The organism is Treponema phagedenis, assembly GCF_008153345.1.
GTDB lineage: Bacteria > Spirochaetota > Spirochaetia > Treponematales > Treponemataceae > Treponema > Treponema phagedenis.
In genome coordinates, this window is record NZ_CP042818.1 from 807,398 (window position 1) to 864,885 (window position 57,488).

60 protein-coding genes (1 of these 60 cut by a window edge) are annotated in these 57,488 nt (G+C 39.8%); 32 read left to right on the forward strand and 28 right to left on the reverse strand.

Annotated elements, in window-relative coordinates:
- On the forward strand, positions 1–1,287 hold the 3' portion of the coding sequence (gene groL / locus FUT79_RS03495; RefSeq protein ID WP_002701249.1) for a chaperonin GroEL. 348 nt of this gene lie to the left of the window's left edge; the window shows 1,287 of its 1,635 coding nt (coding positions 349–1,635); its start codon lies off the left edge, out of view; it ends in the stop codon at positions 1,285–1,287.
- Positions 1,288–1,818: 531 nt separating this feature from the next.
- On the opposite strand, the gene FUT79_RS03500 is transcribed toward groL, so the two are convergent.
- The 8 genes from FUT79_RS03500 to FUT79_RS03540 form a co-directional block, all read right to left on the reverse strand.
- Positions 1,819–3,612: a RelA/SpoT family protein gene (locus FUT79_RS03500; protein ID WP_044634323.1), complete on the reverse strand. Its 1,794-nt coding sequence runs from the start codon at positions 3,610–3,612 to the stop codon at positions 1,819–1,821.
- Positions 3,609–4,511, reverse strand: a complete 903-nt coding sequence (gene prmC, locus FUT79_RS03505) for a peptide chain release factor N(5)-glutamine methyltransferase (RefSeq protein ID WP_024752227.1) — start codon at positions 4,509–4,511, stop codon at positions 3,609–3,611. Before prmC ends, FUT79_RS03500 begins: the two co-directional genes overlap by 4 nt.
- A gap of 357 nt (positions 4,512–4,868) precedes the next feature.
- A complete protein-coding gene (locus FUT79_RS03510; protein WP_148889261.1) occupies positions 4,869–6,800 on the reverse strand; it encodes an AMP-dependent synthetase/ligase in 1,932 nt (643 codons plus the stop codon).
- 639 nt (positions 6,801–7,439) lie between these two features.
- Positions 7,440–8,114 (reverse strand): metal-dependent transcriptional regulator, encoded by a 675-nt coding sequence (locus tag FUT79_RS15685; RefSeq protein WP_024752229.1) that lies wholly within the window; start codon positions 8,112–8,114, stop codon positions 7,440–7,442.
- 11 nt (positions 8,115–8,125) lie between these two features.
- Positions 8,126–9,226: a metal ABC transporter permease gene (locus FUT79_RS03525; RefSeq protein WP_024752230.1), complete on the reverse strand. Its 1,101-nt coding sequence runs from the start codon at positions 9,224–9,226 to the stop codon at positions 8,126–8,128.
- Positions 9,226–10,167, reverse strand: a complete 942-nt coding sequence (gene troC, locus FUT79_RS03530; RefSeq protein ID WP_024752231.1) for a transition metal ABC transporter permease subunit TroC — start codon at positions 10,165–10,167, stop codon at positions 9,226–9,228. The genes FUT79_RS03525 and troC overlap by 1 nt, the downstream gene beginning before the upstream one ends.
- Positions 10,168–10,170: 3 nt before the next feature.
- A complete protein-coding gene (gene troB, locus FUT79_RS03535) occupies positions 10,171–10,950 on the reverse strand; it encodes a transition metal ABC transporter ATP-binding protein TroB (RefSeq protein WP_044634326.1) in 780 nt (259 codons plus the stop codon).
- A gap of 257 nt (positions 10,951–11,207) precedes the next feature.
- Entirely contained in the window at positions 11,208–12,137 is a 930-nt protein-coding gene (locus FUT79_RS03540; RefSeq protein WP_002701019.1) for a metal ABC transporter solute-binding protein, Zn/Mn family, read from the reverse strand.
- A gap of 1,118 nt (positions 12,138–13,255) precedes the next feature.
- Between FUT79_RS03540 and FUT79_RS03550 the strand changes: the two genes are divergently transcribed.
- The 4 genes from FUT79_RS03550 (at position 13,256) to FUT79_RS03565 (ending at position 18,886) form a co-directional block, all read left to right on the forward strand.
- On the forward strand, positions 13,256–14,458 hold the full coding sequence (locus FUT79_RS03550) for a substrate-binding domain-containing protein (RefSeq protein ID WP_024752234.1): 1,203 nt from the start codon (positions 13,256–13,258) through the stop codon (positions 14,456–14,458).
- Between the two features lie 264 nt (positions 14,459–14,722).
- Positions 14,723–16,216: a sugar ABC transporter ATP-binding protein gene (locus FUT79_RS03555; protein WP_002696345.1), complete on the forward strand. Its 1,494-nt coding sequence runs from the start codon at positions 14,723–14,725 to the stop codon at positions 16,214–16,216.
- Positions 16,217–16,231: 15 nt separating this feature from the next.
- Complete coding sequence (locus FUT79_RS03560) at positions 16,232–17,977, forward strand: ABC transporter permease subunit (RefSeq protein ID WP_002696347.1); 1,746 nt, start codon at positions 16,232–16,234, stop codon at positions 17,975–17,977.
- 141 nt (positions 17,978–18,118) lie between these two features.
- Positions 18,119–18,886, forward strand: coding sequence for an endonuclease/exonuclease/phosphatase family protein (locus FUT79_RS03565; protein ID WP_044634329.1), 768 nt, complete (start codon positions 18,119–18,121; stop codon positions 18,884–18,886).
- Positions 18,887–19,172: 286 nt separating this feature from the next.
- Here the strand turns inward: FUT79_RS03565 and FUT79_RS03570 are convergent, their stop codons facing one another.
- Complete coding sequence (locus FUT79_RS03570; protein ID WP_044634746.1) at positions 19,173–19,991, reverse strand: DNA adenine methylase; 819 nt, start codon at positions 19,989–19,991, stop codon at positions 19,173–19,175.
- Between the two features lie 108 nt (positions 19,992–20,099).
- On the opposite strand from FUT79_RS03570, the gene FUT79_RS03575 reads away from it, so the two are divergent.
- Positions 20,100–20,654, forward strand: a complete 555-nt coding sequence (locus tag FUT79_RS03575) for a hypothetical protein (protein WP_024751798.1) — start codon at positions 20,100–20,102, stop codon at positions 20,652–20,654.
- Positions 20,655–20,657: 3 nt separating this feature from the next.
- On the opposite strand, the gene FUT79_RS03580 is transcribed toward FUT79_RS03575, so the two are convergent.
- From FUT79_RS03580 to FUT79_RS03640, 14 genes are all read right to left on the reverse strand, one after another.
- Positions 20,658–21,959: a synaptonemal complex protein 1 gene (locus tag FUT79_RS03580; RefSeq protein ID WP_148878549.1), complete on the reverse strand. Its 1,302-nt coding sequence runs from the start codon at positions 21,957–21,959 to the stop codon at positions 20,658–20,660.
- Between the two features lie 28 nt (positions 21,960–21,987).
- A complete protein-coding gene (locus FUT79_RS03585) occupies positions 21,988–24,357 on the reverse strand; it encodes a hypothetical protein (RefSeq protein ID WP_244951116.1) in 2,370 nt (789 codons plus the stop codon).
- A gap of 24 nt (positions 24,358–24,381) precedes the next feature.
- On the reverse strand, positions 24,382–24,960 hold the full coding sequence (locus FUT79_RS03590; RefSeq protein WP_148889264.1) for a hypothetical protein: 579 nt from the start codon (positions 24,958–24,960) through the stop codon (positions 24,382–24,384).
- A 28-nt stretch (positions 24,961–24,988) separates the two neighbouring features.
- Positions 24,989–25,426, reverse strand: a complete 438-nt coding sequence (locus FUT79_RS03595) for a hypothetical protein (RefSeq protein WP_148889217.1) — start codon at positions 25,424–25,426, stop codon at positions 24,989–24,991.
- A gap of 25 nt (positions 25,427–25,451) precedes the next feature.
- Positions 25,452–29,210 (reverse strand): phage tail tape measure protein, encoded by a 3,759-nt coding sequence (locus tag FUT79_RS03600; RefSeq protein ID WP_148889266.1) that lies wholly within the window; start codon positions 29,208–29,210, stop codon positions 25,452–25,454.
- A gap of 40 nt (positions 29,211–29,250) precedes the next feature.
- Positions 29,251–29,424 carry a hypothetical protein gene (locus FUT79_RS15000; RefSeq protein ID WP_187426435.1) on the reverse strand — a complete coding sequence of 58 codons (174 nt, stop codon included), beginning with the start codon at positions 29,422–29,424 and terminating at the stop codon, positions 29,251–29,253.
- 17 nt (positions 29,425–29,441) lie between these two features.
- Complete coding sequence (locus FUT79_RS03605; RefSeq protein WP_024751792.1) at positions 29,442–29,828, reverse strand: hypothetical protein; 387 nt, start codon at positions 29,826–29,828, stop codon at positions 29,442–29,444.
- Between the two features lie 81 nt (positions 29,829–29,909).
- Positions 29,910–30,761 carry a hypothetical protein gene (locus tag FUT79_RS03610; RefSeq protein ID WP_148889268.1) on the reverse strand — a complete coding sequence of 284 codons (852 nt, stop codon included), beginning with the start codon at positions 30,759–30,761 and terminating at the stop codon, positions 29,910–29,912.
- A 26-nt stretch (positions 30,762–30,787) separates the two neighbouring features.
- Positions 30,788–31,237, reverse strand: coding sequence for a hypothetical protein (locus FUT79_RS03615; RefSeq protein ID WP_024751790.1), 450 nt, complete (start codon positions 31,235–31,237; stop codon positions 30,788–30,790).
- The gene (locus FUT79_RS03620) at positions 31,227–31,841 is read right to left on the reverse strand and encodes a phage virion morphogenesis family protein (protein ID WP_148878633.1); all 615 of its coding nucleotides are present in this window, start codon (positions 31,839–31,841) and stop codon (positions 31,227–31,229) included. The genes FUT79_RS03615 and FUT79_RS03620 overlap by 11 nt, the downstream gene beginning before the upstream one ends.
- Positions 31,838–32,296, reverse strand: coding sequence for a hypothetical protein (locus FUT79_RS03625; RefSeq protein WP_024752645.1), 459 nt, complete (start codon positions 32,294–32,296; stop codon positions 31,838–31,840). Before FUT79_RS03625 ends, FUT79_RS03620 begins: the two co-directional genes overlap by 4 nt.
- A 61-nt stretch (positions 32,297–32,357) precedes the next feature.
- Entirely contained in the window at positions 32,358–33,353 is a 996-nt protein-coding gene (locus tag FUT79_RS03630) for a major capsid protein (RefSeq protein WP_039943274.1), read from the reverse strand.
- A gap of 49 nt (positions 33,354–33,402) precedes the next feature.
- Complete coding sequence (locus FUT79_RS03635) at positions 33,403–33,750, reverse strand: hypothetical protein (protein ID WP_002695879.1); 348 nt, start codon at positions 33,748–33,750, stop codon at positions 33,403–33,405.
- Between the two features lie 26 nt (positions 33,751–33,776).
- Positions 33,777–34,778, reverse strand: coding sequence for an SH3 domain-containing protein (locus FUT79_RS03640; RefSeq protein WP_187426846.1), 1,002 nt, complete (start codon positions 34,776–34,778; stop codon positions 33,777–33,779).
- A gap of 111 nt (positions 34,779–34,889) precedes the next feature.
- Here FUT79_RS03640 and FUT79_RS03645 point away from each other — a divergent pair, with 111 nt between their 5' ends.
- The gene (locus FUT79_RS03645; RefSeq protein WP_244951147.1) at positions 34,890–35,216 is read left to right on the forward strand and encodes an STAS-like domain-containing protein; all 327 of its coding nucleotides are present in this window, start codon (positions 34,890–34,892) and stop codon (positions 35,214–35,216) included.
- A gap of 52 nt (positions 35,217–35,268) precedes the next feature.
- On the opposite strand, the gene FUT79_RS03650 is transcribed toward FUT79_RS03645, so the two are convergent.
- The 3 genes from FUT79_RS03650 to FUT79_RS03660 form a co-directional block, all read right to left on the reverse strand.
- Complete coding sequence (locus tag FUT79_RS03650) at positions 35,269–35,829, reverse strand: ImmA/IrrE family metallo-endopeptidase (protein WP_024751784.1); 561 nt, start codon at positions 35,827–35,829, stop codon at positions 35,269–35,271.
- Positions 35,816–36,106: a hypothetical protein gene (locus tag FUT79_RS03655; RefSeq protein WP_002695871.1), complete on the reverse strand. Its 291-nt coding sequence runs from the start codon at positions 36,104–36,106 to the stop codon at positions 35,816–35,818. Before FUT79_RS03655 ends, FUT79_RS03650 begins: the two co-directional genes overlap by 14 nt.
- 181 nt (positions 36,107–36,287) lie before the next feature.
- Positions 36,288–37,157, reverse strand: coding sequence for a S24 family peptidase (locus FUT79_RS03660; RefSeq protein WP_244951109.1), 870 nt, complete (start codon positions 37,155–37,157; stop codon positions 36,288–36,290).
- Positions 37,158–37,651: 494 nt separating this feature from the next.
- Here FUT79_RS03660 and FUT79_RS03665 point away from each other — a divergent pair, with 494 nt between their 5' ends.
- Both FUT79_RS03665 and FUT79_RS03670 read left to right on the forward strand, forming a co-directional pair.
- Positions 37,652–38,092: a hypothetical protein gene (locus FUT79_RS03665; RefSeq protein WP_148878668.1), complete on the forward strand. Its 441-nt coding sequence runs from the start codon at positions 37,652–37,654 to the stop codon at positions 38,090–38,092.
- A 5-nt stretch (positions 38,093–38,097) separates the two neighbouring features.
- Positions 38,098–38,544 (forward strand): hypothetical protein, encoded by a 447-nt coding sequence (locus tag FUT79_RS03670; RefSeq protein WP_148889175.1) that lies wholly within the window; start codon positions 38,098–38,100, stop codon positions 38,542–38,544.
- Positions 38,545–38,652: 108 nt separating this feature from the next.
- Here the strand turns inward: FUT79_RS03670 and FUT79_RS03675 are convergent, their stop codons facing one another.
- Entirely contained in the window at positions 38,653–39,240 is a 588-nt protein-coding gene (locus FUT79_RS03675) for a hypothetical protein (RefSeq protein ID WP_148889173.1), read from the reverse strand.
- Positions 39,241–39,435: 195 nt separating this feature from the next.
- Between FUT79_RS03675 and FUT79_RS03680 the strand changes: the two genes are divergently transcribed.
- The 21 genes from FUT79_RS03680 (at position 39,436) to FUT79_RS03780 (ending at position 55,294) form a co-directional block, all read left to right on the forward strand.
- Entirely contained in the window at positions 39,436–39,777 is a 342-nt protein-coding gene (locus FUT79_RS03680; protein ID WP_148878638.1) for a helix-turn-helix domain-containing protein, read from the forward strand.
- Entirely contained in the window at positions 39,774–41,654 is a 1,881-nt protein-coding gene (locus FUT79_RS03685; RefSeq protein WP_148889270.1) for a Mu transposase C-terminal domain-containing protein, read from the forward strand. Before FUT79_RS03680 ends, FUT79_RS03685 begins: the two co-directional genes overlap by 4 nt.
- Positions 41,655–41,659: 5 nt before the next feature.
- The gene (locus FUT79_RS03690) at positions 41,660–42,601 is read left to right on the forward strand and encodes an AAA family ATPase (protein ID WP_244951130.1); all 942 of its coding nucleotides are present in this window, start codon (positions 41,660–41,662) and stop codon (positions 42,599–42,601) included.
- Positions 42,602–42,603: 2 nt separating this feature from the next.
- Positions 42,604–43,305 carry a hypothetical protein gene (locus tag FUT79_RS03695; RefSeq protein ID WP_148889272.1) on the forward strand — a complete coding sequence of 234 codons (702 nt, stop codon included), beginning with the start codon at positions 42,604–42,606 and terminating at the stop codon, positions 43,303–43,305.
- A 4-nt stretch (positions 43,306–43,309) separates the two neighbouring features.
- Positions 43,310–43,504 (forward strand): hypothetical protein, encoded by a 195-nt coding sequence (locus tag FUT79_RS03700; RefSeq protein ID WP_002696308.1) that lies wholly within the window; start codon positions 43,310–43,312, stop codon positions 43,502–43,504.
- 41 nt (positions 43,505–43,545) lie between these two features.
- On the forward strand, positions 43,546–44,058 hold the full coding sequence (locus tag FUT79_RS03705) for a host-nuclease inhibitor Gam family protein (protein WP_024751779.1): 513 nt from the start codon (positions 43,546–43,548) through the stop codon (positions 44,056–44,058).
- A gap of 82 nt (positions 44,059–44,140) precedes the next feature.
- Positions 44,141–44,584: a regulatory protein GemA gene (locus tag FUT79_RS03710; RefSeq protein ID WP_231577609.1), complete on the forward strand. Its 444-nt coding sequence runs from the start codon at positions 44,141–44,143 to the stop codon at positions 44,582–44,584.
- Between the two features lie 18 nt (positions 44,585–44,602).
- A complete protein-coding gene (locus tag FUT79_RS15475) occupies positions 44,603–45,007 on the forward strand; it encodes a MerR family transcriptional regulator (RefSeq protein WP_002696311.1) in 405 nt (134 codons plus the stop codon).
- 96 nt (positions 45,008–45,103) lie between these two features.
- On the forward strand, positions 45,104–45,658 hold the full coding sequence (locus FUT79_RS03720; protein WP_024751777.1) for a peptidoglycan recognition protein family protein: 555 nt from the start codon (positions 45,104–45,106) through the stop codon (positions 45,656–45,658).
- A 23-nt stretch (positions 45,659–45,681) separates the two neighbouring features.
- Positions 45,682–46,017, forward strand: coding sequence for a hypothetical protein (locus FUT79_RS03725; protein ID WP_024751776.1), 336 nt, complete (start codon positions 45,682–45,684; stop codon positions 46,015–46,017).
- Complete coding sequence (locus FUT79_RS03730; RefSeq protein ID WP_148889275.1) at positions 46,001–46,363, forward strand: hypothetical protein; 363 nt, start codon at positions 46,001–46,003, stop codon at positions 46,361–46,363. Before FUT79_RS03725 ends, FUT79_RS03730 begins: the two co-directional genes overlap by 17 nt.
- Positions 46,344–46,622 (forward strand): hypothetical protein, encoded by a 279-nt coding sequence (locus FUT79_RS03735; RefSeq protein ID WP_238569973.1) that lies wholly within the window; start codon positions 46,344–46,346, stop codon positions 46,620–46,622. The genes FUT79_RS03730 and FUT79_RS03735 overlap by 20 nt, the downstream gene beginning before the upstream one ends.
- Positions 46,623–46,626: 4 nt before the next feature.
- Positions 46,627–47,025: a hypothetical protein gene (locus FUT79_RS03740; protein WP_148878661.1), complete on the forward strand. Its 399-nt coding sequence runs from the start codon at positions 46,627–46,629 to the stop codon at positions 47,023–47,025.
- Positions 47,026–47,051: 26 nt separating this feature from the next.
- Positions 47,052–47,342 carry a hypothetical protein gene (locus FUT79_RS03745; protein ID WP_024751680.1) on the forward strand — a complete coding sequence of 97 codons (291 nt, stop codon included), beginning with the start codon at positions 47,052–47,054 and terminating at the stop codon, positions 47,340–47,342.
- Between the two features lie 15 nt (positions 47,343–47,357).
- A complete protein-coding gene (locus tag FUT79_RS03750; protein ID WP_002696333.1) occupies positions 47,358–47,894 on the forward strand; it encodes a phage protein Gp27 family protein in 537 nt (178 codons plus the stop codon).
- On the forward strand, positions 47,891–49,417 hold the full coding sequence (locus FUT79_RS03755) for a hypothetical protein (protein WP_044634728.1): 1,527 nt from the start codon (positions 47,891–47,893) through the stop codon (positions 49,415–49,417). Before FUT79_RS03750 ends, FUT79_RS03755 begins: the two co-directional genes overlap by 4 nt.
- Positions 49,414–50,664, forward strand: a complete 1,251-nt coding sequence (locus tag FUT79_RS03760; RefSeq protein ID WP_044634727.1) for a phage portal protein family protein — start codon at positions 49,414–49,416, stop codon at positions 50,662–50,664. Before FUT79_RS03755 ends, FUT79_RS03760 begins: the two co-directional genes overlap by 4 nt.
- Positions 50,665–51,050: 386 nt before the next feature.
- Complete coding sequence (locus tag FUT79_RS15005; RefSeq protein WP_244951101.1) at positions 51,051–52,103, forward strand: phage head morphogenesis protein; 1,053 nt, start codon at positions 51,051–51,053, stop codon at positions 52,101–52,103.
- Positions 52,087–52,272 carry a hypothetical protein gene (locus FUT79_RS03770; protein WP_024751770.1) on the forward strand — a complete coding sequence of 62 codons (186 nt, stop codon included), beginning with the start codon at positions 52,087–52,089 and terminating at the stop codon, positions 52,270–52,272. The genes FUT79_RS15005 and FUT79_RS03770 overlap by 17 nt, the downstream gene beginning before the upstream one ends.
- A 158-nt stretch (positions 52,273–52,430) precedes the next feature.
- Complete coding sequence (locus tag FUT79_RS03775; protein WP_148889277.1) at positions 52,431–53,117, forward strand: DNA-methyltransferase; 687 nt, start codon at positions 52,431–52,433, stop codon at positions 53,115–53,117.
- Between the two features lie 692 nt (positions 53,118–53,809).
- Positions 53,810–55,294: a hypothetical protein gene (locus tag FUT79_RS03780; protein WP_024752237.1), complete on the forward strand. Its 1,485-nt coding sequence runs from the start codon at positions 53,810–53,812 to the stop codon at positions 55,292–55,294.
- Between the two features lie 427 nt (positions 55,295–55,721).
- Here FUT79_RS03780 and metK read toward each other — a convergent pair whose 3' ends face one another.
- Positions 55,722–56,891 (reverse strand): methionine adenosyltransferase, encoded by a 1,170-nt coding sequence (gene metK, locus FUT79_RS03785; protein ID WP_024752238.1) that lies wholly within the window; start codon positions 56,889–56,891, stop codon positions 55,722–55,724.
- Positions 56,892–56,988: 97 nt separating this feature from the next.
- Here metK and FUT79_RS03790 point away from each other — a divergent pair, with 97 nt between their 5' ends.
- Both FUT79_RS03790 and FUT79_RS15010 read left to right on the forward strand, forming a co-directional pair.
- Positions 56,989–57,294 (forward strand): isoamylase early set domain-containing protein, encoded by a 306-nt coding sequence (locus FUT79_RS03790; RefSeq protein WP_024752239.1) that lies wholly within the window; start codon positions 56,989–56,991, stop codon positions 57,292–57,294.
- A 10-nt stretch (positions 57,295–57,304) separates the two neighbouring features.
- Positions 57,305–57,469, forward strand: a complete 165-nt coding sequence (locus FUT79_RS15010) for a hypothetical protein (protein WP_156009253.1) — start codon at positions 57,305–57,307, stop codon at positions 57,467–57,469.
- The last annotated feature ends 19 nt before the right edge of the window (positions 57,470–57,488 follow it).

A 57,488-nucleotide genomic window follows, 5' to 3' on the forward strand; every position in this document is an offset into this window, starting at 1 on the left:
CGAGGAATGGATAAGGCGGTTGCAATCGCTGTTGAAGATATCCGCAAAAACTCAAAGGAAATTAAAGGTTCCGATGAGGTTGCGCATGTTGCCTCCGTTTCCGCAAACAATGATGAAGAAATCGGAAAGATTCTTGCCGATGCCATTGCAAAAGTCGGAAAAGACGGTGTTATCGATGTTGATGAGGCGCAAACAATGGAAACTGTTACCGAATTTGTTGAAGGTATGCAGTTTGACCGCGGGTATATTTCCTCATATTTTGTAACTGACCGCGACAGAATGGAAACAGTATACGAAAATCCCTATATTTTAATCCATGATAAGTCAATTTCCACAATGAAAGACCTTTTGCCGCTTTTGGAAAAAATTGCACAGTCCGGAAGGCCCTTGCTTATCATTGCGGAAGATGTTGAAGGTGAAGCTTTGGCAACCTTGGTTGTAAACAGCTTGCGCGGCACCTTAAAAACCTGTGCGGTAAAGGCTCCCGGCTTTGGCGATCGCCGCAAGGAAATGCTTGAAGATATTGCTATTCTTACCGGCGGGCAAGTTGTTGCCGAAGAGCTCGGCATTAAGCTTGAAAACGCAGATATTTCGATGCTCGGTCAGGCAAAGCACATTAAGGTTGACAAAGACAACACAACGATTATCGACGGCGCAGGCAAACGCGGCGATATTGACGATAGAATTGCGCAAATTAAAAAGCAAATTGAAGCCTCTTCTTCAGAGTATGATACCGAGAAGTTAAAAGAGCGATTGGCAAAACTTTCGGGCGGAGTTGCGGTTATTAAAATCGGTGCCGTTACCGAAGTTGAAATGAAAGAGAAAAAACACAGAGTGGAAGATGCCTTAAATGCAACTCGTGCCGCTATTGAAGAAGGTATCGTTGCAGGCGGCGGTTTAGCTTTGATCCAAGCAGCCGCAGCACTTGAAAAGGCCGATACCTCAAAGCTCACCGAAGATGAGCGCGTCGGCTTTAAGATTGTAAAGCGCGCACTTGAAGAGCCTATCCGCCAAATTGCAATCAATGCGGGCTTGGACGGAGCGGTTGTTGCCGAAAAAGCAAAAGAGAAAAAGGGAATCGGTTTTGATGCTGCAAAAATGGAATGGGTTGACATGGTTAAGGTCGGAATTATCGACCCGGCAAAGGTTACCCGATCGGCATTGCAGAACGCTTCATCTATTGCAAGCTTAATGCTTACAACAGAATGTGCGGTTGCTTCAATTCCCGAAAAGAACCCTCCCGCTATGCCTTCTCCTGATATGGGTGGTATGGGCGGAATGTACTAATACCGATCGCATAGTTTTATGCTAAAAAAAAGCGGTTTCGATTATAACGAAACCGCTTTTTGCATTTACGGCACTGCATTAAATAAAAACTAATACGGCACTGCGTAAAATAAAAGCTAAAATATAGCGGCCGCCTCACATCGAAAAAACTTGGAAATGGAAATAACTATTATAACGTTTTTTTAATAAGTCGATTAATTTTTTTTAATACATCTTATCAAAAACGTAAAAAGTTTTATAAAAAAGAGCTCGACACGGCGCAACGGTGAGCAATTTACCATAGTAATGCTTAAATCCGCAGCCCCTTATTGTTGATACTCCAATTTTTATAACAGGAAGTTAATTACAAAACGCTATACTATTATTTGTAAACCACTCCGTGCTCATGTAAAAAAGATAATCGTATTATAAGAACTCGTTTTATATGAAAATTCCAACCATGTTGTAATGTTTTAATGCCTTATTATACAAAAGCGATTTACGGAAAAACACGCGTGCCTCAAAGGACGCGTATGATATTTTTAGTTTGATTTATTGTTTTTTTTGCGTGCCGCTTTTTTTCTGTTTGGGCGTTTTCGGTTTTTCCCATTCAACTTCAATTTTTCGATCGGCAATATCCGGAATTTTTGCAAGGTTAGGGCAGTTTTCACGGTGGATAATAACGCCGCGTCCACGCGATACATAGCCGCAAACAGCATCGGGCGGTTTCGGGCTACAGCATTGTGCGAATTTTACCATAAAGTTAGAAGAATCTCCCACACGTATCTTGAGAATAGCGGGATCAAAATCCTGTGTTTTTTTTGACTCTTCCGCTACAGTGCGGGCAGGACGATGAAGGTTTTTTTCTTCTTTTTCGGGCGGCGGTGCAAGCTCTTCATGAGCCTGCAACCATGCACGTATTTTTTGGCGTGCTCGCGAAGTTTTTGCATTCGCATACTGGTTTCTGGTAGGATGCGCATGCGGATGTGTGATTACTTCAATTACCTGTGTGTTTTTTAAAGGGCGAGAAAGCGGGATAATTGAGCCGTCAGCCTTTGCGGAAACAATTTTTTCTCCAACCGCAGAATGAATTGCATAGGCAAAGTCAATCGCCGTTGCGCCTGCGGGTAATTCAATGATATCGGCGCGGGGAGTGAACACATAAATAGTATCTCCAAGCAAATCGTTTTTCAGCTCGGTCAAAAATTCATCATTGTTAAACTCTTTTTTTGAAAGCTCTTTTAATTGACGAACAAAAGAAAGCTCGGCAGCTCCGGTTTGTTTATGCGTATTATGCTCTTTATAAATCCAATGGCTTGCAATTCCTCGCTCCGCAACTTCGTGCATATCGTATGTTCTGATTTGAATTTCTAAAGTTTGCCCTTCATCACAGATAACCGTTGTATGCAAGCTTTGGTATCCGTTTGCCTTCGGCATCGCAATATAATCCTTAAATCTTCCTTCAAGCGGTTTCCAAATGGTATGCACCAAACCAAGCACCGTGTAGCACTCATTTATGGTAGAGCAAAGGATTCTCATTGCAAGCAAATCAAAAAGCTCATCGGCTGCCTTGTTTCGTTTTTTCATTTTTCGGTATATTGACCAAAAATGTTTTGCCCTTGTTTGTACCTTTACCTCAAGTCCGGCACGCGAAATGACTTTGTAAACCTCTTTTTCTGCATTGGCAAGGAAAGATTCCCGTTCTTTTTTCTTTGCGGAAACCATTTTTTTTATTTGATCAAAAGCTTCGCGATTTAGATATTTAAGGCTTAAATCTTCAAGCTCATTTTGAATTGTTGAAATACCGAGTCGCTGCGCAAGGGGTGCCCATATTTCGCTTATTTCAGCGGCAATCGGCCGTTGCCTTTCTTCGGGATATTCAGAAAGATAGCGTATTTTATCAAGCCGCTCCGCAAGTTGAATAATCATAACCCGTATATCATCAACCATCGAAAAGAGCATTTTACATATGGTATCCGCGCGTTGTCCGGTTTTATTATAGAGTTTTACATCGGAAAACTTAACCGTCGCTTCCAAAAGCGCATTTACCTTTTCTCCGAAAAATTCGATAACTTCTTCTTTTGTAAACTGCAGCTTTGCAGGCTCTCCGTATAGCAATGCGCAAATAATGGTGTCGTTATCAAGCCCCAACGAGGCTAAAATGCGCGCCATTCTAATCGGATGTTCTACAGCTGAATTGCCTGCTTCAGGGATTTCATTTTCCCTGCGTTCAAGCATGAACATCCATGCTTTTATAAGGTTGTCTTTATCATTGTGAGAATTATATTGCGGAAAATCTTTGAAAAACTGCTCAATACTTGTAAGATTTTCTATTTTTTCTATCATACTTTAATGCCTGTTACCAATCTATCTTGTAAATTAAAATCTTTATGTATTGTTACCGAAGAAAAGCCTGCTTTTATTAAAATGTCGGCTGCCTGATTTGCATGATATTCGCCTACTTCACTTAAAAGCATGCCGTTTCTTTTTAAAACTACATAACTATTATTTGCCAAAGCTTGAATAAAATCAAGCCCTTCAGCTCCTCCGTCAAGCGCAATAAAAGGCTCTTTTCTACCGTCTTGCAATAAAAGTCGAGCCATTTCCGTCGGTACATAAGGAGGATTTGAAAAAATAATATCGTAGGCGGTCCCCAAACGCGAAAACGACTCTTGCAAATTAAAGCGAAAAAAACTAAGCAAATCGCGCATTTTCGGCGACAAGAGATTTTCAGCATTTTTTTTTGCAACCGCTAATGCTTCATTGGAAATATCAAAGGCGGAGGTTGTTATATTAGTGATACCGATTTTTTCCAACTCTTTCAATACACTGATAACCACACAACCTGAACCCGTACATGGTTCAAGAAGAGAAAGAGGGGAGGAGTTTGAGCGCTCCCGTATCGCTTCCAAGGTTTGTTCAACCAAAAGCTCGGTATCCGGTTTTGGAATAAGCACCGCCGGCGTTACATAAAATGAGCTTTGAAAAAAATCCTTCTTGCCGGTAAGATAGGCAACGGGAGTCCCCGAGCATCTTTTTTCGATAAGATTCTTAAAAGAGGATTGAATAGCGGAAACATCCGCATCGGGATGAGCTAAAAGCCATGAGCGCTCCTTTCCTAAAAGAGAAGATAATAGCACATCGCTGTCTAAAGAGGCAGAAAAATTTTCTTGCGCAGTTAAAATTTGAGAAGTTTGTAATATGTTTTTTCCGTAGGATCGTGCATCGAAAACAGTAAACATCATATACACCTTTTTTTTATTATAGAGAACTTTTAAACATTTGAATACATAACATAAAAGGGAGAAAACTTCCACATTTTATAAAACCTATGCCGGCGTGCCCCTTTACTGATCACCCATGTTTTCGCGTTTTAAAAACCGCAATACCGCATACACCATTTGCAGAATCTCTGTTTGAACATAATGATTTTAGTATTTGCAAGGCAAATTTTTTATCGCTGGTTTTTAATAACCGGTATTTTATTTTCAGAAGTTTTATATGCATCAGTATTTAAGAAACCCGCCTGAAAACTTTGACATTTTTAATTGTGCCAAGTCAGGCGGGTTAAAACCTATGCGAAAAGCATTTTTTATCCGAGTTTAGACAAATAATTCGTCAATTTCTTTTTCATATAATTGATTGATTTTATGACGCATAACTTCCTGTTTTGCGGAAAGCTCAACTCCCGGCTCAAAAGGTTTAGAAAGCAAAGCAAAGCGAGTTATTTTTTCAAAAAGTTTAAAGCCGTTTTCCGCGGATATGAGGTCTGCAATTTCATTTTCAAAAAGTTTTTTTACCTGCGGCAATTCTATCAATTTTTCCATCGATTCTTCCGCTATGTGTTGGGACTTTGCCCAAGCTTGAAGCTCAGCTTCATCGGGCAAAATAAGGGCGCCAAGATACCGCTGATCTTGCCCGACAACTACTGCTAAACTGATATACTGAGACTCTTGCAAACGCATTTCTATCGGAACAGGCTCAATATTTTCTCCGCCGCGCAATACAATCGTATCTTTTAGTCTGCCGCGCAATACAATTTCCCCGCCAAGGCAAATATAACCGATATCGCCCGTATTAAACCAACCGTCTTTATCAATAACCGACTCGGTAAGTTCAGGACGCTTAAAGTATCCTTTCATCACATTATCGCCGCGTACATACACTACGCCCTGCTCCCCCATCGGAAGAGTCTTTCCGGTGTCATCGACAACTTTTACCTGATTATAATTACAAGGGGTGCCGATTGTCCCGAAAATCGGGTGAGCAATTGAGCGAACGGCAACAACCGGAGCTGTTTCGGTTAAACCGTATCCCTCTACAACCGTTACTCCTGCGGTCCAGAAAAATTCATCAATATTGCCAGGTAATGCTCCGCCGCCGGAAACACCCGCTCGAAAGTTTTTGCCAAGCTTCAAACGTATTTTGCTAAATACGAGCGCATCTCCCAAAAGGTGAATAGGCGTTAATAAAAGCCACGGAATAAACGCAAGAAAAGGCGCAACAGTTTTTTCCGCTTGTGAAGTATAGGCAACGTTTTTAAACAAGCGCCGATGATAATGGAATCGTAAATTTCCCGCTTTTAAAAAGAATTTAAATAAAGCGTATGATATACCGCCTTTTTTTCGCAGCTGCTTAAACACTCCGTCATGTACCGCCTCCCAAATACGCGGTACGGAAGGAAGAAGATGCGGATTGATTTTTGCAAAATCGGCAAGAAGTATTGATCCGATTGGCTTGGAATATGCGATTCCCGCTGCGGCATGAATAATTACATATTCGCATAAACGCTCAAACACATGCCATACCGGCAAAACCGAAAGCGCCCGCTCTCCCGGATACAGAATAATCCTTTTTGAAAGCTCCGGAAGCTGACTGAGAAAATTCTTGTGGGTAAGCATAACCCCTTTCGGAGTACCTGTTGTGCCGGAAGTAAAAATAATTGTTGCAATATCATCCGGCTTTGTTTCGGCAATTTGTTTTTCAACATAATCGGGATTTTGAACCCTAAACTCTTTGCCTTTAAGAATAATCTCATCGTATGTAAAAATTTCCATCGATCGGGTTTTTGCTTCTTCTGATTGCGCCCATTCAGTTTTAAGACTTTCCAAGTCAACAGAACTATCTAAAATAATGATCGTTTGTATTTTTGGCAGTTCTTTTATATTCTTAAAAATTTTTTTTGTCTGAATATCATCTTCTACTACAACAAAAGAAGATTCCACAATTCCGAGGATTTGTATAATATCAGAATCGGTAACGTCGCTTCCGCGCGGAATATCCGCAGCGCCAAGAGCCATTATTCCCATGCTCGCATGCATCCATTCTTTACGATTATCCGATATTAACCCTATAAAATCTCCGCGTTTGCATCCGATAACTCGCAGTCCACAAGCAAAATTAGAAACGCAGTCAAACATTTCCTTGTAAGAAATAGGCTGAAATTCTCCGTTCTGATCTTTGCTGTACTGCGCAATAGTATCCGGATATTCGGAAACTATACATTGCAATAATTGAGGTAAACTAGCATTCATAGCGAAACCCTAACACAAGAGAAAAAAATTGGCAAGAGGTAAAGAGAATGGAAAAAAAAATTGATTTTGAATTTTTCACTCAATGAATTGCATTTTCTGCCTTGCCGACAGGATAAAATCTTTTATAAAAAAGAGTTTGACTCAACGGTTTGGTTTTGCCGTCCGTGGCAAAACCAAACCACGAGTTTTAAAGCTTTACAAATTACTTTGCTTTAAAACATCGTTTCTGCTTGGAACCACCGCCGTCCGTGGCGGTTCTGAGTTTTGCGTCCGTGGCAAAAACTAAACCGTCTGTTTGGAACCACGGGCGTCCACGCCCTGATTTTTAGTATTCTTGATTAAATCAGTGCTGCGAGTTTAAAAACTCCTATTTATGTCGGTGTGGTAGTTTTTAAACATCGTTTTACATTGTTCTGAGTTTGACAACGGTGAGTAGTTTACCATAGGAATGTTTAAATCTGCATCCCGTCTGCCATTATGTAGGCAGAGTGCCTACACATATGGGTGTGAGGTGTTCACACATTATAAGGAGGTAGGTTTCAAACTTGTTTTGTATGAAATTGGCGTCTTGCCGTAATTTCCGGTGTTTTTGTTTAAATTACGGCTTTTGCTGTCGGCGGCGGTTTTTACTGAATTTCTTTACTGTTTTTCCGGAACTGATACAATAATTTTATCTAACATGCAGAGGGCGCATTCAGTTGTTTTTTTATTGATGATGAGTTCTGCCAAACCGATTGACTCGTTTTTGCCTTTTATCTGAAGCATGCTTCCCTGCTCCAGATTTATTTTTCTGAAGTAGGCGGTTAGCTCGGGCGATTTTTCAAGTGAGAGTACTTGCAGCGGAATGCCTTCCGGAGCGGATGCAAGGCGAATGCCTGAAAGCTGGTAGGTTTTTTGGTTTTTTTGCGGAATCGGCGCACCGTGCGGGTCTACGGCAGGAAAACCAAGATAAGAATCGATTCGGTCGATAAGGGTGTCCGAGACCGCGTGCTCAAGCCTTTCCGCCTCGGCGTGAACTTCTTCATCGTTCATGTGTAATACCGCGGTGAGGAAGGTTTCCAAAAGGCGGTGGCGGCGCAGGATGGCTACGCCGAACTCTTCGCCTTTTTTGGTAAGCGAGCAACCGTAATGGCTTTTGTACTCTAAGTAACCTTCTTTTTCCAAACGCTTTATCATCGCCGTTGCGGTTCCCGGCGTTACTCCCATCAGACGGGAAAGCTCTCCCGTGGTGATAAGTTTTTTTTCGGGGAGAGCTAAGGCTTTTACAATTGTTTTTAAGTAGTTTTCCGTTGTTATTTCAGAAAGAATGGACATGGCGCCTCCGCTTATATTTCGGTTATTGCCTTGCGCGCAAGAGCATCTCCTTTTTCCGAAAGAATAAGCAGCCCGTCTTTGTTTTGCACAAGACCGCGTTTTTGTGCCGTCGCGACAATTAAACGGGCTTTTCGGTTTGTCCAGTTAAGCCGGTCAACCAAATGCTGTTCAGTACATTCGTTCCGCTCTTCTGCGGTGCCTTGGTGTGTAAAAAGATGCACCGATAACATACTTAACCAAAAATCCATTCGCAGCTTTTGTACGGAAAGCCGTCTGCGGATAAATCCGTGTTTTGGCGAAAACAAATAGACAATGCAGAAAATAACGCCGGTCATGGCAGCCATAGCACCGGCGATACTGCCGTCGATTTTCACCGCAACAAAAAAACCGCTTATTGCGGAAAGAGAGGCAAGCAAGCCTGCAAGTATAAGCATTGTAAGTAAATCATCGGTTAAAAGCAAGGCTGCGGCGGAAGGGGTAATCATTAAAGCGATAACCAATACGGCTCCAACCGAATCAAAGGAGCCCACACAGGTTATGCTCACCGCAAGCATGAGCCCGTAGTTGATAAGCGTCGGCGAAAAGCCCAAGCTCTTTGAAAGTCCTGGGTCGAAGGTGCTTATTTTTAACTCTTTAAAAAAGAGTGTTAAAAATACAAGATTTAAAAGTAAAACGGCGCCCATCGAAACCATGCTCCGCGGAACGCTCACGCCGAAAAACATAATTCGATCAAGGGGTGCTAAGCCTATTTCGCCGAGCAAAACCGCATCGATGTCGAGGTGTACGTTTCCCGCATAGAGGGATACCAGAATAACGCCGGCGCTGAACATTGCCGGAAATACCAAGCCGATGGCGGCATCGCTTTTTACCAGCCGTGTTTTTTGTAAAAGCTCGGTAAATAAAACCGATGCCATCCCTGCAAACACCGCACCGATAACGGGCACCGATGAAGAAAGACTCTTGCTTAAAAAATATCCGAGTACAATCCCCAGCAGAATGGAATGACTGATTGCATCACTCATTAAAGACATTCTGCGCAGTACTAAAAACACGCCGCAAAGCGAGCATGAAAGCGAAACAATAATTGCAATAAGGATAGTTTCTAATTCCATCATTTTCCTCTCAGTGCCGCAGCGGAAGAGGCGGCTTCTTCGGTTTTCCGCTTTTTAGTTTTGCTGCGTATAGCATATTGTCGTATAATCCGCTCTAAAACGCCTCGACGGGGGCTGCATATCAGCGAAATAACGGCAATTCCGGTAAGAATGAGCACGATAACCGGCCCGGTGGAAAGCTTCGGTACTCGGGTAGAAATTATTGAGCCTGAAACGCCTGAAAAAGCGCCAAATAAGGCGGAAAGGATGCAAAGCGTACTTAAGCGATCCGTCCATTGGCGTGCCGCAGCGGCAGGTGCGATGAGCAATGCGCTCATTAAAATAACGCCGACGGACTGTACGCCGATTACAATAGCAAGCACAATGAGGGCGGTTAAAACCAGCTCGATAAGCTTCGGGGAAAACCCTTGTACGGCGGAAAAGTCCGGGTCAAAGGTAGTTATTTTTAATTCTTTCCAAAAGAGAAAGATAAAACACGTAATGAATAATTCTACCACAAAAATGGTAATGACATCGGCGCTCATAATTGTTGCGGCTTGGCCGAAAATAAATTTATCCAAGCCCGCCTTCGCCGCATTGGGGGATTTTTGCACATGGGTTAAAAGCAAAAAGCCAAAGCCTAAGAACACCCCGAGCACAATTCCCTGTGCGCCGTCGGTGTCAATTTTGGTAGTTCTGATAACCAGTAAAATAATTAATGTGCCGATAAGGCCGCTGATAGTTGCTCCCACCAACAATACGGGCGTGTTTTTTGTGCCGGTAAGCATAAATGCAATAATAATGCCGGGTAATGCCGCATGAGAAACGGCATCGCCTAACAAGCTTTGTCTGCGCAAGAGCGCAAAACTGCCGACCAGCCCCGAGCCTAAGCCCAACAAGAGCGTGCCGAGCAGCACATTGCGTAAAGTATAATCGGAGAAAAAATCCCATAATCCGGTCATTGCTTAATCCTTTATAATAGCTTTTTGCGGAAGCCCGGCGGAAGCTATTCTGCCGCCGTATGTTTTCCGCAAATTCTCTTCGGTGAAAATGGTTTCTACCGGGCCTTCGGCGACAACGCGCACGTTTAAAAGAAGCACTCGGTCAAAGTATTCGGGTACGGTTTGTAAATCGTGATGCACTACCAAAAGGGTTTTCCCGCGCTCTTTTAACTCTTTTAAAAGCTTGACAATCGCCTGTTCGGTTGCGGCATCAACGCCCTGAAAAGGTTCATCCATAAAGTATAAATCCGCATCTTGCACCAGCGCACGCGCTAAAAACACGCGCTGCTGCTGTCCGCCGGAAAGCTCACTGATTTGCCGATGCGAAAATTCAGCCATTCCCACTTTTTCCAAAGCAGAAGCTGCCTTTTCCTTTTCTTTTTTCCCCGGCCTTCTAATCCATCCGAGGCTCCCGTAAGAGCCCATCAAAACCACATCAAAAACGGTTGTGGGAAAATCCCAGTCAACAGCGGTGCGCTGCGGCACATAGGCAACGCGCCTGCGCTGTTCGGCAAAGCTTTTTCCGAAAATTTTCACTTCGCCGGAGGCAAGCGGCAATATGCCCATAACTGCCTTCAAAAAAGTGGACTTTCCCGCGCCGTTCGGTCCGACAATCGTTGCCATTGTGCCCTCGGGGATAGCCACATCGATATCCCAAAGCACCGGTTTTTCCCGATAGGCAAGTGTAAGGTCTTCAACCGAAACGGCAATATTCGGCTGCTCATGCGAAGCAGTTGTTTTCATCATTAGTATTCCTTTAATTCTAAATCTTATGGGCACCTCTAAAACACAGTGTTTAGAGGTGCCCATAGTATAAACCTTTTTTTACTAGTATAGCGTTTTGCAATTAAGTTGCTAATGTGCTAATCGTGGCAGTAATAACAACGGCGTGCGTATTTAAGCATTCCTATGGTAAGTTGCTCACCGTTGCCAAAACTCAGAACGGGCACGGACGCCCGTGGTTCCACGCAGAAACGATGTTTTAAAGCAAAACCGTTATACTAGTTTTTACTCAATGCGGATACAATTACATCGATATTATGAGTCAGCATACCGATATAGGTTCCTTCAAAGGTACCGGCATCGCCCATCGCATCGGAAAAAAGCTCACCGCCTATGGCAACATCATAGCCGCGCGATTTTACCGCAGCTTGCAAAGCCTCTACACTCTTATGCGGGACAGAGCTTTCAATAAAGATGGCGGGGATTTTACGTGTGGCAATAAAATCAGCCAAATCCTGCATATCCCTTGTACTTGCTTCGGTTACGGTGCTGACGCCCTGCAAACCGCGCACTTCAAAACCATAGGCTTTGCTGAAATAAGAAAAAGCATCGTGGGCGGTAACCAATACGCGCTTGCTTTCGGGCAGCGTAGCCGCTTGCTTGCGCACATAGGCATCCAAATCTTTTAGTTTGTTTGTATACACGGTGTAATTTTCCGTGAACATATCTTTTTTTTCAGGGATAAGTTTACACAAGCTTTCGTACACGCTTTGCACCGAATGTAGCCATAATTGCACATCAAACCACACGTGCGGATCAAACTCAGAGTCTTCAAAGTCAAGCCGATCTTTTACCGGCACACTTTCGGAGGCTGCCACAACAAACCGAGTTTCTGAAAGCTTTCCAAGCACATCGCTCATTTTTGCCTCAAGGTGCAAACCGCTGTATAAAATAAGGTCAGCCTTATTCAGTTTATTCACATCGCCCGCCGTAGCTTTATACAGGTGCGGGTCAACTCCGGCGCCCATTAAATTTTCAAGCTGTACAGAATCACCGGCAATGTTTTCAACCGCATCGGCGATCATGCCGATTGTGGTAACTACCAGCGGTTTTTCGCCGGCACTTTCAGCCTTTTTATTACAGCCAACCAAAAGCAGCACGCAGGCTGCAAAAATGCCGAAACCGGCATACCGTATTTTTTTAGTCATAAAATAATACCTCTTTCTTTTTTTTGATATATCAAAATTTTGTTTACTATATATAAAAATAAATGCTTTGTCAATAGAAAATAAGAATGACTTCAGGCACAAGGGGCGGGCTCCTTCCGCTTGTGTAACGTTTGTAATTAGCTTGATGGGAGAGAGTGTATCAACACGGCTTCTGTATTCCTATGGTAAACTTACCCACCGTTGGCGAAGTTAAAGTAAATTTTCAAAACTTCACTCTGTGGTAAGTTTGCTCACCGTTGTCAACATCAGAACAAATTCAAACGATGTTTAAAAGCATCAACAGTAAATTATAAAATTGAAGCTTTTAAACTCGCAGCACTGATTTAATCAAGAATACTAAAAATCAGGGCGTGGTGGTGGTTCCAAACAGAAGCGACGTTTTAAAGCAGGATTATTTGCAAAGCTTTAAAACTCGCAGGTTTCATTTTGCCACGGATGGCAAAATCAGAACAATGTAAAACGATGTTTAAAAACTACCGCACCGACATAAATAGGAGTTTTTAAACTCGCAGCACTGATTTAATCAAGAATACTAAAAATCAGGGCGTGGCGGTGGTTCCACGCAGAAACGATGTTTTAAAGCAAGACTGTTTGCAAAGCTTTAAAACTCGCAGGTTTGATTTTGACAAGGACGTCAAAAACTCAGAACGGGCACGGACGCCCGTGCTTCCATGCAGAAGCGACGTTTTAAAGCAAAACTATTTGCAAAGCTTTAAAACTCGCAAGGTTTGGTTTTGACACGGACGTCAAAAACTCAGAACCGCCACGGGCGGCGGTGGTTCCAAACAGAAACGATGTTTTAAAGCAAGGCAGTTTACAAAGCTTTAAAACTCGTAGGTTTCATTTTGCCACGGATGGCAAAATGAAACCGTTGTGTCGAACTCTTTTTTATAAAATTTTTTACGCTTTGAGGTTAAATGAATGAAAAAATTAAGTGAAGATGTCAATCCAAAAACGCCTAAAAGAACAGTGTTCAGGATATGGGTTTAGTAAAGAAAAACGCAAATTATTTATGGTTTTCCTTTTGACAATTTCTTGTTTTATACTGTATACTGTAAGCTAGGTTTTAACTGGAAATTTCCAGTAGGAGGTTTTTAATGAAAAAAAATGGTTTTCTCATTTTAGCAGGCGTTTTAACAATCACTGCATTGTTTATAACGAGCTGCGGAGAAAAAGGAACGGCCGTTCTGAACAAGGATAAGCCTGTGGTTTTTTTTAACCGCCAGCCTTCAGATCCGACAACGGGACAGATTGACATGTCAACAATGAATTTCAACGACAAAACATACTATGTCGGGTTTGATGCGTCCGGCGGCGGAGCTGTTCAAGGCGCTATGATTCTTGATTATTTTGCAAAAGCGGATGTATCATTGGATCGTAACGGCGACGGAATTATCGGGTATGTTCTTTGCATCGGAGACGTCGGGCACAATGATTCCAAGGCAAGAACAGAAGGCATCCGTAAAGCTTTGGGTACATGGGCAGGATCAACCGATCCCGGTAAAGTCCAGGAAGGTTCTATTGTAGTTGGCGGAAAAACTTTTAAAGTTGTAGAGCTTGAAGGTAAGGCAATGACCGGAACTGACGGTTCAACATGGAATGCAAATGCCGCAACCGAAGCGATGGGCGGATGGGCAACAAAATTCGGCACAAAAATCGACATGGTTGTTTCCAACAATGATGGTATGGCAATGGGTTGTCTGCAAGCATCAAATTATCCTGCAGGAGTACCGATTTTCGGATATGATGCAAATGCGGATGCGATCGAAGCTGTTTCAAAAGGAAGTCTTACCGGAACTGTTTCTCAGAACGTTGATGCACAAGCAACTGCTACGTTGCAGGTTTTAAGGAATTTGCTTGACGGACTGCAAGGGGAAGATGTGTATACCAAAGGTATTACGGCTGCCGATGCATACGGAAACCAAATCACCGCTCCTGTTCAATACTGGGCAGATGTAAAAGCAATTATGGCTGCAAACTCAGCTGTTACAAAAGACAACTGGGAAAACTATAAGGGCGGCACTCGTGATGCCGGCATAAAACAAACTAATGCAGCGAAGAAAAAGGTTCTTTTAACAATTTATAACTCAGGAGATAACTTCCTTTCTTCTTCTTATTTACCGGCTCTTAAACACTATGCGCCGCTTTTAAATCTTGACCTGACAATCGTGCAGGGGGACGGTCAAAACGAATCAAGCTGTTTGGATAAATTCACTAACTTGAACAACTTTGATGCTTTTGCCATCAATATGGTTAAAACAAATTCCGGTCCTGATTACGTTGACAAAATGAAGTATTAATACAAAATGGTGAAAGGAAGTATCTTCCTTTCACCATTTTTATGTGCTAATCAACTAAAAGTATGCATTACACAATCTTTTGTGTAATGCAAGTTACTATAAAGTATAAATATTTTTATTTGCTTTATAAGCAAATGATGTAATCTTTAGTATCTCGGTTATGCTGATTGCTATACGTGCAGCTTCATGATGAGGTACTGCTCGCTTAGTATTTGAGGGTAAATAAAAAGAAAAAAAAATAATAAAATTCATAAGGGAAGGATTGTGAGCAAGACAATACTCGAGATAAAAAATCTTTCAAAATCATTTGCAAAAAATAAAGTTCTTGACGGTATCAATCTAACAGTAAAACAAGGCTCGGTTATCGGTTTAATGGGGGAAAACGGAGCCGGAAAATCCACCATGATGAAATGCCTATTCGGAATTTATGCAAAAGATGAAGGACAGTTTTTTTTAGATAATAAATTAATAGATTTTAAGTCTCCGAAAGAGGCTTTGGAAAACGGTGTCGCAATGGTGCACCAAGAATTGAATCAATGTCTTGATAGAACGGTTGCAGACAATTTGTTTTTAGGTAGATATCCCACACGTTTTGGCGTTATTGACGAAACAAAAATGCTCAAGGACTCTATTGAACTTTTCTCTTCGTTAAAAATGAATGTAAACCCGCGTACTGTTATGCGAACAATGTCCGTGTCTCAGCGGCAAATGGTAGAGATAGCAAAAGCAGTATCGTATAATGCGAAAGTAATTGTGTTGGATGAGCCGACATCATCTCTTACGGAAAGAGAGGTAATGAAACTTTTTTCTATTATAAGAAATTTAAGTGCACAAGGTGTTTCATTCATATACATATCCCACAAAATGGATGAAGTTTTTCAAATTTGCAGTGAAGTGGTAGTTTTGCGCGATGGTAAACTTATCCTTGCAAAAGATATCAATCAAACACAAATGGGAGAGCTTATTTCAGCCATGGTCGGGCGCTCCCTTGAAAAACGTTTCCCCGATGTTGATAACGAAGTAAAAGATTATTATTTTGAGGTAAGGAATCTTTCAACGAAATATGAGCCGCAACTAAAGGATATTTCTTTTAAAGTTCGGAAGGGAGAAATTTTCGGTTTATACGGGTTGGTCGGCGCGGGACGCAGTGAGTTGCTTGAAACAATTTTCGGCATTCGAACAATCGGTTCCGGAGAGATTTTGTTAGGGAATAAAAAACTTCATTTACATAATAGCAAAGAGGCAATGTCGTATAATTTTGCCCTTGTTACCGAGGAAAGAAAGTTTAACGGTATGTTTGGAAAAGATACAATCAAATTCAATACCACGATTACCAATCTTCCGGCATATAAAACAGCAGGACTTTTATCAAAACGAAAAATGCAGGCAGCGGCAGATCGGCAAATAAAGATTATGCAGGTCAAATGTATTTCAGCCGATGAACTTATCAGCTCGCTGAGCGGCGGTAACCAACAAAAAGTAATTATCGGTAAATGGCTTGAGCGCTCTCCTGATATATTTCTTTTAGATGAGCCTACACGCGGTATTGATGTCGGGGCGAAGTATGAGATTTACCAGTTAATTATCCGCATGGCAAAAGAAGGAAAAACTATTATTGTTGTTTCAAGTGAAATGCCGGAAATTCTCGGCATCACTAATAGGATCGCAGTAATGTCAAATTATCGACTTGCGGGAATTGTAGATACAAAAGATACAGATCAGGAAGCTTTGTTGCGACTTTCTGCTAAATATTTATAAATTGCGAGGAAAGAGATGGAGCATAATACGGAAAATATGCAAAAAAAGGATGAGGATTCAAAGGAGTTGTTTGTCTTTGATGATTTGGCAAAATTTTTAGAAGAGGATGAGACCCTCTCGGAATATACAAAACAGCTTAAAGCTCTTCGAAAAGATGGCGTAGATACTATTTTTTCCTGTCGTCAGGAAATTATTGAAGCAAAAAAAGATCGAATGCTGAGTGAAGAAGAAAAAAGACAACGCATTAACGATAATAAAGAGCAAATTAAAAAAGCAAAAATAATTGCGGCGGAAAATAAAAATGAAGAAACACGAATTACAAAGCTTGCAGTCGCCCATGTAAACTCAATCGCATCGGATTTTGAAAAAAAAGTACGAGAGCGAGAGAATGAGCGGGCAGTACAGCATAAAGCAGCGTATCTTGAATCGATAAAACAAATTGAAGAAGAATTCCGACAAAAAGAACAGGATGTGCGTGAAGCTTTTTCAGGACAACTTTCTAAAGAAAGCAAGCATGAAAAGCGGGAAGAGCTTGCAACGATTGTAGCTGAGAAAAAATCCGCTTTGTTTGATGCAAAAAACAAGTATGTATCTGCGGTTTGGGAATGTAAAAATATCAAACACCAGGTATATGTAGACAGAGTTCAGCAAAACATTAATTTAAGAAATAGCAAAACAAATATCTTTGAAAATATTACGCTAAGTTTTAAAGATTATGCGTTTAATTTTACCGCTTCCCAATTCTTTTTAAGTAATGGCTTATATATTGCAATTATCATATTTTTTATTGTGTGTATTATTGTAGCTCCGCTTTCGGGAAACGGAAATCTGCTTTCATTGCCGAATATTTTAACTATTCTGGAGCAATCGTCTGTTCGTATGTTCTATGCAATCGGTGTTGCCGGTATTATTTTACTTGCGGGCACGGATCTAAGTGTCGGACGCATGGTCGCTATGGGGGCTATCATTACCGGTTTAATTTTACATCCCGGGCAAAATATTGTAACTTTTTTCGGATTCGGTCCTTGGGATTTTACTCATATTGCTATGATTTGGCGTGTGCTCATGTCGTTGGGAATTTCCATTATATCCTGCGTTTTATTTAGTATTTTTGCGGGATTCTTTTCAGCACGATTAAAAATTCACCCTTTTATTTCCACTCTTGCAACACAGCTGATGATTTACGGGATATTATTTTTCGGAACAAGCGGTACGCCTGTCGGGCCCATTGATAACAGCATAAAAGAGCTTTTAGGCGGCCGATGGATTTTAGGTGTGGTGAACGGAAATTTAATCACCTTTCCGAAACTGATTATTCCTGCCATTATCGCTATTATTATTGCATGGTTTATTTGGAATAAAACAATTTTAGGTAAAAACATGTATGCGGTTGGCGGAAATCCCGAGGCTGCAAGCGTTAGCGGTATCAGTGTGTTTTGGGTAACCATGTATGTATTTATTATGGCAGGAGTTTTTTATGGGTTTGGCGCTTTTTTTGAAGCCTTTAAAGCAAATGCAAGTGCCGGAACAGGACAGGGATATGAGCTTGATGCTATTGCCGCCTGTGTTGTCGGCGGTATCTCATTTAATGGCGGTATCGGAAAACTTGAAGGAGCGGTAATCGGGGTTATTATTTTTACCGGTCTTACCTATTGTTTAACTTTTTTAGGCATTGATACAAACTTGCAATTTGTTTTTAAGGGTTTGATCATTATCGCGGCGGTTGCTCTTGACAGTGTAAAGTATCTGAAAAAGCGATAAACAATTTTTTATTGGGAAAAACTCTAAGCGGATAACAACGTTTAGGGTTTTTCTTTTTAATGATGCGTGTGTAAAATATGTACGGACGAATTATTCTCCCGTTTAATTATTTCTCAATATCTCTATAAAGGAAAACGGATTATGAAAATTGTTACATTTAATATTCGGTACGATAATCCCGATGACGGAAAAAATGCTTTTATCCATCGTAAAAGCAATATTATTGAAGCAATCAACGCGCATAAACCTGATATCATCGGCTTTCAGGAAGTATTACCGCATGTTTCCGCTTGGTTAAAAGAACAATTCCCTGAATATTATTTTATCGGTCATGGAAGATCGGAGAACTTTAGCGATGAGCATATTGTACTGGGATATAAAAAAATGGACTATCAACTGCACCATTTCAGGACATTTTGGTTATCGCCGACACCGCAGGTTCCCGGCTCAAGATATACGGAACAAAGTATCTGTCCGCGAATTTGCATCCACGCGATATTTGAAACCGACCGGCACCGATTGTTTAGCGTATATAATACACACCTTGATCATGAAGGAGTAGATGCTCGGGTTAAAGCTTTGCAGCAAATTATGCAAGATATTGACTCTTTTTCAAAACCGACGTTACCGACTGTTTTAATGGGGGACTTTAACGCAAAACCGACTGACGAAGAATTACACGTATTGAAGGAATTTAAAATAAAAGAAAACGACAAAAATTTGCAATTAAACGATTTAACAAAAGATATACAGGGTAGTTTTCACGATTTTGGAAACTGCACACCTGAAAAAATTGATTATATCTTTGCAACGCCTGAATTTCTCTTACAAAACTATTCTGTTTGGGAAAACAAAGCAGGTTTTTTGTCTGATCACTATCCTTTAGAAGTTGAGGTGATATTAGTGTAGCGTTTTGTAATTAACTTCCTGTTATAAAAATCGGGGTATTAACAATAAGGGACTGCGGATTTAAGCATTCCTATGGTAAATTGCTCACCGTTTGTAACTTTACGCGCGGTTTGGCAAAATTTATTACGAGGTTTGGCAAAAAACGTGTGTTTTTGCGTGTTTTAGGCTGTTTTTTCGTGTTTTTTATGACAAATTTTGATGGTTTTTAATCATTTTTTAAACCATTTTTTTTAACATTTTACTAGCCTTTTTAACACTGTAAAACACCCTTTTTACAAGAAATATTTTAAAGTTTTTTTACTTCTCCGTCAACAATTCCGATTGGATAGTTTGCGGTTAGGACTTCTATTTTTGTCATTCTTTTAGCTTTCCCCTTTGCGCTTAAAGAAGAGGCCATTTTTAATTCAATGCAGTACCAATTATTTTTTTTGGTAAACTCCATAAGGGCTTTGTTTCGATAAGAACTAAGCAAGAATTTCCCCTGTATATTTTGCAGCATTCCTAAAAGGTTATCAAAATCTTGTTGAGTATAACCGTCATAATGTCCTTGATGTGTACCTACATAGGGCGGGTCAATATAGTGGAATGTATCGGCTGTATCGCGGGAAGCAATAACCTTTAAGGCATCGCAATTTTCAATTTGCAGCATTCTAATTCTATTTGATATTTTATCCGTAAACTCATCTATTTTATTTACAATATTCTTTGTTGTACTCTCATTCTTTTTTTCATACGCAAACCCCGTCCCGATACTATTCCCAAATGACATATTAGCTTGCACCCATACAGCCCATGCTCTTTTTACCGTATCAAACATGTCAGGGTTTTCGTAAATTATTTTGGCATGTCGGTGCATTTCACGGCTATGCAGCGTTTTCATAATTTCTTTTTGGAGTGCTGGGAAGTCTTCTTGTACAACTTGGTAAAAGTTGATGATTTCCGCATTTGTATCGTTGATGACTTCAGCTTGTGAGGGCTCTTTCGCGAACAGAACAGCAGCACCTCCGCAGAAGGGTTCGCAGTAGATTTTATGTTCAGGAATAAGTGATACTATTTTTTTTGCAAGCTGTTGTTTGCCGCCGTAATAACTAATAGGTGTTTTCATTTTTTACTTCCTTAAGCTTTTATTTTAGCCATTGTACTATTTTAATTTTTGACTTTTCGGAATATAGATAAGGTGGTATAATAGAAGCGGAGGAAGGTTTTATTTTTATTGTTTGCGATTGCAGCCTTGGTCGGGTGTAGAGATAACACGCAAGCCGGCAGCGGTGTAGATACCGGATCGACTAATTCCGGGGCGAATAATTCAGGCAAAACGCAACCAAGCGGAACGCAATCAGGCAAACTTGAAACCGTTGGTTTTGTATCAAAAAGATGGTTTGACGATAAAACAAAAAGACCTGAATTTACTATTAAGAATTATAAAGTAACCTTTAACGATGCCCCGGCATTTGATGAAATTACATGGATGACTTATATATACACTGAAACTGTTGGTTTTACCAATTGTGCAGGTGGGGATACTGTTTATCCGGATGACTATACGTGCTGGGATATATATTTATATCCGGCTAAGCCTGAAAACGATTTTGCCGAAACATGGCTTGCGAAAGATAGTCTTGATTTTAGTAAAAGAATAAAAATACCGGTTACCAAAGTTGAAGTGCTGGACAATCAATATTTTGACCCCGCAAGCGGGCATCCGTTTAAGCTAAAGGTAAGCATTAAAGGCTACCCTGATATGATTATTGCAGGCTCAAAAAAATAAATTTTAAAAATATTCTAGCACAATGTAAGCTGAACAATTAGTACTTATCGCACTAAACAGCAATTGAGCCTTAGTAGTATTAAGCGCAATCATATTTTTTGCCGCAGCATAGGCTAAAGGATAGGTTTCCTTTCCGATTGTTACAACCCCTTCTATGCTTGTTATGGTATCAATGTTGAGCGGTTTGAGATCAAGAGGTTTTCCCAATCCTTTTTTCAAAAAATAAATAGGTATTGAAACTCTTTTTACAACAACCCCATTCCAGTTTGTTTTATCGGTACGCCATATTTTGTTTGTTTCAGTTTCAAACCCGTCAAATTTATATATATCGCCTCCGGGAGCGGGCTTGTTTTCGAGTTCTTCTACACGGTTTGAAATTTCGCCGAGACCTGTTCTAAGATTCGCAACATTAACTTCAACTACATCAAGTGCTTTTTTATTTACGGCTTCGGCTTCAGTTTGGGCATCGGGAACTTCAATAGAGCTGTTTTTATTGCGGATAACATTATGATAGGGTTTAAGCTCTGCAGTACGCTCGTCAAGTTTTTGCTCCGCCGATTGTTTTTGTTCATCGGTTGCGCTTGACTCATCGATACCCGCAGGCAAAAAGTCTTGCAGTGTTAGGGTGGGGTTTTCCGCCTTAACTTTTTTTGTGAGCGTTTCAATATCGGAGATGAGTTCATTTTTTGCTTCGGTAATTTTGTTTTGTGTTCTTTCTTCACTTGTTTGTATTGCTTGGGTTTGGCTCTTTAAGTTTACCAGGTCTTCATTTTCTTTTGCATCCGCCGCCTTCAGTCTTCCGTCTTCGGTTCTGTATGCGATGGAGTTACCGGTAACCGTTTCGGTTGCGTTGTGTGCTTTGCCGTTTGTAATGTGTTCTTCAAAGTTGCGCACGAGTGTGTTAAATTCTTGTGTTTGTTTTTCATTTATTTCGCTTAGCGTGTTTACTCCGTCGGCAATGCAATTAATATCTTCGGCAGATAAAAGGTCTCCATAAGAATGATAGCGAATAAATACTTTTTCAAAACGTTGATTGAAGGTCAGCGCTTTGTAACAATCAATGTTTGACATTTCAGAAGCGATTGAATCGATTTCTGCAAAGTTATAATCGGTTTCAAGGACAAGCGGCTTTTGCATTGTATCATCTTCATAGACTTCCATGGTGTTTGAAAAATAAATTGAGTGTTCAACATAGTATACCTTATTCGGAATAATGTTTGTAATTTTTTCTTTTTGTACAAAGTTTTCTGAATTTTCCTTTGTAAGGTCTGCATTAAATAATTTCCTGATTCTAATTTTTTCCATTTTTATAATCTCCTTAGATTTTTTATTTTTACGCATACCCCGCTTCTCGTTTTGCAAGGACGGGGCGGTCTTTCAATGCAAAACTTTTTAAGGCTCTGCTGTCGCGAGTATGCTTTTTAGTTTGTTTAATTTTTATCTTTTGGGCTAATGCACCGTTATAGGTGTATTCCATTTCATCAATTATTCCTTGCATAAATCCATAGCCGCGTAAACTTTTAAAGGCGATTAAATCGTAGAGCATCAGGCGCGGGTCGCTCCATGCTTGTACACTAAAATCTTTTGCAAAGTGTCGGTAATAATAACTCATTGATTGTAACACATCGCGTGCAATGTCATCGGAGGCGAGTGCGCCCACTTCAATATTTTTTACGATTTCGCCATTGACTTGTATGTCATCTTCGTTTCTTGCGGTGATTGTTTTTTTAAATTGTGAAGGAGTAAGACGGCTGCCGTATATTTTAACGGTGAGCGTTTGAGGGTTCTCTTTAAAATAATTCCACGCCTTAACTTCAATTCCTTCGTTAGTAATTCGATATAAGAATTCAAATTGAGTTTGTTTAAAAATGTTTTCAATTTTAATGAGGTCAAAACTTGCCGCATCTTTTAAATCGATTTTAAATACTTCCGGCTTATTGTGTGCATTGCGCGACTCGACTGCTTCGGCATCGGCGCTATTTAATGACGGGTCTTTTTCAGGGATGATATACGTGCGCGGCATTTTCGGTACAATGAAGTTTTCCGTTTTTAAAATAGTATTATACGGCTTTTCTCGTATCATTTGAATAATAGTGAACTGCTCTCCTTCATCTCGGTCGATAAAGTTCCAAACCTTCACAATTGCCCGTATCGGTTTTTCCTGTGCGCCATACTCGTAAATGGTTTCATATTCAAGGGCTTTCGGAATAAGCGGGTCAGAGAATTCAAGGGCTTCAAAATTATCAGGAAGTAAAATGGTAAAGGTTGCACTCGGCTCTGCTCCTGCGCCGAGTTCGCGCTCATGAAGGGGAATGCGTATTTTATCTTGCGGAAATTCCCGCTTTGGGATTCGCTCATTGTAGATGTATGATTGCTTTTTCCCAGCATGATATTCACCGTCATATTCATACGTTGCGTATGAAAGATTAATGATATTTGGCGAAAGTGTTTTAGTTTGTCCACCGCCTTGTGATTTGTATTCGTGCAATAAAAAATAGCGCAATGGGTAGCGAATTGCTCCGTGACGAGAGAGCATCGGTGTTGCGATGAGGGCGGAGCCTGTTTCATCGCAGGCGCAAAAGGCGTTGGTTAATACGCACAGTTTATTTAGCAGTGATCCGATGTTTCCGTTTAAAGGGATGCGATTTAGCGCAACCCGTTTTAATTGCTCGTCAACTTTGATAGCAGATAAGTTTATTGCGTTTGCGATTTTTGCAAAGCACTCATAGGCGTTTGTTTTGTCTCCTATTCCTAAATTAAGATAATCATTTTTACGCACTCCGATATAGTCTTGTGCTTTTACAGTTACACTTATTTTCTGCTCGTTCGTGTCAATGTCGGTTACAAAGAAGTTTCCGAAGTTCAATATAAACGGCTTTTGATTTTTTCGTGTATTGAGAATGAGTGCGACGGAGACAATCGCATTTGCATTAAAAAAACCTGCAATGGGGCTTTCACTATTTTTATCATCATACATGCGAGTTATATTATTCAATTCGATTTCAAGTGAATTAATATAGAGCCTGCCAATAGAGCCTTCTTTGTTTTCTGTTTTCTTTTTTTGCTGTTTAATTTTTACTACGTCTTTTTCAGTAACAAAGAATTCAAATCCGGGATAAAAGGAGACAATCCATATTCTTTTATTCGCTGTGTGTTTCGTAACATGCAATTCAAGGATACCGACATTCTCTGCTTTTAGTGGAAAGACAATTTCATTGCGTGTATTGTTTGTAATTGTATACCGGGTGATTTCCGTATCGTTTTTTGTTTTTGCAATTACGGTTGCCTCTTTAATTATTCGGTCAGGATTAGTGCGGATAGTAATTTTTTTTGTGTCTGTGTTCGGCAGATACAGTTTGATACAATCTGTTACCGATCCGGAGTGGTCAGCTTTCTTTCCGATGTAGCCGATGTGTGAATATGGCTGGCGCTTTACTTGGTGGATTCTATTGTCGCGGTGAATATTGTACGGTTCAGGGAACACGCGATAATTTATTTCCTCGTCAATAAAAAGTCTCTGTTCGATATGGTATAAATACGGGTAGACTATTTGGTCAGGTACCGATCCCGTTTGTGTATTCGGGGCGAAAATCTTAATGCTTTCCGGCACTTTGCAGGAGAGAAATGAGAAGATAATGCGAGCGGTGTAACTGCGATTATTGCCGCGTATTTTTTGTTCGGTTGAAAGGGGTGTTTTTATCATCGCTCTGTTAAAAAAACTTTTTAATTACTGTCCTACAAACAAATACATTTCAACGGTGATATTTTTCGGTCGAGTTTCTTCAGTTTGCCTTCCGGAAGCAGAGCCGGTTGAACTGCTTTTGTTTTCCTGCTGCCACTGATATTGTGCATCAACTCCTTTTGTACTTCCAACTCCATTACTGCCTTCATACGTGTAACTATGGGTATGCCGTTGCATTGCATCTATTTGTCCGCCGCCATTGCCTCTTACCCCTGAATCATAGCTTACCGACCCGGATCCACTAAAGGCACTTGCATTGCCGCCTGCAAGACGTAAGAAGGTGCCCGGATATTTTTCGTGTAAGTTTTTCCATTCAACCGGTGCAGTATCCGTAAATTGCTCCCAGGGGAGGGGCATGCCGGGGAAGCGAGTATATAAAAATCCTATAGGCGGAATGGAAGGCGGAGTGCTTGCGGCAGCTTGCAAGGCTTCATAAATCGCTTTTATGGACGCTACTACACAATTCCAGTTTTTGTTTGTTAACGCATCATCAGGATTCAGTGTAGAAGGTAAGTTCTTTTGCACCTCCAAAAGTTGTTCATCAAGTTTTGATTTTAATCCCATTTTTTTGCTCCTTAATTAAGTATTTTTTTTAATTTATTTTTAAATTCACACCTGTATAAATAAACATATTATTTTTTCGGAATGAATAATTTATTTTTATCGTGCCGACCACTTCTATTTTAATTGCATGAAAGTGTTCCCGGTTAAATCTTGCAGCGGTTGCCGGCATGTGTTGTTTTTTGATAAATAGCGATTTTTCTTTTTCAAAGTCGGTTTGTTCAATACATCTAATAATCATTTGAATGGTGTTTAATCCCTCATCAAACAGTGTTGCAAACCTAATCGAAGCTGATTCATATTTTCTGATTATGTCTTTTCGTTTTATGCCGTTTGCAGTTGTAAGCTGCGAGGCGATTTCTTTTTGCTCAATTGTAATTTTTCCGCCGAGTGGTAGGGGGAAAAATTCTCCGTCAATTACAATGACATCTTGCGGATAGTGTTTGGTAATATATTCTTGTTCGGTCATGTTCTTTTTTTTAACTCCTTAATGTTTAAACACGCCAGTTTTTATTTCCTTCTTCGACAATGTTGTATACTTCACGGTCGTGATTTCTTAGTGCGTTTAAAATACTTTCTTCTAAATCATCTCCTTGATTGTGCACAACTTCGACATTGTATGTTGCAGAATAATTCGTACTTGCGCTGTTATCGGTATTATAAATTCCTGCGGCTTTAAACATTGTTTCAAGATTCGGCAAGTTAAGTGGCAGTATCACTTCAGGGATTCCCGCTTCAGCGACAAGCCCCGGGGCGCCGTTCGGTAAGGTGATGCCGGTACCCGCTGCACTCGGCATAACAATACCGCCTTGTGCGAATTTAATCGGGCGAGGTGCAGGCGGTAAGGCTTGCTGGATGTAGTCGGGCGGTAAGGGTTGCCCCGCAATAACGCCTATTTGTACGCCTGCCATTACAGCGGCAGCAGTATGTGCAGCTCCTGCTGCAAACCCTTGCGGATTTCCGGCAACACCAAGTGCAAACTGCGCAACCGCTTCCGCCGTTTCTATTGCTGCTTTAATACTCATGCTAATAACACCTTGTGCCTTTTGCCATTTTGCAGCTTCCTGTGCAGCCTTTGCGGCGGCATCTCCTGCAGCGTTTTCTGTTGTAATTCGTGTAACCGCGTATTCATGTTCGGCTTGAGCTTTTGCGTTTAATAAGGCAACCTCTTGCATGCGCGCTTCTTTGTCGCGTTTTATTTTTTCATCTTCCGCTTTTTTATGTGCTGCGTCTTCCGCTTTTTTCTTTCGAGCCGCTTCAAGCTGCTGTTCCGTGTTGCGGAGTTTTATCAAATTGGTTTCAACTTCAAAACTTCCTGAAAGCTCCTGTATACTTCGATTGTATTCTGATTGTCGTCTCTCAAACTCTTCTTGCCTCCGCTGCTCTTCGCGCTCGGCATCTTCAATTTGTTTTTGCTCTCTTTTTTCTGAAAGCTCATTGTCGATTTCTAAAAGCGTTTCGTTTTTTTCACGCTCAATTTCAGCAAGGCGAATAGCAGTCTCTTGTCTTCGCTTCTCTTCTTTATTATTTATAAATCCTTGCGCTGCATCTGCAATTTGCGAAAATGTCGAACTTATAATTCCGCCGATTTCAGAAAACTTATCGGCAATTTTGCGGGTAGCTTCGGCAAATGCATCGCTCGCTTTCTTTGCCGCTTCTTCGGCAAGCGTCCCCATGTTGTCCGCCTGCTTTTTTATTGCCGCTGCCTTTTCCTGATCTTCTTTGTTTGAACTTTTTTGCAACGAAATATACTGATCTAAAAGTTCATTACGTTTTTGGCTGTATAGGTTTGCTCGTTCCTCCCACTCGGCGCGGTTTAATTGTTTTTCTGTTGCACCTGTAATTTCTCCGGTTTCTACTTTTAATTGTACTTTAAGCTCAACGTCCGTTTTTGCTTCTTCAGTAAACTTTTTTATTTTCTCAAGTTCTTTTTGATGCCGCTCATCGGAGAGCCTGTCAAGTTCCTCATTTGTTTTTTTTGTTTCTTCTAAAATTGTTTCATGTGCAGCGCCTACCGCTTTTGCAAGCGATTGTTCAACAGTTAAATTTTTCTCCGCATTCTCTTTTAAATTTTTTGTAACATTTTCTTTATGAAAACTTTCTAAAAGTTCAAGCCGTTTTTTATAAAAGGATTCCTCATTTTTTAAAAGTAACTCTTCTTGCTCTTTTTTATCTTCAATAGATTTTTTTATAAGCGCAACTTCAGCTTCGTATTCTTTTTCTAAATCAGCAAGCCGTTCCGCTTGTGTTTTTTCATTTTTTTCTTTTCCTTTGCCTGTTTCATTAATTGGTGCCACTGCTTGTTCAGGCTCAAGTTCCGGCACAAATGATTCCTTTGAATAATCGCGTAATGCTGCAATACCGCGCTCCGTCTCTGTGATGTCTATTTTAAGTTTCGCAATTTCTTCGCGTGTCTTTCGTAAACCGTCTTTTGCATTTGTTACCGTTTTTAAAGAGTCAGGCAGTAATGCAAATTTTTCAAAAACTTCTTCAATAGACCATGCAGTGCTTTCGCTGTATTCTTTTACGATTTTCGCAAGGTCGCTTTCAGCCGATTGCAATTGACTAAGCACTCTTTTATTATGCTCTAAATCTTCCTGCTTCCTGTCAGCTACATCATGAGCAGCTTCAACCGATGCTTCAACATCAATTCGTGCTTTCCCCGTTGACTGACTTATCATAATCAAGGACTGCCCGGTGATTGCGTTTATTTCCTTAGCGATTTCTTTCATGCGCAATGCTTCTTGCGCATTCAGTTTTTCTTTTTGATTTAATGTTTCATATGCTTTTGCAAGTTCGCTTATGCGCTGCGCTTGTACCATTGTCGCGGTATTCGCTTCAATTGTTGCAAGCTTTTGTTTAAACTGTTTTTCAGCAGCTCTGTCCATCCATGCCAACAGTTCTTTAATTGCAACAACAGCCGCTGCGGCTCCTGCAATTGCAAGCATAAACGGGTTGCTCGCACCGATAACTTTAAATGCGGCGTCCATTGCTCTTAAACCTCGCTGCACGGCAATGATTCCTTTTACCAATCCAAACGCCCCGGCGGTTACCGCTGTGAATGTGATAAGAACTTTCCCAACAGAAACAATAAGTTTTAGTTGTTCTTCATTTAAATTTTTAAGCCACTCGGCAAGTTTAAAGACGGGAGATAAAAGGGCTTGTAAACTCGGAATTAATTCTTGGCCAAGTTTAATTGCGAAGCTTTGTGCGTTAAGTTTTGCTTGTTCAAGCTGGAAACCGAACGCATTTGGTCCCGCTACGGTTGCATCGTTAAATGCCTGCTCGGTAGCCCCCGCCGATTCGTTCATTGCTTCTAAGTCGCTTGCGAATTTTGCAGCTCCTTTTCCCGCCGCATACAAGGCGAGTTTCCCCGCTTCAGCAGAACCGAAAAGATTACTAATAGGTTCCCCTGTTTTATCGGCTACCGATTTTAATGCTTGCAGTGCTCCGGAAAGTCCTCCAAATTTTGCAATGAGTTCTTCACCGGTTGCAACTCCTAATTCTTTAAAACTTTTTGCAAGCCTCTCTTGCGGTTTTTGCAATTCAGTATATACAGCCGAAAGCTTTGTTGAAACTTCCGCAGCTCCGCCGATTACACCGGTTCCGGAAGAGAATATGGCAAAAAGTTCTTCTTGAGAGACACCGAGATCATTATTCATCGATGTTACCCGCTGCATGGAAACAGCAAGATCGCTCATTGATGTTTGTCCGAGCTTTAATGTTGTGAAGGCTAAATCTGAAACCCTTTTTTGAGCTTCAAAAGAAGTGTTCCCGTATGCTTTTGTTACGGCAGATAAAAGCTTAATAGATTCTTTTGTAGTTGCCCCTCCCGCCGTTGCTCCCTTTGCGGCAAGTTCAAGATTCTTTGCGCTATCGGCTGAATCTCCGAATGCGGAGATTATTTCGTATAAGCCTTCGGTTAAATCTTTGGTTGTTTTGCCGACAGCAGGAGAAAGATTTAGGACGTTTTCTTCAAGTTCTGCAATGCGCTCTGTAGCTCCCGGAATAAGTGTTTGCACCTTCCCAAAGCCTTCGTTAAATTCAACCGCCATTTTTGCAGTTGCAATGCCGACAGCGGCAATCGCTGTTGTTGCAATTGCCGCTTGCTTTGCAATACTGCCATAAAGCTCGCTTACGTCTTTTGTTTTTTTATTAAAATCATCGAGGGCTTTTTTTGACTCATCAATTGCGGCTTTAAATTTTTCATTGTCCCCAGTGATTTTAAAAATGAGCTCTCGCACTGTTGCCATTTTTTTTACATCCTAAACTTTTTTTTTAAAATATTTAAATCTATCGATACAAATCTTCGATATTATCAACTTCCGATTGTGTTAATAACTTTTTTTCTTTTTTAATCGGAATACCTTTTTTCATCAATTCAAAATTAAATCCTGCGCGCACCTTGTTAACCAAAGTTTCAAGGCTCCATTCAGTTAATATTTCGCGCTCTGTTATGTTATACATTAAAAGCGCATGGTTAATTATTTCTCCCCAGTCGTTTTTTTTTCAATATCGTCATCTGAAGACTCTTCTCCATCGCTTGGAATTGCAGAAGTGAAATTGGTAAGAATTGCGTATATTATATTTTGATACATTGCATCGATTTGCTGCGCAGTTGCATTTTTTAGTAAATAATCTTCGGTAAACTCAGGATGAAAAAATGAACAAAAAAGAGAAACCGAGCGCACCGTATCATGGAATAATTTTTCAGGCGGGTCATCTTCTTTTTGCGTTTCTACGTTTTGATTATGATTATCAAGTAAGGGAATTGCAAGCCCTGAAGGAATATAGCCTATTTCAAATTCTTTTTCTAAAAATTTTATCTTTACGCTTTCAGCTTTTAATAAATCAAGATTTACCATTTTCATTTTTTTTACCTTTTGTTCCTTAACTTTTTTTTAAAATCTTTGCCGGTTGCGCACTTGCATCCGGCAAAAAAAAACATTTTATTACACGTCTTGATCTTCTCGATACAAACTTCCGGGTTCAAGTTCTTCATCGCCGATTAAATCGGGATGCGGAGAAAATTCAAAACTCATCGGAACTTCTGCGACATTGTCCGAATCGTTTTTTGATTTTAATTGAATTGAATCTTCTCCATCATAAAAGCCATACGGGAATTCAAACGTGCGATTGATAATTCGTCCGTCATCGGCTTTACGACTGTTTGTTAAGCGCATTGATATCGGCTGTACAACTCCGCCTGAACCTTTTGTTAACCGATAGCTTTTAATCGGTATTGTTTTGTATTCGATTGTTATAGGCTTTGTTATATCGCAAGTACCTGTCGGTAAAAACTTATAACCCCATGCTCCAGATTTACTTTGAGATACTTCATAATCGGATTGGGTTAAATTTTTACCGCCCTGCTTGATAGTAATATCCTTCGGCTTACTATTATCAAAACTTGCATGGCTGAATTCATAAAACTTATCGAGGGCGAATGTGTTTGCTTGAAGCTTTTCGCTTTTTTCCTGCTCTTTCCCTCCCTGTGTGCTTACGGTTACAAGTCCGTGCATGATTGTTCCTAAAAGCGGAATATGCCTTTCAAGTAGCGCAAACTCAACCTTGCCCTTAACATCCGTTTGTCCTTTAATTGGCACCGTGCCGTTGTCAGCCTTGATGTCGATTTTGCTTGAGGAAAAAGAAATTTTAATTCCGCGCGCAAGCCCTAAATCTTCCAAGTCCTGCAAATCCCATGTTTTAGCAGTGCGGTCAAGTAAAATATCTTTTTTTGAAATTTCAATTTTCGCACTTGCAAGAACGATACTATTCGGGTATCGTGATTTTGTTACATCCATTTTTTTTAACTCCTTAAAAACGATTTTTACATTACTTCATCGAGATTGAATTCAAGTTCGATGAGCCAACTTTCATTGTATGAATAAGATCGCTCCTCCGATTCTAAATCTGAAAAGAGGTCGTCATCATCCCGTAATGGTCGGTGATACGCTAAGCCGTATATTCCTTTTTGTTCATTCGTTTTATTTTGAATGGTGAACCCTTGCGTATCATCAAAAAATTGTGCTAATGCTAGAGAGCGGGATAAGCAGTCATTTATTGCCGGCTCACTTGCGGGGATTTCCGCGAAGACGGTGCCGCGCATTCTAAAACGTGCCCTTCCGTTTCCAATTAATGCCGGGTGCGGCAACAGTGTAAGCTCAACATGGAATTTCTCCGACTTCACTTCGCTCGGCGCAATGATTACCGGCGTTTTTGTTTGTTCCGATAAAAGCCCTGCATAGGATTTTATGATTTTTAAAAAATTACACGGCACAATAGTCCTCCGCTCTTTTTTCCATTGCTTTAATTACTGAATCCGGTAAAAACATAAAGGGGCGCGCAGGGATTGTTATTTGTTTTTTTAAAATAAAAATTACTTTCGGCTCTTCGTCTTTTTCTTTTGCCAAAATAACATTTGCCCTTGTGCTTGTTCCTTTTCTATATGGTCGATAAACAGAAACACCTTTATTTTTTAACCCTTCAATAACTTTGCGCGGCGAAAATCCGTAACGCCTAAATAACGTTCTTGTATAAGGACTTGCAGGGATACAAAGGTACTGCGCATTTTTAGGTCGTACAACTGTTTCTTTTTCCCCATTTTCCGGATTATGAGTTCTTGCGTACGGAACCTTTGTTCCGATTACCGCTTCGCTTTCAGAGTGCTGCGCGGTAAGACTTGCGCGCAACTTTCCATAATCGCGAAGCGTATTATCTCCCTGCTTTACCGATTTTGTAAGCGGCGCATTTTCAGGCTTTACATTGCTTTCAATATTTTTTTGAATTGCACTTAAACCCATAAGCGAAAACTCTTTCATAAGAGGAGCTAGAGAATCTGCAGGTTTTAAATTATCATATTGAAGCGTAACTTGTATCTTCATTTTTTTACCTTCTCACTTTTAGGATTTGTCAATGCAATTTCAGGCAACACCGCTTCCCGCTCTTTTTCAATGGAGCGGTACCGGTCGCTTATTAAACGCTCTGCGCGCTCCATGTACTCCTTTGCTTTTATGCGGTCGCCGTTATACGTGTAAAGCTCGTATACGGTTAAAATTTTTAACACTTCCTTTTGTGTTCTGCTAAAAGGATTTATTTTTTCGCCGACTAAATGAAGGAGCGTTTCCGCTAATTCTTCAGCACGATTGATACAATCTTGCGTTACCTCATCTGCTGCACGATCTTCATCCCAACTCAATTCGCTATACAGTTTTGGCGATATAAAATTTTTAATATCAAAAACGGAGATGATAGATTGAGTGCGCGAAGTTCCCGCCTGTTTCCCCGACGGAGGAATGTTGGCCGGATTGGCGGGTAAATTAAACATCTTGTTACTCATTTTCCATCATCTCCTTAACATAAACTTTTTTACATCGACATTTTTACATAAATAGAGGGTTCTATTTTAAATACTTCTTAATTGTTGATTTTGAAACTGCAAATGCCGGCAATGGTTTTGAAGAGGATAAAACCTTAATCCCTGAAGGATCGGTTATCTCTTCATAGCTTGCGAAAAACGGCAAGGGTTGCAGCTTTGCATCAAGCTCATCGAGGGCAGCATAAAACAACTTACCGGTGTTTTTTAGATCAATAGTCTGAATTGATTTTGCATCCACTATAGGCGTTGTTGCCGTTTGTCCCGGAAGTGCGTAGGTGCCGCTCATTGGCATAAGTTTATATTTACCGAATAAGGTGCAGCCTGTTTCTGTCCATTGAACCGGAACGTTACTTGTTACCTTTGCGATAATGTCAATGATTTTTGAATACACATCTGAGCCAACTAAGAATACTACATCAGCAGATGCGCCCGTTTTTTGCTGCTCAACAAATTGCGATTCAAGTTCTTTTTGCACATCAGCCAATGTTGCCGTAGCGGTAAGAGCGGCAGCATTTAATTCTTTAAGCTTGCCGATTTCGACCTGATATATATCATCGGCTCCGCCTTCGATACTTGCAGGATACGCTATCCTTCCGCTCAACGATTGGCATACAAGAATTTCAGTTGATACCGCCGTGCGGTCGCGTAAGTTCTCGATTACCTCGGTCAGTTTTGCGTTAATGTTCTCAACATCGCCCATTGCAATAAGGTTATTTAATTCAGCCCCGGATATAAATCTGTTCATGCTCAAAGGCTGCACTTCAATCATGCCGAGCGATTTTTTATCGCCGCCTACCGCATAGGACTTTGTTCCGCGTAAGACAACCGGAACGGCACCGGTTACATTTTGAATGTCAGCAACCGCAATATACGGACTTGTTTTTTGCTTTCGGCTTGCAGCCGGAAAGAGTAGATCGGTCATCGGCGTTTGCGGCTTTGGTAGACCGCTTACCACATCGGTAAAATTCTTTAAATTAAAAAACGCATTGAGCGCCCCTGTTAATTGCGTTTTAATCATCGTAAAATCTCCTTAAAATTTCTTTTTTAAAAGCGTTTAATCCGCATTTTTAATTAATTGCATAAAGCCCGTTTTTACGGAGCTTCTCAACCAAGGTTTCAGTACAAGCCGCACCGTCCGCCCCGAATGTTACCGCTTCCTTTTTTACCGCACCGAAGACAACGACCGCTGCGGTGCTGTCTTTGCTGTCGCCCTCAACCTCAGAAAGCAAAAGAGCGATTGCATCTTCGGTATCGGCTGCAAGATGTTCAAGCTTGCCGTCAACCAGTTTTAAAGCCGTGCCGGCTTTTAAACCCTTTAGCCCATCTTTCAGCGAGTACGAAACGATAATATGATTGTTGCCTGAAAGAATGCTTGATTGTTCAATTGCAACTTTTCCGATATTTGCATTAATCATTTTTTTTATCTCCTTAAATTAAAAAACTACAAAGCGCCCATAAGTTTTGCAGCCGAGCTTGCATAACTTGCGCCTTGCCCTGCGCTCTTTGCCTCAGGGTCACTTAAAACAATTTCAGTGCCCAATACCGGGTCAGCCATTGCGTTAAAAATTGCCGTAAGAGTTTCAATGCTTGATGCCTTCTTTCCGTCCGAGAGCAAAAGCTCATTACTTAATGTAAGCCCATTCGCTAACACTTCAAGGTCTTTTAAATGCGCCGCCGGAACCTTCCCTTTTGCTGCCTGCATAAGGCTTGCCGTTTTTGTTTTACGCAGCTCATTCAAAAGCATTTTTGTGCGCGGGTCGGAATCTGACAAGCTCAATTCATCTTCAGGGTGTTTTTCCTGAAATGCTAAAAGCTTTCTTTTCAACTCTTCGTTTTCAGTTTTAAGCTTTTCAAAATCTTCACCGCTTCCATTACTCCCGGCCTTTGCTTTTTCAAGTTCCGCGGTGAGTTTTTGAACCTCTGCCTCAAGTTCGGCTATCCTTTTTTTAGCCTCATCAAGTTCATTCATTTTTTTTACTCCTTCGTCCATATCGGACAATGTGATTTTCCAGACCGCGGGAAATGCGTGAATTACTCCGCTGTCATCCAACTGTATTTTTTCTTTTATATTTTTTTTAAAACTTTTAATTGCCGCAGGCTCTTCGCCCAAATATGCCAAATGGTGCAAGTACAATTTTCCGGTTTCGCCTGAGCGTTTCGCTCCGATTGAGCATTCCGGGAAAAATCCCGCGTCAACGGCTTTCGCTAATTCATCCTGTTCTTCAATAATGCCGTATAAAATACCGTCTTTTAATTCAAGGCTTACAACAGATCCGAGTCGAGGTTCAGCCGCTTCGGTAACATGCCCGATTGTGATGGGGCTTGAATCTTGTGCGGTAAATGATTCGTAAATTTCCTGTAAGTCTTGTTCGCTTACAATTTGCGTATTCGATTCCGAGCCGAAAACTCCGGCACGCGCAATCGGTCTTATTCTTGTTTTCATAGCTTGATGATACCGCGTTTTAAATGCGAAAATCGGAGAGGAGATACATTGAATGTAATTTTTTTTAGTTGAGTTTTTTATTTTTTAAGGTATAATGTGAAAAAAAAAGAGGTGAGAAAATTGAAGGAAGCAACATTAAAAGTAGCGGAATGCGGCAGCGGCTATAAATTTCAAGGAGGAAGATTTATTCACATAAGTCCTGACTCCGGAGAAGAATTCAGAAATAATTTTTTAATACCGTTTTTAAAAAAAAATAAAACCGCGTGCCAGTTGTGTGTTGACTTTGCCGGCACAATTGTTTTTACTCCGGGATTTTTGGAAGAAAGTTTTGGAGGAGCAATCCGGCGCGGGTTTCAAAAAGAGGTGAGGAAAATTCGATTTAAAAATATTCTTCCTGAAATAAAAAAAGAGCTTTTGCGCTTGATAAAAGAAAAATAAAAAAGCCCCGCGCATTTTGCCGGAGCTTTTTTTTGATGATTAAAATTTAGACTTATGATATATTATCTATCCCGTTATTGCGATTTTGGAGCTGCTTAAAATCGGCAAGCACGTCTTCCCAAGTTTTATGCAATAATTGTTTGTCGCTAATTGTTGAATAAAAATCATTCTTATCCAGTATTGCTAAAATACCGAAAACAGTCGACAACGGTTCCATGTTTGTTTTTTCTGTAAGGTTTGCGTTTTTATCAATGCTGTTTATATATTCTATCAAATATAAATGCCCCAATTCATGTGCAAGGCAAACCCTAAGCTGTATATCGTTTAACCGTTCAGAATAGCCGATTAAGAAAAATTTACCACGTTGGTATTGCGCCCGAGCCGAAAGATTATCTTTAGTCAATGGTAATGGTTTTATAATTATTTTAAACATCGGGTTTTCTGTTAATTCTTGCAATTGAATTTCCATCGTACGTATTATATGTGCTAAATATTGTTCTTTCATACCATCTTGAATTTTTTTATATTCATCCGCAATAATATTTACAGATTCAATTTTGACATCAAATTCTTTTGCTATTCTGGCTTTTTTTTCATTATCAATTTTGAACATTTTCTTGACCCAGCCCTAATTTTTCATAGTATGAATATAATTTCCAACTGCCTTCTAAAAACATTTGCAGAGCTAATTCATATTTATGCTCAGGCGTTATTCTTTCTTCTCCGGAAGAATAAAACACTTCGGGACTGTACATAGCTTCATCAAGATAAGCCGTTTTTTCTTGTATATCTTGAATGTTAAATGTTTTAAAAGTATCTTCTATTTTTTCTTTAGTCTTTGATTCGCGTAATGATACGACTATACGTTGATCCATATTTTCCTTACTCATACTTTGCCCCCAAGAATTGTTTATTATCACTACCTAATTATACCTCAAATTTCCTGAATTTACAATCCCTCATCGCCCTTAAACCCTGCCCACAGCTGCGTAATGCCGTTTAAAAAACGTTCGAAAGATTTAAGGCTATCATTTTAGCCTTTTTCGGTTTAAAGCGCGTTAAAAGCCGTTTTTACAGAACAGTAATAAACATAGCCTTTGCTTCCCAGTTTCCATCTTTAAGCGGAATAATCGCCCCGCTGCCGTCTTCAAACAAAAGCTGCCACTCTCCCTCATCTGTTTGGTGGAGTCGTTTTAACGTGGTATTTTCTCCATATTTTACGACCATAATTGAACCGTTTACCGGGCTGTTGCAGTATTCTAATAATACATGGCTGCCGTCCGCAATTCCCGCCGCTGTCATGCTGGTACCCTTAATTTTTGCCACGCAATATTTATGCCTCTTTTTTAAAAAGCGTTTCGGTACCGGGTAGGTTTCATAATTGTCAAAAGCTTCTATTGGAAAGCCCGCCGCAAGGTTTTCAGCAAGCGGTAAATCTTCCGTTTCTTCCTCTTCCCCGTCCGCGCCGTAATAAGCGAGCCGCTCGTGCACTTCACCGGTTGAACCCATTGTGCGAATAATTGACTTACGAGGATTCTCCGGCTTTTTCATGTTTTCAGGAGAATATAATTGGATAAGCTTTTGTAACTCCTCTTCTATGGCTTGTTGGCGATTTTCTATTTTTTCAAACCTTTTGTTTTGTTCTGCGAATTTAGGAGCGATGGTCTGTTCTACCGCATTATTAAATTCCCGCAACAAAGGATTTTCTTCCGCGTTTTCGATGTCAGAAAGAAGCATATTACTATCATTGCCCATTATCCAATTAGGATTTATCCCGTAATAATCCACTAATCCTTTTATAAACTTAGAAGGATTTTTATTTCTTCCTGTCTCAATATCTCGGATATAACCGTTTTTTACCCCTGTTTTTGCTTCAAGTTCAGACTTAGTACAATTAAAGTGTTGTAAAATCATAGCAATTTTATTTTTCCAGTCATTCATTTAGGATTTGTCCCCTATAAATATTAAAATTTATATAAATTTTCGGAAATATCCCTTGACAATTTAGGATATATCCGTTATTATAAAATCATGGCGTAAATATTCGCCACTTTATAGCGGTTGCCTTGTAAGAAATGGCGTAAATATTCGCCATATCATAAAAGCAACACTAAACAAAACGGCGTAAATATTCGCCATTTCCGATTATATCGAAAAAATCGGAAAAAATAAAGACGTGGAGTAAGCGCAGGACTTCTGAAACGTCAAACTGGTTTTTGAAAAGCGATTTTATTTTATTCAAGTGCGTAAGGGAAAAAATAAAATCTGATAGGAAAGAAAAAAGGATAAGTACACCATGACTATCCTTAACAGGCAATGCCGATGCACTGCTTTCCTACCAACATAAAAAAACGGCAAAAGCCCCGCAAGGGTTTTTATTCCGGTTCAAATCCGGAAGCGGGGCATCGGGATACTTCCCGAACGGAGGAATAAACATGGATTTAACTAAAATTATTGACGACTTGGTTCGTAAAAAGTCTAAGTCGAAGCTTCAAAAACTTATTGCCAAATGTGGCGGATATATTTTCAGCATAGATTTCATAGCAAAGGACGATAGTACAACAACAAGATACATAAATATCTTAACCAACGATTTTGATGAATCACTGAAAATTACAAAAACATATTGCGGCTATCCTTTTGAACAAGATGAAAAACAATGTTCCGTATACCTTCGCTTAATAAGCGACATCTCACCGAACGGACTGTATTCCGGCAGTATTGTTTTTTTGCAGGAACAAACAAAAGAAGCGGTTAAAAAAAGCAATGAGCTTACCATTCCCTACACTGTTAGAAGTATTAAAGAAAAAATTAAAACATTGCCAGAATATGATTTGTGGGATTTTAAAAACCGCATTGAGGAAGAGTTGATGTAGGAGGAATGAAAATGGATTTAACAAAAAAGATTGACGATTTAATCGTGGCAAATGATGAGTCGGGATTGGATGCGATTATCAAAGAACATGGCGGATATATTTTTAAAACGGAGTACCTTGGTTTTACGAGTAATCACGGACTTATGGGAGAGTATTTTTACAGCAATTCTTTTGAAGAAGCCGTGGGAAAAACAAAGGAATATTTAAGTATTCCCTTACAAAAAAAAGAAGACGGACTTTCAATATCTCTTGAATTAATAACTAAGTTTTTAAATGGCGGATTAGAATACGGCGCAAATATCTTTTCTAAAAAACAAACAGGGAAGGGAATCACCTCAACTTGCAACTTAAGCGATTGCAGTAATTTTGAGCAAATTAAGCGAGGAACTGAAACGCTATCGGATGATGATTTATTGAGGTTTAAAAAACTCATTGAGGAAACTTTGATGTAAGCACAATCCCCGCCGCAGTGGATGCGGCGGGGTATACGGAGGAATGTTAGGAGAAAATAAAAAATGAATATTTATTTTTTTCTTGCGATTATTTTAATTGCAAACAATTTACTGATTTTGTTCCATCTTCTTATACAACTTTCTGAGCCGCTTTATATCTTTTTTGTTAAGATTAAAACAATAATTGTCTACGATTTCCTGGCCTGTCTCAATTCGTATTTGTGCAAGAATATTTTGATAATGCGGCTGGCTAAGAGTGAGGAGGCTTTTTTTGAGCTTTTCGGCGGTATTATCGGAGTTGCCGGAATCCTTTCCGAGCAACAATGCGTTATTAATAATTTTAGTCGCCGAAACGATACGATGGAGATCGGCGATATATTTACACACATCTTTACTTGCAATGAGTACACCCCGGTTGAGAAAATCGACGAGTTGTACGCTGAGTTCCTCGATGAATTTATCAAAAGCGATAAGCGAACAGAAATCCAAATCCGGGTACTCATAAATGAACTTGACCATTGCAGCAGAAAGCTCGTGATAAAACTCGATTCGTTTTGGGAATACTTCATAAAACAATCGTTCCTTGCGAGCCCGAGCGTTTGCGAAAAAGTTAAACAAAGAATTAAGAGCAAATATTAACACACTTCCGCCTACGGTTATACCTGCTGCAATAATTATTGCTAACTCATTACTCATAAAAAACACCACTCCTAAAATTTTTATAGTTTTTTTTGGCGAATTAATTATAGCAAATTTTAAGATGGTTTTATACCTTCGAGCCTTGCGCCCGAAGGTTGCCCCGCAAGGGTTTTTATTCCGGTTCAACTCCGGAAGCGGGGCTTTGGGAAACTTCACCTAACGGAGGAAAACAACATGTAAGGAGGAATCACTATGGACAACAGCACTGTACCTCTTGATGATTTTTTAATTTTGGAAAAATACGCGGTAACAAGTAGACCGTACCCCTTTGACCTTGAGCGTAAACAAAAGGTAGAGCGGGCTATGTTTGACGCGGGTATTCGAAGCGTTTCCGAATTAGCGAAACGGTTAAAAATGAATTATACAAGCCTATCGGAAATAATCAACGGTACCCGCTTAAGTAGAAAGGCAGAAACTCGTATTGCAGCCTTTTTAAAAAGGCCCGCCGCCGAACTCTTTACTGTACGTACTCCTTTAGAACTTGCAAAGATGAACAAAAAACAAATTGAAAGTAACGGGGGGCGTGTTGCATGAAAGTATCAACAAAAGATATGGCGGATATTTTAAGCATAAGCCGCAAAGCGTTATTAGAAAAAGCGGGGCGGGAAAAATGGCAGTACGTTAAAAGGCAGGGCGGCAAGTTTTGGATAACCGAAAGCATGAGCGAAGATGTGCAGCTTGCCGTTCTTTCTGCCCGAGAGGTAGCAACAAAAACGCAAAGCGAATCGGGGCAGTTATTTACACAAGTTACCGAATCGGAGCGAGATGTTGCAAAGCTTAGAATGTCAATCATAAACGCATACAACACCGCCGAGCTTTCGGCGAAGGAGTTTTGTAAGGCGTTTAATGCAGGGGAAATTTCCCTTGCATTAAAAGAGGCATACGGCAAGCATTTAAGCGAGCGCACCTTTTACCGCTGGTTAAGTGAGTTTACGCAAAGCGGGATTTCAGGAATAACCCCGCTATACTCTTCCGGCAATAGCCGCGGAGGCAGCGGGGCAAGTTTAACCGACGAAGAAAAAGATGTACTCAAACATTTTTATTTAGACATTAACAGACGAAGCATTAATCACTGCTTCCTTGCACTTAAAGCAAACTTGCCGGATACAACGGCAACGTATCAGGTTTGTTATCGGTATTTAAAAAGTTTACCGCCTGCACAAGTTGACCGGTACCGCAAAGGCGAAACTTTCTTTGAAGCGCGGCACCTGCCGTACATTGAGCGAAACAAACCGCTATACAAAAGCATGGAGCATGTGCAGGGGGATCACCATATATTAGATCGCGTGGTTAAGTACAAGGGAAAGCTAGTGCGGCCATGGGTAAGTACTTTTATTGATATGCGAAGCGGGGCGGTTTTAGGTTGGTGCGTGAACACAAACCCTTCAAGTCAAACAATTCTCGCCGCGTACTACATGATGATTGTGCGCTTCGGAATTCCTTTAGTTGTGCACGTCGACAACGGCAAGGACTACAAGGGTAAAGTAATCAAGGGTCAGAGTGCGCGCATGAAAGTCTTTGATGCGGCCGGAGTTGAGCGAGAAGAGGAAGTGCTTATCACCGGAGCAATTGTAACCTGCGGCAGTAAATTAATTTATGCAACGCCGTTCCATGGGCAATCGAAAGGCGTTCAAGAGCGGTTCTACGGGGTTCTCGAAGAGTATTACTCAAAGAATACCGGGAACTATATTGGCAGCAATACGAGCGCTCGTGTTGACGAGCAGCGGCTTTTTTGGAGAGCAATAAACGGCAAGGCAAAGCGGGATGATGTAAGCGAATGGGCTGATGTTGTAAACGAATTCGTCCACTGGGTGCATTGGTACAATACCGAATGGGTTAGCAATGCAAAGGGGCGAAAAGGGCTAACGCCTGAGCAGGCTTTTTTAGAAAACTTACCTGAGAACTTGCGCGCCCCCGATATGGAAACGGTAGAGCTTGCGCTCACGAAGGCGGAGGTGCGCACCGTTTCGAGAAACGGCATTCGAATTGGCAGCACCGAATATTGGGCTGAGGAGCTGCGGGGCTTAACGGGGCAACAAGTAATGGCGCGGTTAAATCTCACCAATAAAAATGAAGTGCTCGTCTGCGATTCAAAGGGCAAGGTTTTATGCCGGGCGTATGCGGGCATGTTTATTGAAACAGGCAATACAGAAGCGGACATGGAGTTTGTGCAATCGGTGCGCAAAAAGGTGCGCGCTTTTGTAAAAGACAATCCGCTTGAGCGGCTTTCGTTTAAACCTAAAAACATGCTTGAAATTGCGATGGAAGCAACCGGCATTGAAACGCCGCAAATCGATTCTTACATTCCGCAGCTTGAAGAGCCTGAAAAAGAAGAAAAAGAAACTGAACCTAAAAAGGGCAAGTATCAAAATTATTTTGATGCGGATGATTTACAAATACTAACATCATAGGAGGAATGAGAATGAGTGATGTTTCGATTGATAATCTTTCAGTTAAAGAAAGGTTGAAGGAAGCGCTGCTGCGTTTTGACATAAGTCAAACGAAAGCGGCAAAAGAAATGGGTTACACATCGAGTGTATTAAGTCAATATTTAAATGACACGTACCGCGGCGATGTTGTAAAAGTTGAAGAGGCAATAATCAAATGGATTGCGCGCAAAACCGAAAACGCCGGCAAAAAACATGTCGCAATAATTGAAACCACTGCGATGCGGCAAATGAGCCGGGCAATTCGGCTTGCGCACGATGAAAAGGACATCGCCCTTATTGTAGGAGATGCCGGAAGCGGAAAGACAACAACAGCCGAGCAATACGTTCGCGACAACCCGCGCACTTCTATTTTGATTAAGTGTTCCGGGGCAATGAGTAAGAGACGCATGACCGAAGAGATTGCGCGGCAAATAGGACTAAATACGTATCGCGTTAAGTTTGATAACCTCGTTGATATGGTAAGTGAGGCGTTAGCGGAAAAAGAAGCAATTGTAATTATTGATGAAGCGGATAGTCTTCGCGATGATGCCTTAGAGTTTAGCCGCAGGCTCATTAACGATTTAGGAGAAACGGGTCTTGTGTTGATAGGACTTCCCGGGCTTGCTGCCCGCATTCAAAACTTAAAGAATGACCACCGCCAGCTTGAAAGTCGCATCGGGGTATTTTTGAAATTACAAGGGCTTATGAAAGTCGACGCTGAAAGAATAACCGAGAGTGTGTGGCCTGAAGTTTCGCAAGAAATTACGGAATCCATTTATGAGATTTCAAAACGAGATATTAGGCAGTTTGTAAAGATTATCAATCGATCACAGAACATTATGACTGCAAACAGGCTTGAAATGCCCAATGTTGAAATAATCGAAATGGCCGGCAAAATGATTTTACGCAGAAATTATATAGGGGGGTAAAAATGATTGAAACAAAAGCATTAACTGAAAAGCTCGGATTGAACAAAGAAACGGCAAAACGGATTAAGAGTTTGGAACAAGGGCTTATAAAAGTATTGATGGAAGCAACGTTGAAAGCGTTTAAAATCGGCGAAATATTATACATGGTCGAAGCGAACAATTCAAAAGGCAGACAAGCGTTTGTAGATTGGGTAACAAAGGATTTAAAAATCTCGTGGCAAACGTGTTTGAACTATAAAAAGCTTTTTGTGTTTTTCTATCAGGATCCCGAACGCTTGGAAAACCTTACCATTATGCAAGCGTACGCAGAAGCGGGCATTGCGGTTAAAAAAGCCTTACCACCTCCGAAAGAAGAGTATGAAGAGGTATTTACCGCAGGCGAAGAGGAAGAAGCATACGATGCAGAGCTTGCCGAAATATTTAAGCGCAATCCTTTAAGCGGAATACAACTCAAGAAGTATCGCGTGAATGTTGAGGACGGCACGGTTTGGGGCTTCAGGAAAGGCTACGGCAGAATTTCAATTGCGGATATTCGCCTGACTAAACCTGCGGGGCTTCCCGAACTTGAATGGCTTACCATGCAAAACGAAGTGCAAATTGTTTTTGAAAAGTATTTTGAAAAAATAGAGCGGTGCGAAGATGAGGGCGTAATTCCTGAACCTGAAGACACGCCGTTTGGATTAAAACATATCGGCAGGAGGTGAGAATATGAAAGTAAGTGCTGACGCATATAGCTTGCTTGATAGCAAACTTTTTGAAATTGAAAATACGGCAACTTCGGGGATTTTACAAAAAAACCCGCGCGATTGTTGTGTGGAAATTAAAAATATTGTCTTTGAAATAAGGCAGATTTTAAAAAATGAATTTTACATCGATGGCGGTGATGAACCGCCTGCGGCGTAAAAGATAAAAAAAATAAACATAAAACTTTAGGAGGTTTTATAATGGCGAAGTACAAACCGAGTACGGGAAAAATTGAATCGATTGAGGAAGTCAATAGCGCACTTAAAACTATCGGACTTCTCGAACATGAACTTGATTTAATTGACGCAAAATCAAATAAAGAGATAAGCGCAATTAAAGAAAAGGCAGCAAAGGACGGCGAGGGAAAGCGAAAGCAAATTGCAGAGCTTGCCGCAAAAATTGGAGCCTTCGCCGAATACAATCGTGATGAATTGTTCATCGATAAAAAAACGATTGAACTTACATTCGGAACTTTCGGATTTAGAAAATCGACAAGCATTAGTATTAAAACAAAAACGACAGTCGGTCTTCTGGAAAAACTCGGGCTGACCGATTATATTCGACTTAAAAAAGAAGCCGACAAGGAAAAGATGGCAGAGCTTGACGATGAAACGCTTGCACAAGTTGACGCCGTTCGAAAGGTAAAAGATACTTTCTTTTGCGAGGCAAATAAAGAAGAGGTTAATCGAGACCTTCTTAAAAGTGCCGGTTAATTTTTAAAGCCAAACCATACAGGGGAAAAAACTTTTTCCCCTGTGTGTATTTTTATTCAAATTAAGGAGAGATGTTATTTTGTTGAGAGAGCGAAAACAAAAAATTGCACTTATTCATATTGCAAAAAAAGAGCTTGGGTTAAACGATGAAAACTATCGCGCGATTCTTTTAAATGCTAATATAAATTCCGCAAGCGAAATAGAAAGCGAGGAGCAGTTTAAAATAATTATGCGCGCCTTTGAAAACTTAGGATTTAAGCGCACACTTTCTAATTATGAATTTAAAAATAAACGCTCAGGAGGCGGGGCTAATCGCTTAACTTCAAAACAAGAATACTATATACGGGGCTTGTGGGATTTAGCAAGCCGCAACCGAAGTGAGCGGAGCCTTCGGGCAATCGTGTATCGAATAACCGGCGAATACGATATTTCATGGCTTAGCAAAAAAGACGCAAGTAAGGTTATTCTTGCCTTACGAGATATTTGCAAAAAGGCAGGATATAATCCTGATACAAAACAAAGTTAAAAAAAAGAGGATGTAAAAATGTTTTTGACGCCCTGTGAATGTGCTCAAATTATGAGCGAAATTGAAAACAAAGAAGTATCGGTTAGGAAAGTGTATTACTTGCTTGAAAGTTTTGAATTACTTGCGGTTAAAATCGGTAATAGTTGCAAAATAACAATACAAGAATTGGAGGAGTATTATGAGCGAAGGGATCCGCGGTGTGCAGGAATTGTTAGAGAACTTGCCGGCAATATTAAGCGTCAAAGAGGTGGCGGATGTTTTCAACGTAAGCCAAATCACTATCCGTCGATTGATATACAAGAGGAATTTAAATGCGTACAAAATCCCGGGAGAGCGGGAGTGGAATATCAACAAGTCAGATTTAAAAAAGTTTATCGAAAGAAACGAAACGATAAACAATTAGAATTTTGTTTTTCAGCGTAAAAAAACACTTTAGGATTTTTTATATCTTAAAGTGTTTTTTTATTTCTATGTATCTCTTCTCCGATTTTTCCCGCTTCTCTTTCTTATAATGTTTTTATGAATATTGAAAAACAAATGTTAACGGTAAATCCGTTTTCCCGTCCAGGGCAAAAGCTGCAAGAGGTTAAGGGAGTGGTTATTCACTGGGTTGCAAACCCCGGAACAAGTGCACAAGCAAACAGAAACTATTTTGAAAGTTTAAAGCGGCAGAAAAAAAAAGACGGAGCCAGATACGCTTCAGCACATTTTATCATCGGCATTACAGGCGATGTACTGCAATGTTTACCGATTGATGAAGTAGCCTATCATGTCGGCGCGTGGAAATATCGGGATGGCATTGAGTACCGTTTAAGTTCGTATCCGAATAATTGCACCATCGGCATTGAGCTTTGTCATAAAAATTGGACGGGTGCATTTACAGAGGAAACGCTTGCAAGTGCAATTGTACTTACCGCAACTTTGTTAAAACAATTTTCATTAAATCCGCAAACAGATTTATACCGGCATTTCGACATCACCGGTAAAGACTGTCCGCGATATTTTATCGGCAACCTCGGCGCATGGATTGATTTTAAATGTGCCGTTGAAAAATATTTAATAAGCATTTTATAAATGCTTAAAAAAGGAGTTAAAAAATGTTTGAACTTATGAATTTCCTCCCGGTATTCGTACTCATTGCGGTGCTGCTCACCGTTATTTTTACGGAACTTATCAAAAAGCTTGATGTGAAAGATAAACTGAAAGGCTATCGCGTATGGATACCTTTTTTGTTTTCCGCTCTTTTTGCGTTTCTTTTACAGTTTGGCGAGTTTATTAAAATCCGCGAGGTGTGGTTTTGGGGAGCGACTATTTTCGGATTGAGTGTATTTTTTTATGAAGCTATTTTGAAAAAAATACAAGAGACGTCATATCCTAAAAAAGAAACTGAAACGGATGAAGAGGGAAATAAAAAGAATGTGTACAAAATTTAAAAAACGAATACAAGAAATTTTATCACGCATTACAGCGCTTTTAAAACAAGCGATTGCTTTTTTTAAAACGCATTGGAAAGCGTTTGCCGCAGCCTGTTCCGCTGCGGCAGCGGGCTTTTTGTATGTCGTTTTTAAAAATAAACATCGATGTAAAAAAATACTTTTTGCCGCAAAACAAAATGCGGAAGGCGAAAGGGAAAAAGAATATGAAAAAGTTAATCAAACTCCTGCAGGTGATCTTGTTTCTGGTGCTCACAATGCAGATGAGTTACAGTCAACCAAAGACGACATCAAAAGCGATTCCGCATCAGCAATTCAAAATAGAATTGAAGAAAGCGGATTATAGTAAATCCGAAGTTGAAAAGATTATTGCAATTTGTTTTGAGGAAATGAACACGAGTATTGACCGCGCATTTGATGAAGGGTACAAGCAAGGTCTACTCGCCGCCTCTCCCGATGCTGCTTATTATAAACGTTTAAGTAAAGATTTAGAAAAGGAAGTAAACCGCTTACAATCATGGCGAGTTGTGCCGTGGTGGACTATCCCGCTTTGCATTGCCGGAGGTACAGCTCTCGGCTTTAGTTTTTCGTATTTAAGGAAATAAAAAAATGGGATTTGAAAGTTTAATCATAGCGGCGAAAGATTGGGGGCCGACGGCGGTAACAACGATTATAGCGTTTGTCATCTCGTATCTTTTTAAACAGCAAATGAAAAACGCCGCAGAGGACGCAGCACGTTCTGATGAGTTTAAAAAAAATCTTGCAAACGGGTTGAATCGTTTAGAAGAAAATTTCAATAAAAATGTTTCGGAATTAAAACAAAAAATTGAAAAACAACAAAATGAAATTGATACGTTAAAGTTAGAAAAACTTGAGCGAGAAGATTTCTATAAAGACATGGGAGGCTGGCGGGCTGAAATAAATCGCCTACAAGATTTAGTCATCAATCAAAATAATAGTACGCTGCAAAAGATTATTGAACTTTGGCAATCACAAAATAAAAAATAAATTTAAAAAAGAAGAGGTAAAAAAAAATGAAAGGAAACAAAAAGTTTTTACGCGGTGAAATTTTAAACTATTTAATGACAACATACCCTGACGGGATTCCGGAACAAGTATTATTTCACCGTTTCTATGAATATAACGAAACGGAAGAAATCAAAATGTCAACAGAGTACCTGACCGAAAAAGGGTACACGGAAAAAAAAGAAGTGCCGCATCCGTACAAAGAAAAACAAAAGGTTCGCTGGTTTAAAATAACCGCAAAAGGCATTGACCTGCTTGAAGGAAACATCTCGAAAGACGCCGGCATAGTCCTCGACTAAACAAGGGGGCAAACTATGGGCGCAAAAAGTAAAGCGGAAGAGCACGGACTCGTTGAACTTATCATTGAAAAATGGGAAGGCGGAAAAAACACAATCGTTTATGTTACTGAAGAAGTAAATAAAAAAATACAAGAGCTCGGCCTTAAGGTTACGTTAAGCCGCGAAGGCATTCGGCGGGTTATAAAATCTCACAAAGAAGAAATTGAAGATGCAAAAAAAGCGATTGAGTCTGCAAAGGCAATGGCGGAAGTTTTAAAAGACTATCCCGGCACCGAAGCAAGCGAAGCAGTCCTTATGCAAATGACAAGTCTCATCTCTAAAGATTTGCGTACAATCGATAGTTTGGAATTTGAAGACCCGAAAGAATTACTTTTAACTACTGCGCGCATTGCAGAAGCTCAATTAAAACTTTCAAACTACAGAACAAAAGCAGCAAAGGCATTGGAGAAAGCAAAAGGGGAAATTAAAAAAGAATTGCAAAATGCAATCAAAAACGATCCAGAACTTTTACAAAAGCTTTGCGCAATAGTGGATAAGGCAGAAGTAAAGTGAGCGATATTTTAAATGAGCTTGTAGGCGAAAATTCAAAAGAAGTTCTTGAAAAAAAAGAGCGGCTTCAAAAAGCGGAGCATGATTTTTTTTACTTTTGCAAAACATACCTTCCGCATTATTTTTCGTACGAGCCTGCTCCGTATCATAAAATATTAATTGACATTGCAAACACTCACACGCTCACCAATGAGCATGTTGAAAACATAAAATCGCTTCTTAAAAAAGAATATCATTCGCTTTTAATTCCGACTGAGAAATTAAAAGCAGTTGTTGATATTGAGCCGCGCGGATTTTCAAAATCAACCCGATGGGCTTTAGCCTATCCGTTATGGCGTTTATTATTTAAAAAAAATAATTTTGTCTGTATTTTTTGTGCAACGCAAGATATGGCAAATAGAGCTTTACAAAGTATCAAAGATGAAATCGAAGGAAACGAAATAATTTTTGAAGACTTCGGTGCAATGGAAGGCTCAATTTGGAAAAGCGATTTTTTATCGTTTAAAAACGGAACAGCAATAAAATCATTCGGCGCGGGTGCTGCCGTTCGAGGCGTGAAGTTTAGGCAGTACCGCCCTGACTTAATTATTTGTGATGACATTTTAAAAGATGAAGCAGCACGTACATTTTCTCAAAGACAAAAAATATATAATTGGTTCTTGCGAGCTGTTATGCCGCTCGGTCAAGATACGTTTACTATTATTATAAATACTATCTTTCATTCAGATGATTTACCGAGTAGGCTTTTAAAAAGAATTGAAAATGGCGAATTGGAAAACTGGATTGGTTTACGATTTGCAGCGTTTACTCCGCAAGGCGATTCCCTTTGGTCTTCCTATTGGACAAGTGAAAAACTAGAAACAAAAAAGAAAGAAATCGGAAGTGCAGCATTCAGTACCGAATACATGAACGAGCCCTTAAGCGATGAGGAGCGAGTCTTTAAACCTGAATGGTTTACGCGCTTTTCTCATGTTGATATATCAAGTTTAAAAGTATACATGGGCGTTGACCCTTCCGCCGGTAAGCATGATGAGTTCGCTATTTTTACTTTAGGTATCGCCTCGGATGGAATGATGTATGCACTCAACGAATGGGCGGAGTGTTGTTCGGTTGACTCAGCAATAAATAAATTAATTGAAAAGTATCTTTTATACAAACCGATTTTAATCGGATTTGAAGAGGTAGGTTTTCAATCAATTTATAAAAAGCACATCATGGAAGCGGCGAGCAAAAAAGGTGTGTACTTACCGATTAAAGGATGCAGTACAAAAGGGATCGGAAAAGAACGCATTCTTTCACTTTCACCGTTTATTGAAAACGGCATGCTTAAGTTCAAAGAGAACATGAATAAAACAATTGACCAATTGACGATGTATCCCAAATCGGAGTTTGACGATTTGCAGGACGCGCTCTATTATGCGTGGGAAATTTCTCAAATCGGTTTTAAAGAAGTTACCGCGTTTAATTTAACATCCGGCTTTGACCGTCTCGGCGCGGCATTGCATGGTTTTAGGAGAAGAAGATGAAAAATAATTTAAACATTGAAATAATATCACCGGATAAATTCGAAGCGGTAATTGCCGAGCTTCCCAATCCGAATGAGATAATAAGCGATAAGGTAAGCTTCTATTCGCTTATCGATGAAATGATGCTTGATTCAAAAATCGGTTCGCATTTACGCTTGCGGAAAGATATTGTTACAAGTTTTAATTTTGTAATTGAGCAAAAAAACGCAAGCGATAAAGTATATGAGTTTGTGCGCGATAATCTTACCTCCAATCTTAATTGGGATAATGATGTAAAAGAGTTTTTAACCGCCATTGAATACGGTTTTGCGTTTTCAGAAGTCTTATGGGCCCAAAACGATGCGGGCTACTGGATTCCCGATTCACTTCGAAATAAAAGACCGGAGCAAATATTTTTTAAAACGGAAATTATAAAAACAAAACAGGGACAGCGTTCAATATGGGTTCCGATGTTAACAAAAGAGAATAGACCGCTTATCGAAAAATGTAAATTTTTAATTTACCGAAATAATCCGCGCGCTGAAAATCCCTACGGTTTTTCAGATTTGCTAATGTGTTATTGGCCGTGGCGATTTAAACAGTTTGGCTGGGAGTTTTGGCTTAAGGCTGCAAAAAAGGCTGGCGTTCCTTCTATTGTTGCATTGTTTGAAAGCACGAACACAGAGGAAGCAAGGAATGCAGCACAGGCTATTTCGCAAACCCTTTCAGAAATGGAAGGAGGCGCGGGCTTAGCTCTTTCTAATGTCAAAGATATTAAGACGCTTGAAATGAGCGGAGCTCTGCAAGACCATAAGGTATTAATTGAAACATGCAATCAAGAAATAAGCTTTGCGCTTACCACGCAATCGTTAAGCACGCAAGAGGGCACATATGGCACACGAAGTCAAGCAGAAGTGCACGATGAAAATTTAGTGCGAGTTTGTCATGGAGATGCAAAAGCGGTGCAAGGCGTATTCCAAGAATTAATTAATTGGATGGTTGCGATTAACTTCGGCGAAGGAGTAGCAGCACCGTCCGGTTATTTTGATTTAAAAAGCTATGCAACGTTTACGGAAATTATGCAGGCAATACAAAATAAAATCCCTGTTTCAAAAGAGGCCTTATACACTCGGTACGGTTTACCGCGCCCGAAAGATGATGAGGATACGTTTATTGTAGAGGCTCCGCAAGCGCAAGGCTTTATGCTTGCCGATTCAAACTCTAAAAAAAAAATTCAAAACAGCAGATCACCCGTAAAAATATTTTAGCCGATGAAAAAGAAAAATCATCGGAGCTTGAATCTTTTTGCGATGCCGGCAAAAAACGATTTGATGAGTGCATTTCTAAAACGTTAAAACAAGCGTTAAAAGATGTTTTCAACATTGATAAAACGCTTGAGAAAAACGAATTAAAAAAGCTTGTAAAAAATATCTCGTATCCTGAAAGCTCAGCGGAGCTTATCAAGCTCACCGAAAAAATAATTGCGGGTGCTTTTCTTTTAGGCTTTAATCATGCAGGAATTACGCTGCAAAAAAAAGACGTAAACCTTGCCGATAATGTTTCTTATACTTCCGCCGTTGACCCGCTCCCGTTTGAAGAAGCGATTGGTTTTTTAAAAAGCAAAGTATCAATTGAAAAACAAGTTTGGGATGCATTGGAGCCGAAGTTCCGCTTTAGAGCCTTTACGGTTGCACGCCTGAGCGAATGCGACCATATCGAAGATGTGCGTAAGCGATTAATTCAAGCTCTCGAAAAAGGCGAAGGATGGCAGGAGTCATGGGAAGAAATAGAAAGCTTTACCAAAAATATTAGAAAGCCTTTTTTACCCGGCTATTGGGAAACAGTTTATCGCACCAATGTGCAGACCGCTTATACCGCAGGCCGCCTCACTCAATACGCAAGTAATCCGCCTCGTGCGTGGGAGCTCTTAGTCATCCAAGACGGAAGAACAACCGACATATGCAACAACATCGCAAGCATTGCAGGCAACGGGAAAGCACTCAAGGCCGATCACCCGTTTTGGACGGTCTACGGATTCCCGCCATACCATTTTAACTGCCGCACCACAATCCGCGCCGTATACGATTATGAAGCGGGAGCAGGCACCAACATCGTAGAACCGTCAATAGACGAAATAAAAAAAGACTTTATGCCGCAAGAAGGCTTCGGCGGAAATCCAATCGAAAATGGCGATTGGTGGCGTTTAATTGAATCAATGGAAAAACGGATAGAAGAGTACGGCATACAAGAAGAGGTTGAAGAGCAGGCAAAGGAAATCGGTGTACAAGATTATATTCTTACAAAAGAAGATATAGAAAACACACCGTTTAAAACTACTCCTAAATCGGTTGGAGCAATGGAACGACGGTGGTATATTAAACATCAAAAAACCGTATATAATCCTGAATATGACGCATATGATTTTGATACTTTTATCAAACAGGGCACTTATGTAAAAAGTATAAAAGTAATTGCGGAAGGGAAAGAAATAAGAGATGTAAACAGACTTATAAAAACATATAAACATCAAAACGGGAGCTTTACAAAAGCAAAAGATTGGTATAAGGTGAGAGGTACGGCGATACTTGTGAATGAAGACGGTGATGAATATCGTGCTGAAATACACTGGTACCAATGTAAAAACATTGGAAAGGTTGAGATTAAACAAAAACGAATTATAAAGGTGATACATGAAGGTAGTAAATAAAAATAAAAAAGATATTTGGTTTCAAGATAAAGAAGCTTATGAGGTATTTGCAATAGAGGGAAAATATTATCGTATAGTCGACGATTCCGGAGAAGACTATTTATACCCAAAGGTTTTTTTCGATATTGTTGATGACAGCCCCATACCGGAACCGGAAAATAAAAAATAAGTTTAAATTTAAAAACATATTATCTTCTCAATATAAAAAGCTTTCAAGCAGTTTGTTTGAAAGATTTTTTATTTTTTTTTGCATTTATCTGTATTACAAAATTACATCGTTTAATTCAGTATAATTTAAAAATTATGTAAAAAAGGAAGGTAAAAAAAATGAAATTAACCGAAAATATCGAACTACTGCATGGCGACTGTTTAGACTTTTTGCCGAAAATTCCGGATGAAAGCATACAGTCAATAATTACTGATCCGCCGTATTTTTTAGGCATGACTCACAATAGCCAAAAGGGTTGCTTTAATGATTTAGCTATTTGTAAGCCTTTTTATGAAAAGCTTTTTAAAGAATATAAGCGCATTTTAAAGCCTGACGGCTGTATATATTTCTTTTGCGATTGGCGCAGCTATGCTTTTTATTATCCGCTTCTTGATTCTGTTATACAGGTTAAAAATTTATTAGTCTGGAAAAAACACGGTCGGCCGTCTCTAAATGTTTACGGTTCAGGTCATGAACTTATTATGTTTTCCGGAAAAATTAAAAAGTCCTACATAACAAATATAATTGATGATGTAGCCTCGTTTAATATCGGAGCGAGAAAAACAAACGGCGAAAAAATACACCCGACGCAAAAACCGATAGAACTAATGGAAAAATTTATTTTTGACAGCACCGATGAAGGCGATGTCGTATTGGATTCGTTTATGGGTTCCGGCACAACCGGCATTGCGTGCCTGAATACAAACCGCCGATTTATCGGCATGGAAATTGACGATAATTATTTTAATATCGCAAAAAACAGACTGGAAACCGCGATAAAAGGGCAATCAAAAAAAGCGGTTTAATGGGTATTAAAACGGCGTAAAAATCCGAATAAAAAGCCCTGTAAAACGATGGTTATCCACAAGCTGTGAATAACTTTTACAACATCATAAAAAACAGCCCCGAATATCTGGTTTTTTACTACTTTTTAAGCGGATTTTCTTAAAAATTTTCCCGATTTTTCAAAACCAAAAAATAAAAAGATTTAAGGTAACAGAAACGGCTAAAAACAGCCCTTTTTGGGCATTTTTCATCAATTTTTGCCAAACCTCGTGTAAAATCATACCTTTTCCTAAAAGCACACTTTATCACTGATAAACACTATATATATGGCTTTTTGCTTATTTTTTAATAAACATACGCTATATATGGATTTGCTCGAAAGGTAACAGTTTTGCCAAATCTCATGTAAAATGACACCGTTGCGCCGTGTCGAGCTCTTTTTTATAAAACTTTTTTATGTTTTGGTAGGATGTATTAAAAAACGAATCGACTTATTAAAAAAAACGCTGTATTAGAGTAAGAAAACAATGCACCGAAAAAGCTCCTTTAAATTTAGGAGAGGTTCTTTCTTAAAAAAACAAAAGCTTGATTTTTTTATTGTTTTACATTATCGTAACTCAATATAAATTTAACGGTGTAAAAAGAACCATCATTTTCCTTTAGAGAAAGAGCGGAAATAAATCTTCTTAAAAATCCGTCCAAGAGTAAGAACATGTTAACAGAAATAGATAAACAAATATTAAAAGAAGAATATCCTCAGCTCAGTCTTACCGATGATTTTGATATTGAACGATATTTTGAGCTTAGGAAACAAGGTAAAGAGCAAGAAGCCTTAAAAATATACAATAGCCGTCTGGTCATTAAATATCCTGATGAAAGTACACGAGTAAAACTCATGTCGTATTATCGGCAAAAAGATCCGCGTTTTGAAAAATTGCTTGGTAAAATTCTTGTGCAACTGGTAAAAAAAATTACAAAAGAGATAAAAAAGATAATTGATTTTTTTTCCGGTACTGTTACACCGTTGGATATTCAGCAAGTATATACGGTTATTCAGGTTTGCGAAAAAATTGTTTCCGCTATTGCGCCCGATCGGCTGGAATCTATTAACTTTGTCAGAAAATATGCACGGTATGCATCTTTACTTCAGTATCGTGAAAAAGAGATGCAAAAAGCATCGGATATTATTCGAATGTATGTAACAGACACTATTTCTTCTGTAAGAGAATTTAAGGAAGAAGAGGATAATCGAAGAAAACAGTCAAAGTTGCAGGCAGAGAGACAAAAGTACATGCCCAAGATGCTTGATTTTTCGAAAATTACCTTTACTAAAGCTCAAGAAGCATCAATCCTCATTCCGAAAACCATTGTTGCAGTTGAAGATAAGGTTTTAGCGTATACAATGAAATACTGGCATAAATTTAATGACGGCGCTTTTGAGAATATGATTTTATTATACAGCAGAAAGTACAAAACAGATCATTATAATATTTTCCAATCGGTAAAAATCGGAAGATTACGCGGGTGGCGAGATGAAGAAATTTTGCAATCTGTTTTGTCAAATGTTGTTTCCGGATACTATTACAGCATTAGCGGAGACCTTTATTTACAACGGAATTGGCAACGCTTAAAATCGACACTTGTTCCCGAGAAACAAAAAAAACTTTCAGCGCCGGAACAGCGTCAAGCACTTCCCACTCCAAAAGAACCGAAAATATCGCAAGCAAAAAAAAAGCCGGTGGCGCGAAAAAATACAGCACCGAAGAGACAAAAAGCGCTCACAAAACAGAAAGAAAAAAAACAGGAAGGAAGATTGCCGACGCAAGAAGCTCAAAAATTACAAACGCCTGTATTCGTCGGATCACCGCTAGTGAAAGATAAAACCGGTTCAATTGCCGATTTGGTAAGACAAACAACAGGGAAAACATACGAAATTTATAAAGAGCTTTTCTTTAAAGATATCCGCGTTTCAATTAGAAAAATTTTGAATCGATCCGCAATACAAAAGATTTCATTATTCGGTACTGAGCAGAATATTGCGGAAAATCACATATATCACTTTCTGGAAGTTCAATACGATAATCCATATCAAAACTGGCAAGCGAGCACTGAATATAAAGAAGTTCTCGCACAAGGTTTTAAAGTGGATTCTCTTGAGCAAATTATTAAAGATTGGGCACGAAGAAAAAAATATTAGCCGGTTATGATTAGTGTAGCGTTTCGTAATTAACTTCCTGGTATAAAAATCGGAGTATCAACAATAAGAGACTGCGAATTTAAGCGTTCCTATGGTAAACTGCTCACCGTAGGCGAAGTAAAGGGAAAATGGCAAAACTTCGCCGTTGCTCCGTGTCGAATTCTTTTTTATACAATTTTTTACGATTTGTATAACATGCACTAAGAAAAATAGTCGAGTTATCAGAAAAACGTTATACTAGTGTAGCGTTTTGTAATTAACTTCCGGTTATACAAATTGGAGCACTAACAATGAGGGAGTGCAGATTTAAGCATTCCTATGGTAAATTGCTCGCCGTTGCGCCGTGTCGAACTCTTTTTTATAAAATTTTTTATGTTTTGGGTAAGATGTATTAAAAAACGAATCGACTTATTAAAAAAACGTTATACTAGCCGATGTTTTTTTTCAATTCTTCAGTTTTATCGGTTTTTTCCCACGTGAATTCCGGCTTGCCGAAATGCCCATATATTGATGTTTTTTGGTATACCGGCTTATATAAATCAAGTGCTTTGATAATTCCCGCAGGACTTAAATCAAAAGATTTTTCTATCGCTTTTTCTATCTTTTCTTCAGGGACTGTTTCTGTTCCAAAAGTATCAACTCTGACTGAAATAGGGAAGGGGACTCCGATTGCATAGGCAAATTGTACTTCGCATCGCTCAGCAAAACCTGCGGCTACAATATTTTTTGCAACATATCTTGCCATATAGGCTGCAGATCTGTCCACCTTTGACGGATCTTTACCGGAAAAAGCGCCTCCGCCGTGTCGCCCCATTCCTCCGTATGTATCTACAATAATTTTTCTTCCTGTTAAACCGGTATCTCCGGCAGGACCTCCGATTACAAAACGTCCGGTCGGATTGATGAAAAACTCGGTATCGTTATCCAATAAACCGGACGGTTCCAAAACAGGTTTAATAATTTCTTCAATGAGTGTATTTTTTATCAGCGAATATGAAGGAGTTGGATTATGCTGATGGGAAAGCACAACGGTCTTTATTCGTATAGGTTTAAAACCTTCGTATTCTACGGTTATTTGAGTTTTTGAATCGGGCCGCAGCCAATCAATTTGTTTTGATTTTCGCAATGCTGCCGCTTTTTTTAACACTGCATGAGCATACATTATCGGGGCAGGCATAAGTTCCGGGGTTTCCGAGCAGGCAAAGCCAAACATCATTCCCTGATCGCCGGCTCCTTGTTGACCGGCAAATTCTTGTAAACCGGAGCCTTTTACTCCTTGCGCAATATCCGGAGATTGATTATGAATCATATTTATAACCGCCATGGAATCACAATCTAAACCAAACTCGGCATTCGTGTATCCAATATCTCGTGCAATATCTCGTGCTATTTGTTGTACATCGACAAAAGTGTTTGTGGTAATTTCTCCGCCTATTAATATCAATGCGTTAGAAGCAAATGTTTCGCAGGCAACATGACTTGAAGAATCATCACGCAAGCACGCATCAAGTACTGCATCCGATATTTGATCGCAGAGTTTATCCGGATGCCCTTCGCCAACAGATTCAGATGTAAAGATTTTTTTCGGTCGTTTCATAATAAGCTCCTTGTACTAAACAGGTATTTATACTATAATAAAAACCGGCAGTAAACGCAATACTTCCTATAATTTTATTTATGCAATGGAGGAAATTATGGCACTACACAAAAGCTATTCGGCAAAAGAGGATATTTGTAAGGTTAAATTTGAACTCCCGGCTGAAGTAACAGAAGGAGTAAGAAAAGTTGCCTTGGTAGGAGATTTTAACAACTGGCAAACTTCTGCTGATTTATTAAAAAAGAATAAAAAAGGAATTTTTTCAATTACTCTTAAGTTAAAAAGAGGTGAATATCAATTCAGATACTTAATTGATGATTGTCGATGGGAAAACGACTGGGCGGCAGATAACTATGTGCCGTCAAACTGCGGAGCGGCAGATAATTCCGTTGTGATTGTTTAAAATGCAAATGATGGAAAAAGTACAGATTGCAACATATCGGGATGAAAATGATGCTAATAAATTTTTAGCAACATTAGAGCCCGCAGACCTTCTTGATATTAAAGTAACCAATACACGCGGTATTCTTTGCTTTACTATTATCTACAAGGTCAATGTTCCATCGCTAGATGCTTAAGAACTATTATTATATACCA

Excerpts from the sequence above, each read along its gene's own strand:
- FUT79_RS03640 (WP_187426846.1), bottom strand. The coding sequence starts at position 34,778 with ATGAAAACAAGAATAAGACCGATTGCGCGTGCCGGAGTTTTCGGCTCG.
- FUT79_RS03775 (WP_148889277.1), top strand. The coding sequence starts at position 52,431 with ATGAAATTAACCGAAAATATCGAACTACTGCATGGCGACTGTTTAGAC.
- FUT79_RS03560 (WP_002696347.1), top strand. The coding sequence starts at position 16,232 with ATGGAGCATAATACGGAAAATATGCAAAAAAAGGATGAGGATTCAAAG.
- FUT79_RS03595 (WP_148889217.1), bottom strand. The coding sequence starts at position 25,426 with ATGACCGAACAAGAATATATTACCAAACACTATCCGCAAGATGTCATT.
- FUT79_RS03625 (WP_024752645.1), bottom strand. The coding sequence starts at position 32,296 with ATGAGTAACAAGATGTTTAATTTACCCGCCAATCCGGCCAACATTCCT.
- FUT79_RS03620 (WP_148878633.1), bottom strand. The coding sequence starts at position 31,841 with ATGAAGATACAAGTTACGCTTCAATATGATAATTTAAAACCTGCAGAT.
- metK (WP_024752238.1), bottom strand. The coding sequence starts at position 56,891 with ATGAAACGACCGAAAAAAATCTTTACATCTGAATCTGTTGGCGAAGGG.
- FUT79_RS03760 (WP_044634727.1), top strand. The coding sequence starts at position 49,414 with ATGAAAAATAATTTAAACATTGAAATAATATCACCGGATAAATTCGAA.
- FUT79_RS03525 (WP_024752230.1), bottom strand. The coding sequence starts at position 9,226 with ATGGAATTAGAAACTATCCTTATTGCAATTATTGTTTCGCTTTCATGC.
- FUT79_RS03745 (WP_024751680.1), top strand. The coding sequence starts at position 47,052 with ATGAAAGGAAACAAAAAGTTTTTACGCGGTGAAATTTTAAACTATTTA.
- FUT79_RS15475 (WP_002696311.1), top strand. The coding sequence starts at position 44,603 with ATGTTTTTGACGCCCTGTGAATGTGCTCAAATTATGAGCGAAATTGAA.
- FUT79_RS03700 (WP_002696308.1), top strand. The coding sequence starts at position 43,310 with ATGAAAGTAAGTGCTGACGCATATAGCTTGCTTGATAGCAAACTTTTT.
- FUT79_RS03685 (WP_148889270.1), top strand. The coding sequence starts at position 39,774 with ATGAAAGTATCAACAAAAGATATGGCGGATATTTTAAGCATAAGCCGC.
- FUT79_RS03680 (WP_148878638.1), top strand. The coding sequence starts at position 39,436 with ATGGACAACAGCACTGTACCTCTTGATGATTTTTTAATTTTGGAAAAA.
- FUT79_RS03630 (WP_039943274.1), bottom strand. The coding sequence starts at position 33,353 with ATGATTAAAACGCAATTAACAGGGGCGCTCAATGCGTTTTTTAATTTA.
- FUT79_RS03690 (WP_244951130.1), top strand. The coding sequence starts at position 41,660 with ATGAGAATGAGTGATGTTTCGATTGATAATCTTTCAGTTAAAGAAAGG.
- FUT79_RS03565 (WP_044634329.1), top strand. The coding sequence starts at position 18,119 with ATGAAAATTGTTACATTTAATATTCGGTACGATAATCCCGATGACGGA.
- FUT79_RS03510 (WP_148889261.1), bottom strand. The coding sequence starts at position 6,800 with ATGAATGCTAGTTTACCTCAATTATTGCAATGTATAGTTTCCGAATAT.
- FUT79_RS03650 (WP_024751784.1), bottom strand. The coding sequence starts at position 35,829 with ATGTTCAAAATTGATAATGAAAAAAAAGCCAGAATAGCAAAAGAATTT.
- FUT79_RS03635 (WP_002695879.1), bottom strand. The coding sequence starts at position 33,750 with ATGATTAATGCAAATATCGGAAAAGTTGCAATTGAACAATCAAGCATT.
- FUT79_RS03720 (WP_024751777.1), top strand. The coding sequence starts at position 45,104 with ATGAATATTGAAAAACAAATGTTAACGGTAAATCCGTTTTCCCGTCCA.
- FUT79_RS03660 (WP_244951109.1), bottom strand. The coding sequence starts at position 37,157 with ATGAATGACTGGAAAAATAAAATTGCTATGATTTTACAACACTTTAAT.
- FUT79_RS03695 (WP_148889272.1), top strand. The coding sequence starts at position 42,604 with ATGATTGAAACAAAAGCATTAACTGAAAAGCTCGGATTGAACAAAGAA.
- FUT79_RS03675 (WP_148889173.1), bottom strand. The coding sequence starts at position 39,240 with ATGAGTAATGAGTTAGCAATAATTATTGCAGCAGGTATAACCGTAGGC.
- FUT79_RS03580 (WP_148878549.1), bottom strand. The coding sequence starts at position 21,959 with ATGGAAAAAATTAGAATCAGGAAATTATTTAATGCAGACCTTACAAAG.
- FUT79_RS03540 (WP_002701019.1), bottom strand. The coding sequence starts at position 12,137 with ATGACTAAAAAAATACGGTATGCCGGTTTCGGCATTTTTGCAGCCTGC.
- FUT79_RS03590 (WP_148889264.1), bottom strand. The coding sequence starts at position 24,960 with ATGGGATTAAAATCAAAACTTGATGAACAACTTTTGGAGGTGCAAAAG.
- FUT79_RS03750 (WP_002696333.1), top strand. The coding sequence starts at position 47,358 with ATGGGCGCAAAAAGTAAAGCGGAAGAGCACGGACTCGTTGAACTTATC.
- FUT79_RS03500 (WP_044634323.1), bottom strand. The coding sequence starts at position 3,612 with ATGATAGAAAAAATAGAAAATCTTACAAGTATTGAGCAGTTTTTCAAA.
- FUT79_RS03665 (WP_148878668.1), top strand. The coding sequence starts at position 37,652 with ATGGATTTAACTAAAATTATTGACGACTTGGTTCGTAAAAAGTCTAAG.
- FUT79_RS03770 (WP_024751770.1), top strand. The coding sequence starts at position 52,087 with ATGAAGGTAGTAAATAAAAATAAAAAAGATATTTGGTTTCAAGATAAA.
- FUT79_RS03610 (WP_148889268.1), bottom strand. The coding sequence starts at position 30,761 with ATGGATGTAACAAAATCACGATACCCGAATAGTATCGTTCTTGCAAGT.
- FUT79_RS15000 (WP_187426435.1), bottom strand. The coding sequence starts at position 29,424 with ATGTATAACATAACAGAGCGCGAAATATTAACTGAATGGAGCCTTGAA.
- FUT79_RS03550 (WP_024752234.1), top strand. The coding sequence starts at position 13,256 with ATGAAAAAAAATGGTTTTCTCATTTTAGCAGGCGTTTTAACAATCACT.
- troC (WP_024752231.1), bottom strand. The coding sequence starts at position 10,167 with ATGACCGGATTATGGGATTTTTTCTCCGATTATACTTTACGCAATGTG.
- FUT79_RS15010 (WP_156009253.1), top strand. The coding sequence starts at position 57,305 with ATGGAAAAAGTACAGATTGCAACATATCGGGATGAAAATGATGCTAAT.
- FUT79_RS03570 (WP_044634746.1), bottom strand. The coding sequence starts at position 19,991 with ATGAAAACACCTATTAGTTATTACGGCGGCAAACAACAGCTTGCAAAA.
- FUT79_RS03600 (WP_148889266.1), bottom strand. The coding sequence starts at position 29,210 with ATGGCAACAGTGCGAGAGCTCATTTTTAAAATCACTGGGGACAATGAA.
- FUT79_RS03725 (WP_024751776.1), top strand. The coding sequence starts at position 45,682 with ATGTTTGAACTTATGAATTTCCTCCCGGTATTCGTACTCATTGCGGTG.
- FUT79_RS03605 (WP_024751792.1), bottom strand. The coding sequence starts at position 29,828 with ATGAAAATGGTAAATCTTGATTTATTAAAAGCTGAAAGCGTAAAGATA.
- FUT79_RS03790 (WP_024752239.1), top strand. The coding sequence starts at position 56,989 with ATGGCACTACACAAAAGCTATTCGGCAAAAGAGGATATTTGTAAGGTT.
- FUT79_RS03730 (WP_148889275.1), top strand. The coding sequence starts at position 46,001 with ATGTGTACAAAATTTAAAAAACGAATACAAGAAATTTTATCACGCATT.
- FUT79_RS03705 (WP_024751779.1), top strand. The coding sequence starts at position 43,546 with ATGGCGAAGTACAAACCGAGTACGGGAAAAATTGAATCGATTGAGGAA.
- FUT79_RS15685 (WP_024752229.1), bottom strand. The coding sequence starts at position 8,114 with ATGTCCATTCTTTCTGAAATAACAACGGAAAACTACTTAAAAACAATT.
- FUT79_RS03655 (WP_002695871.1), bottom strand. The coding sequence starts at position 36,106 with ATGAGTAAGGAAAATATGGATCAACGTATAGTCGTATCATTACGCGAA.
- prmC (WP_024752227.1), bottom strand. The coding sequence starts at position 4,511 with ATGATGTTTACTGTTTTCGATGCACGATCCTACGGAAAAAACATATTA.
- FUT79_RS03585 (WP_244951116.1), bottom strand. The coding sequence starts at position 24,357 with ATGATAAAAACACCCCTTTCAACCGAACAAAAAATACGCGGCAATAAT.
- troB (WP_044634326.1), bottom strand. The coding sequence starts at position 10,950 with ATGAAAACAACTGCTTCGCATGAGCAGCCGAATATTGCCGTTTCGGTT.
- FUT79_RS03740 (WP_148878661.1), top strand. The coding sequence starts at position 46,627 with ATGGGATTTGAAAGTTTAATCATAGCGGCGAAAGATTGGGGGCCGACG.
- FUT79_RS03670 (WP_148889175.1), top strand. The coding sequence starts at position 38,098 with ATGAAAATGGATTTAACAAAAAAGATTGACGATTTAATCGTGGCAAAT.
- FUT79_RS03780 (WP_024752237.1), top strand. The coding sequence starts at position 53,810 with ATGTTAACAGAAATAGATAAACAAATATTAAAAGAAGAATATCCTCAG.